This window comes from Streptomyces sp. NPDC051020, from assembly GCF_040683105.1.
Classification (GTDB): Bacteria; Actinomycetota; Actinomycetes; order Streptomycetales; family Streptomycetaceae; genus Streptomyces.
In genome coordinates this window covers 1-44,586 of sequence record NZ_JBFBCG010000061.1, presented here as the reverse complement: position 1 = coordinate 44,586, position 44,586 = coordinate 1, and the positions used below count along the sequence as shown (strand labels likewise).

At 70.1% G+C, this 44,586-nt stretch carries 36 protein-coding genes and 2 pseudogenes; 18 read left to right on the top strand and 20 right to left on the bottom strand.

Annotated features, from left to right (window positions below; translation table 11 throughout):
* The first annotated feature begins 1,139 nt into the window (after positions 1-1,139).
* Positions 1,140-2,213 (top strand): TauD/TfdA family dioxygenase, encoded by a 1,074-nt coding sequence (locus AB0N06_RS27865; protein ID WP_366137433.1) that lies wholly within the window; start codon positions 1,140-1,142, stop codon positions 2,211-2,213.
* Positions 2,214-2,536: 323 nt separating this feature from the next.
* Here AB0N06_RS27865 and AB0N06_RS27860 read toward each other — a convergent pair whose 3' ends face one another.
* Genes AB0N06_RS27860 through AB0N06_RS27845 form a run of 4 tightly spaced genes read right to left on the bottom strand, consistent with a single transcriptional unit; the run spans position 2,537 to position 6,803 of the window.
* Positions 2,537-3,700: a hypothetical protein gene (locus AB0N06_RS27860; RefSeq protein WP_366137432.1), complete on the bottom strand. Its 1,164-nt coding sequence runs from the start codon at positions 3,698-3,700 to the stop codon at positions 2,537-2,539.
* Positions 3,697-4,908 (bottom strand): Dabb family protein, encoded by a 1,212-nt coding sequence (locus AB0N06_RS27855; protein ID WP_366137431.1) that lies wholly within the window; start codon positions 4,906-4,908, stop codon positions 3,697-3,699. The genes AB0N06_RS27860 and AB0N06_RS27855 overlap by 4 nt, the downstream gene beginning before the upstream one ends.
* A 21-nt stretch (positions 4,909-4,929) precedes the next feature.
* Complete coding sequence (locus AB0N06_RS27850) at positions 4,930-5,454, bottom strand: aromatic-ring-hydroxylating dioxygenase subunit beta (protein ID WP_366137430.1); 525 nt, start codon at positions 5,452-5,454, stop codon at positions 4,930-4,932.
* Entirely contained in the window at positions 5,451-6,803 is a 1,353-nt protein-coding gene (locus AB0N06_RS27845) for an aromatic ring-hydroxylating dioxygenase subunit alpha (RefSeq protein WP_366137429.1), read from the bottom strand. The genes AB0N06_RS27850 and AB0N06_RS27845 overlap by 4 nt, the downstream gene beginning before the upstream one ends.
* Positions 6,804-7,009: 206 nt before the next feature.
* On the opposite strand from AB0N06_RS27845, the gene AB0N06_RS27840 reads away from it, so the two are divergent.
* From AB0N06_RS27840 to AB0N06_RS27830, 3 genes are all read left to right on the top strand, one after another.
* On the top strand, positions 7,010-7,321 hold the full coding sequence (locus AB0N06_RS27840; RefSeq protein ID WP_366137435.1) for a ferredoxin: 312 nt from the start codon (positions 7,010-7,012) through the stop codon (positions 7,319-7,321).
* Positions 7,318-8,316, top strand: coding sequence for an NAD(P)/FAD-dependent oxidoreductase (locus AB0N06_RS27835; protein WP_366137427.1), 999 nt, complete (start codon positions 7,318-7,320; stop codon positions 8,314-8,316). The genes AB0N06_RS27840 and AB0N06_RS27835 overlap by 4 nt, the downstream gene beginning before the upstream one ends.
* 158 nt (positions 8,317-8,474) lie before the next feature.
* Positions 8,475-9,260 carry an IclR family transcriptional regulator gene (locus AB0N06_RS27830; RefSeq protein WP_358861634.1) on the top strand — a complete coding sequence of 262 codons (786 nt, stop codon included), beginning with the start codon at positions 8,475-8,477 and terminating at the stop codon, positions 9,258-9,260.
* A gap of 77 nt (positions 9,261-9,337) precedes the next feature.
* Here AB0N06_RS27830 and AB0N06_RS27825 read toward each other — a convergent pair whose 3' ends face one another.
* From AB0N06_RS27825 to AB0N06_RS27810, 4 genes are read right to left on the bottom strand one after another with little or no spacing between them, the layout of a single operon-like run.
* A complete protein-coding gene (locus AB0N06_RS27825) occupies positions 9,338-9,694 on the bottom strand; it encodes a cupin domain-containing protein (protein ID WP_366137426.1) in 357 nt (118 codons plus the stop codon).
* Positions 9,691-10,464 carry an aldolase/citrate lyase family protein gene (locus tag AB0N06_RS27820; protein ID WP_366137425.1) on the bottom strand — a complete coding sequence of 258 codons (774 nt, stop codon included), beginning with the start codon at positions 10,462-10,464 and terminating at the stop codon, positions 9,691-9,693. Before AB0N06_RS27820 ends, AB0N06_RS27825 begins: the two co-directional genes overlap by 4 nt.
* A 28-nt stretch (positions 10,465-10,492) precedes the next feature.
* Positions 10,493-11,656 (bottom strand): amidohydrolase family protein, encoded by a 1,164-nt coding sequence (locus AB0N06_RS27815; protein ID WP_266991813.1) that lies wholly within the window; start codon positions 11,654-11,656, stop codon positions 10,493-10,495.
* Positions 11,657-11,683: 27 nt separating this feature from the next.
* Positions 11,684-12,544, bottom strand: coding sequence for a fumarylacetoacetate hydrolase family protein (locus AB0N06_RS27810; protein WP_366137424.1), 861 nt, complete (start codon positions 12,542-12,544; stop codon positions 11,684-11,686).
* A 340-nt stretch (positions 12,545-12,884) separates the two neighbouring features.
* On the opposite strand from AB0N06_RS27810, the gene AB0N06_RS27805 reads away from it, so the two are divergent.
* From AB0N06_RS27805 to fdxA, 5 genes are all read left to right on the top strand, one after another.
* The gene (locus AB0N06_RS27805; RefSeq protein WP_366137423.1) at positions 12,885-13,952 is read left to right on the top strand and encodes a zinc-binding dehydrogenase; all 1,068 of its coding nucleotides are present in this window, start codon (positions 12,885-12,887) and stop codon (positions 13,950-13,952) included.
* Positions 13,949-15,043 (top strand): class I SAM-dependent methyltransferase, encoded by a 1,095-nt coding sequence (locus tag AB0N06_RS27800; protein ID WP_366137422.1) that lies wholly within the window; start codon positions 13,949-13,951, stop codon positions 15,041-15,043. The genes AB0N06_RS27805 and AB0N06_RS27800 overlap by 4 nt, the downstream gene beginning before the upstream one ends.
* On the top strand, positions 15,040-16,443 hold the full coding sequence (locus AB0N06_RS27795; RefSeq protein WP_366137421.1) for an amidohydrolase family protein: 1,404 nt from the start codon (positions 15,040-15,042) through the stop codon (positions 16,441-16,443). Before AB0N06_RS27800 ends, AB0N06_RS27795 begins: the two co-directional genes overlap by 4 nt.
* A gap of 69 nt (positions 16,444-16,512) precedes the next feature.
* Positions 16,513-16,980: a VOC family protein gene (locus AB0N06_RS27790; RefSeq protein ID WP_366137420.1), complete on the top strand. Its 468-nt coding sequence runs from the start codon at positions 16,513-16,515 to the stop codon at positions 16,978-16,980.
* A gap of 161 nt (positions 16,981-17,141) precedes the next feature.
* A complete protein-coding gene (gene fdxA / locus AB0N06_RS27785) occupies positions 17,142-17,456 on the top strand; it encodes a ferredoxin (RefSeq protein WP_366137434.1) in 315 nt (104 codons plus the stop codon).
* A gap of 100 nt (positions 17,457-17,556) precedes the next feature.
* Here the strand turns inward: fdxA and AB0N06_RS27780 are convergent, their stop codons facing one another.
* From AB0N06_RS27780 to AB0N06_RS27745, 8 genes are all read right to left on the bottom strand, one after another.
* Positions 17,557-17,940, bottom strand: a complete 384-nt coding sequence (locus AB0N06_RS27780) for a nuclear transport factor 2 family protein (RefSeq protein WP_366137419.1) — start codon at positions 17,938-17,940, stop codon at positions 17,557-17,559.
* A 41-nt stretch (positions 17,941-17,981) separates the two neighbouring features.
* Positions 17,982-18,896, bottom strand: coding sequence for an ABC transporter permease (locus tag AB0N06_RS27775; RefSeq protein ID WP_366137418.1), 915 nt, complete (start codon positions 18,894-18,896; stop codon positions 17,982-17,984).
* Positions 18,893-20,071, bottom strand: coding sequence for an ABC transporter permease (locus AB0N06_RS27770; RefSeq protein ID WP_366137417.1), 1,179 nt, complete (start codon positions 20,069-20,071; stop codon positions 18,893-18,895). Before AB0N06_RS27770 ends, AB0N06_RS27775 begins: the two co-directional genes overlap by 4 nt.
* Positions 20,068-21,624, bottom strand: coding sequence for an ABC transporter ATP-binding protein (locus tag AB0N06_RS27765; protein ID WP_366137416.1), 1,557 nt, complete (start codon positions 21,622-21,624; stop codon positions 20,068-20,070). Before AB0N06_RS27765 ends, AB0N06_RS27770 begins: the two co-directional genes overlap by 4 nt.
* A 29-nt stretch (positions 21,625-21,653) precedes the next feature.
* Complete coding sequence (locus AB0N06_RS27760; protein ID WP_366137415.1) at positions 21,654-22,742, bottom strand: BMP family ABC transporter substrate-binding protein; 1,089 nt, start codon at positions 22,740-22,742, stop codon at positions 21,654-21,656.
* Positions 22,743-22,994: 252 nt separating this feature from the next.
* A complete protein-coding gene (locus tag AB0N06_RS27755; RefSeq protein WP_366137414.1) occupies positions 22,995-24,374 on the bottom strand; it encodes an amidohydrolase family protein in 1,380 nt (459 codons plus the stop codon).
* Entirely contained in the window at positions 24,371-24,682 is a 312-nt protein-coding gene (locus AB0N06_RS27750) for a hypothetical protein (RefSeq protein ID WP_366137413.1), read from the bottom strand. Before AB0N06_RS27750 ends, AB0N06_RS27755 begins: the two co-directional genes overlap by 4 nt.
* A 489-nt stretch (positions 24,683-25,171) precedes the next feature.
* Positions 25,172-26,620 carry an aldehyde dehydrogenase family protein gene (locus AB0N06_RS27745; RefSeq protein WP_366137412.1) on the bottom strand — a complete coding sequence of 483 codons (1,449 nt, stop codon included), beginning with the start codon at positions 26,618-26,620 and terminating at the stop codon, positions 25,172-25,174.
* 73 nt (positions 26,621-26,693) lie between these two features.
* Between AB0N06_RS27745 and AB0N06_RS27740 the strand changes: the two genes are divergently transcribed.
* Together AB0N06_RS27740 and AB0N06_RS27735 are read left to right on the top strand one after the other, a co-directional pair.
* Positions 26,694-27,776, top strand: coding sequence for an NAD(P)-dependent alcohol dehydrogenase (locus AB0N06_RS27740; protein ID WP_366137411.1), 1,083 nt, complete (start codon positions 26,694-26,696; stop codon positions 27,774-27,776).
* Between the two features lie 144 nt (positions 27,777-27,920).
* Complete coding sequence (locus tag AB0N06_RS27735; protein ID WP_366137410.1) at positions 27,921-30,140, top strand: cytochrome P450; 2,220 nt, start codon at positions 27,921-27,923, stop codon at positions 30,138-30,140.
* Between the two features lie 186 nt (positions 30,141-30,326).
* Here the strand turns inward: AB0N06_RS27735 and AB0N06_RS27730 are convergent, their stop codons facing one another.
* Positions 30,327-31,460: an LUD domain-containing protein gene (locus tag AB0N06_RS27730; RefSeq protein WP_366137409.1), complete on the bottom strand. Its 1,134-nt coding sequence runs from the start codon at positions 31,458-31,460 to the stop codon at positions 30,327-30,329.
* 151 nt (positions 31,461-31,611) lie between these two features.
* Between AB0N06_RS27730 and sigJ the strand changes: the two genes are divergently transcribed.
* From sigJ to AB0N06_RS27715, 3 genes and pseudogenes are all read left to right on the top strand, one after another.
* On the top strand, positions 31,612-32,565 hold the full coding sequence (gene sigJ / locus AB0N06_RS27725) for an RNA polymerase sigma factor SigJ (protein ID WP_366137408.1): 954 nt from the start codon (positions 31,612-31,614) through the stop codon (positions 32,563-32,565).
* A 111-nt stretch (positions 32,566-32,676) separates the two neighbouring features.
* Positions 32,677-33,221 (top strand): annotated as a pseudogene (locus AB0N06_RS27720) (IS701 family transposase); the annotation flags it as partial.
* Positions 33,222-33,279: 58 nt separating this feature from the next.
* On the top strand, positions 33,280-33,798 hold the full coding sequence (locus AB0N06_RS27715; RefSeq protein ID WP_366137407.1) for a multicopper oxidase domain-containing protein: 519 nt from the start codon (positions 33,280-33,282) through the stop codon (positions 33,796-33,798).
* Here the strand turns inward: AB0N06_RS27715 and AB0N06_RS27710 are convergent.
* Positions 33,795-35,436, bottom strand: a pseudogene (locus AB0N06_RS27710) (IS200/IS605 family accessory protein TnpB-related protein). The gene AB0N06_RS27715 and the pseudogene AB0N06_RS27710 overlap by 4 nt on opposite strands.
* Positions 35,429-36,004 (bottom strand): IS607 family transposase, encoded by a 576-nt coding sequence (locus tag AB0N06_RS27705; protein ID WP_366137406.1) that lies wholly within the window; start codon positions 36,002-36,004, stop codon positions 35,429-35,431. Before AB0N06_RS27705 ends, AB0N06_RS27710 begins: the two are co-directional and overlap by 8 nt.
* Positions 36,005-36,103: 99 nt before the next feature.
* Between AB0N06_RS27705 and AB0N06_RS27700 the strand changes: the two genes are divergently transcribed.
* On the top strand, positions 36,104-36,724 hold the full coding sequence (locus AB0N06_RS27700) for a multicopper oxidase domain-containing protein (RefSeq protein ID WP_366137405.1): 621 nt from the start codon (positions 36,104-36,106) through the stop codon (positions 36,722-36,724).
* A 364-nt stretch (positions 36,725-37,088) separates the two neighbouring features.
* Positions 37,089-38,147: a vWA domain-containing protein gene (locus AB0N06_RS27695; RefSeq protein WP_366137403.1), complete on the top strand. Its 1,059-nt coding sequence runs from the start codon at positions 37,089-37,091 to the stop codon at positions 38,145-38,147.
* Between the two features lie 206 nt (positions 38,148-38,353).
* Here AB0N06_RS27695 and AB0N06_RS27690 read toward each other — a convergent pair whose 3' ends face one another.
* A complete protein-coding gene (locus tag AB0N06_RS27690) occupies positions 38,354-39,316 on the bottom strand; it encodes a helix-turn-helix domain-containing protein (RefSeq protein ID WP_366137402.1) in 963 nt (320 codons plus the stop codon).
* 91 nt (positions 39,317-39,407) lie between these two features.
* Here AB0N06_RS27690 and AB0N06_RS27685 point away from each other — a divergent pair, with 91 nt between their 5' ends.
* Both AB0N06_RS27685 and AB0N06_RS27680 read left to right on the top strand, forming a co-directional pair.
* Positions 39,408-43,637 (top strand): S8 family serine peptidase, encoded by a 4,230-nt coding sequence (locus tag AB0N06_RS27685; RefSeq protein WP_366137401.1) that lies wholly within the window; start codon positions 39,408-39,410, stop codon positions 43,635-43,637.
* Positions 43,638-44,105: 468 nt separating this feature from the next.
* On the top strand, positions 44,106-44,586 hold a 481-nt coding region (locus tag AB0N06_RS27680), incomplete at its 3' end, for a gamma-glutamyltransferase (protein WP_366137400.1).

Below are 44,586 nucleotides of genomic sequence, written 5' to 3'. Positions count from 1 at the left end.
GGCCGTACCGACACGACCACACACTGTTCGTTCTCGTCGATCCGGACGCCCTCGACCACCGTGTGTTCGGCCGTCAGCGTCCGCTTCCATATCCTAAAGACAGACACGCCGTTTCTCTGCTTGATCAAACTTGAGCCTAGACACCTCAAGGATCACAGGAAGCGGCGTGTTTCACGTATCAGACCAGGTCACAGCACCCACACATGCGGCAGGAGAGCCCCTTTTGAGGAGGTCATCGTCCACACACGACATCAGCGAGCAGCCGTCGACGCGCCACCCGCACGTCGACGCCGCCAGTACGCCACTGTCAGCACCGCCAACAGCGGCCCCCACAGCACCAGCGGCGCATAGCAGGAGTAGAACCACACGCTCGCGAACCCGGTACCCTGCCCGGGCGCGTCGGGCGGGAGTTCGTCGCCGCGGATGGTCGCCCCCCATGACCGTCGTGATGGGGCTCAACAGCGACTGTGGTCCAGCGCCCCCCTTGCGGTTCGCTCACCCCGCTGGTCAGAAGCCCGCCCTTTTCTGAAGGCTTCAAGCTGATGGGCCGTCACATGATGTAAGTCCGTGACCGGCGGTCCGTTCACTGGGAATGGCGGCGGCTTGGTGCCGTCGACGCCGCCCGGGCTCTTTCGCCTTGGCCCGGATCGCCCCTCCACCCGGCCACGGCCGTCTCGTCACACTCGGCCACCTGCCGCGCGGGCACCTGCGGTCGGCCAGGCCTCATGTGCGCGCCGACGTTCTGCCGCAGCGCTCGGCCGCCGAACCATGCACGGTGGGATGCACCCGCTCACCCAGCATGCCGCTTCGCAAGATGGCGTCTCGCATATTGACGAGCGCCTGGGCCTCCCCTACCGTGGGGACACTTCTCGAAAGGACGGGACCAGCATGAGGCCAGTCGCTCTAATGGGCGCCTTCGCTGGCCGCCGGACCTTCGGCCAACAGCTCAGCTACTCCCCGCCCCGGGAGGGACTGCGCCCCGGAACAGGTGCCGGCGAGCCACAGACTCCGTTCTGAGTTCTCTGAGTCTTCTGAGTGCCGTTCGTCGCCGCGCGATGAGCAGCCACCGCACACCGAAACGTCGTCCGTCGTGTCTTCGCCGACGGGCCTGTCATCACTTCTTCGAGGAGTGCATCAGCGTGACCTCCACTGTCCGCCGTGAGCCGATCTCCGGGCCGTCCGCCTGGCGCGGCGACGAGCTGTCCAAGTCCACGGAGTGGATCTACGTCCTCAGCGATGCCGAGCGTGCCGAGCTGGAAGACCTGGGCCGGCGCTTCGTCGCCGACGACCCAGACCTGCGCACCGTCGCCGCCGCCGACTACCCGTTCGACGCCTGTCGTGCCCTGAACGACGAGTGCGCCCGCCAGATGGACACCGGCCGGGGCTTCGTCCTGGTGCGTGGCCTGCGCACCAAGGAATACGGCGACGTCATGGCCGCGGCCATCTTCTTCGTCATGGGCCTGCACCTCGGTCGGCCGATCGGGCAGAACCAGCGCGGCGACCTGCTCGACCACGTGATCGCCACGTCGGACAAGACGTTGTCCGACGAGGGCGCCCTGCCCTCCCGTGTGCGGGACCGGCTGCCGTTCCACTCGGACAGCTCCGACGTCGTCGCCCTCATGTGTCTGCGAGGTGCCAAGGAGGGCGGAGCCTCCAGCCTGGTCAGCGGCACCACGATCTACAACGAGTTGCTGCTGCGCCGACCGGACCTCGCCCCGCGGCTCTTCGACTCCTATCACTGGGATTGGCGGCGCCAGGACCCCGACTCCCCGGAGTTGACATACACCTCGCCGATCATCAGCTACGTCGACGGCGTTTTCAGCACCTACGCGGGCAGCTCGATGATCTTCAGCGCCCAGCAGTACTCCGACGTCCCGAAGCTGACGCCCGACCAGGTCGAGGCCATCAACCTCTTCGACGAGATCTCCCAGTACCACGGCCTGCCGATCGACATGGACTTCCAGCCCGGGGATGTGCAGTGGCTGCTCAACTACGCCGCATTGCACTCGCGTTCCGGCTACGTCGACCACCCGCAGCCGGAACGCCGCCGGCACCTGCTGCGTCTGTGGCTGGGGCGTGATGTCGGCCGCCCGCTGACGCCCAGGTTCGGCAAGCACGTCGTGGAAATGGGTGAACCCACCGGACCGCCGCTGGCCGGTGGCCGATTCCGCATCGCCGACGCCGTCACCGTGAACGACGACTGGGGAGTGTGACGCCGTGGCCTCTCGATGACGGTCGGTCATTCCCGTCGCGGAGCCGCCGTGCCCTCCGATCGGGGTACGGACGGCGTCGCTACGCTTCACGGCGGCATGTCCGTGGGGACGAGCACCTTCGCGGCCGGCCTCGCCGGTCTCCCGGGGCGGTGACGCCGGAGGCGGTCTCGACGAGGACCAAACCGCCACCCGTGCCGTCGAGGACACCAAGTCGGTGACGATCCGGTCCACGCAGCCCTTCCCGGTGTGGCGGGTGGCCCGCGCTGTCGACGAGCTGCCCGCACGGTTCGTCGGCAACCGCCGCCCGCGCCGGAATCCCCGGGCTACGCCGGCAGCTCTGTCAACAGCCGCCGATAGATGCGCGCATAGGCGGTCAGCTGTGCCAGAGACAGTTCATCGCAACGCGGATCACCGGCGGCCGGCTTCGCCTGCGGGCCGAGGCGTACGGTCTCGACGCCGCAGGCGCGCAGCACGACGCCGTCGGTCGATCCCGTCCAGCCGGTGACGGTCGGCGGCGGTGAGCCGAACTCCTCGAGCCAGGCCGCCCAGGCTGCCGTCACCACCGGGGCGTCGGTCGCCGTGGCCGCAGCCGACGCCACCGGCTCGGCCTCCACATCGACCGCGCAGTTCCGCAGCACCGACTCCGCGCACCGCATCCGCAACCGGTCGGCCAGCTCGGCCGCCAGCGCCTTCGGCTCCACCTGGTCACCGGCTACGACGTACAGACCGATCCGCATCTGGGCCGGCAGGAGGTCCGGCTTGTCGGGCCAGCCGCTATCGATCGCACCGATGCCACAGGCCCGGCCGGTCTGCCCGAGCCGCGGGTCGGCGGTCAGGTACGCCGTGCGCCAGCGGGCCAGCTCGTCCAGGATGACGCCGGCCGAGGCGACAACTCCCCCGGCCGGCGTGGCCGACTCCGCCGCCATCGCGGCCCCGGAGCGGCCGGTGACCCGGACGGTCAGATAGAGCGCCCCGGGCTCGTGCCACAACAGCGTGGGAGGGCCGCACTTGGCCACGATCGCGGACCGCGGCAGCGGGTATGCGTCGATATATGACTCCAGGCCGGTGATCCCGCTGGCGCGGCGGTGTGTCCCGGAGCCGGCAAGCAGCAGCCGTCCGGCACCCGCTCCGGCGAAGGCGACCAGTGCGGCGGCCACCGGCCCGCGGGCGACCCCGAGCCCGAAGCCGGTCACCGCGTCGCCGGCCACGCCGAGCGGACCGACCGGCGCGGCGTCGCCGGTGATGAGCCGGATGCCCGCGCCGTCGTGGTTCAGCGACGTGTCGAGGTGGGAGTACAGCAGTGGGCCGGCCCCCTGTGTGGCAACCAGACTGCCACCCTCGCAACCGTACTCCTGCACCTGCCACTCGATGTGCGGCCACCGGGCCGCGCACCAACTGCGCAGCCGATGGGCCGCCGTCCGTTCCTGACCTCGTGGCGCGGGGGTCGTGTCGAGCAGCCGCAGGACGTCCAGCACCTGCTGTCTCAAAAGCGTCCCCAGTCGTCGGAGGCCGGACGCCACACGTCGATGTTGCGCGGGTCGGCCGGCATTCTGCGGGGCCGGTGCGTCTCATGCTCCTCCGGTGTGAACACCCGGTGCCGGTCGCACAGTTCGTATCGCGGGCCGAATCGGGTGTCGTGCATGTAGAACGCGATCGACGTCGATGCCGAGTGGTTGACGATGTCGGAGGCGATCGGGGCACCCTTGTACAGCGCGCGGGCACGCATCCGCATGACATGGTCGAGGCTCTTCATCGCGAAGCACAGGTGCGCGACATAGTGCTCCGTGTTCTTCTGCACCGCGAGGCTGTGGTGGTAGCGGTCCTCGCAGCGGTAGAACGTGGTCGAGCCGACGACGTGGTCCGAGGGCAGGAACTTCAGGACGTTCTGGTAGAAGTCCAGCGTCTCCTCGAACTTCGGGGTGGCGATGAAGGGGTGCACCAGGTCGAGCGGCCGGATCTCGATGTGGGGCGGCTCGGCGTACTCCTGGAACTCGGTGAACAGCTCGACGACCAGACCGTTGGGGTCCTTCACCGCGAAGCCGTTGTCGCACAGCGCCTTCTGCCGCTCCTGCAGTTCCAGGACCTCGAGGCCGGCGTCGAGAACGGCCTTGTGCAGTTGCTCCAGGACCTCCTCGCTCTCCACGCTGTAGCCGACGGCGGTCGTCCATCCGTCGGCGCGTTCGGGCGCGTGGATCAACTCGATCGAGTGGTGTTCGATGTCGGCGCGCAGGTAGGCGTGTTCGTCCGTGCGCTGCTCCAGTTGCAGACCGACGTGGTATTCGAGGAAGTCGATTGTGGCCTGCATGTCCGGAACCTCGATCCGGGCGTACTCCATGCCGTACGGGCCGTGCGGGCGGGTGCTCACCGGCGGTCTCCTTCCTGCCGTGAGCGGCGCCCGCTCGGCGAACTCGAACGAGGTGATGGCCTGCTGGGCGATGACCGGCCGCCAGCGAGTGCGCACGAAGTGTTCGTGCGACTCGCTGCCGAGATAGGCGAGCAGGTCGTCCTGGCTGTCGAAGTCGACGGCCATAGTGTGGGTGAAGGTCTGGTCGCGGGTGCTGATGTTCTCGCCGAGGACGAAGCCGCGCATGGCCGGGTACCGGTCCGGGAAGGTGCGCAGTTCGCCCAGCACGGACTCGCGCGTCGTCCGGTCGGTCCCCTCGGCGAAACGGAAGGACAAGGTGTGTCTGATCATCGGGTCGCCGTCCGTCGCCGGTCAGAGGATGAAGCTGAGTCGGGCGCCCGCCGCGAGCGACTCGTGGCCGAGGACGGAGCGCCGCAACCGGAAGCGGAGCCCGTCCTCGGTGGGCACCAGGAGGTGGTCGTACCACCCGACGTAGGCGTCGAAGTGCCCGTCGCGGGCACGGTGCACCACGAAGGAGGCAGCCACCTTGAAGGAGTCCTCGGTGCCCTCGCAGAGCCGCACGTTGGACACCAGCCGGTGGGTGCGTGAGTGCGGGTTCTCGGCATGCGCCTTGCGGGACTTCAGGCGCTTGACCCGGGCGAGGAGCAGGCCCCAGTCATCGTCGACGAACGATCCGTTCTCGTGCGGCGACCAGCCGGGCCGGTAGTCGGTGGTCGGGATCTCGAAGCGGGCGCCGGGCTCGAAGAGGGCGAGCCAGCCGTCGTAGTCCCAGCGGTCGAGGATGTCGGCCTCGGTGTAGAGGAAGTCCTCCACGTCCTGCCGGGTGACGGTGCGTCCCGCGCACCACACGGAGCTGCGGTTGCCGATCGTCGTCATCGCACGTACCTCCCCACCGGGAAGGAAGCGGGACGCTCGCCGTGGATCTCGATGCCGTCGTCGAACCCCATGGAGTCGATCCAGTGCCGCCAGAAGCCGCGCATCGCGCCTTCGTCGACCGACCGGCCCTGCGCTCCCTTGACCTCGTCGGCCATGCCGCGCGACATGTCGCTGAAGTCCAGCTCGGGGATCCCGGTGCCCGCCGTGGCCTGGATGCCGCGCTGGACCGCCTCGTACGCCTCGATGTCGTCCGGTGTGGCGAGGCCGCCCGGGCCGACGAAGCTGACGACCGTCTTCATGCGCAGGGCGCGCGTATCCGGGTCCTCGGCGCGAGGGACCAGTTGCCAGGCGCGCACATCGGTCTGGTCGGGGGCCACCGGCTCCAGTTGACGGATCGACAGGCCCTCGATGTCGAACAGCAGCAGGTTCGGGAACACGAACAGGATGTGGCTCTCGTCGGCCACGTGGTGCGCCCGCTTCTCCCCCAGCCGCTGGGTCATCTCGGCCCGGTGGGCGTCGGTGCGGACCCGCTCGGCCTCGCCGAAGCGCGGTTCCCAGATCATGCTGATCCGCCCGCCGTGCCCGGTCAGGACCAGCAGACCGTGGCCGTTGCCGAGGTTGTACGCGTACTGGTTGTCGTCGGTGACGGCGTAGCCGCTCTCCCGCAGGTAGCCCACGAACGTGTTGTGGGTCGGTGCGAAGTGGTACCCGTCCATCGCGTTCTCGACGGCGAGCTTCCAGTTGCCGCGCACGCTGTAGAGCTGCGTGCCGGGCAGTGTGGTCATGCCGCCGACGTGCTGCTGCTCGATCATCGTCAGATAGTCGGCGGCGTCGCCGAGGTGTTCGAGCAGCGGCGGGACGTCGGGGTCGAAGGAGATGAAGACGAACCCCTCGTGGATCTCCAGGCGCGGCACGCCGCGCAGTCCCATGGAGGCCCGGAACTCGTCGCTCGACTCGTACGCGCCGGCGTCCGGGATGGCGGCGACCTCACCGTTGTTGCGGAACGTCCAGGCGTGGTAGAAGCACTGGAAGAGCCTGGTCGAGCCCTCGTTCTCGCGGCACAGCACGGTGCCGCGGTGCGGGCAGGAGTTGAGGAACGCGTGCACCTCGCCGGCGGTGTCCCGGCAGAAGATCAGCGGTCGGCCACCCAGGGTGCGGACCTTGAAGTCGTTGGGGTTGGGGATCTCGGTCTCGTGCCCGAGGTAGAGCCAGGTGTGCATCCATACCCAGCCGCGTTCCCTGGCGAACAGTTCCGGGCTCCGGTACGCCTCGCGGTTGACCCGGAAGGTGAGCTGGTCCCAGTCTTCGACGATCATCGTTGCTGGTGCGGTCCGGGGATTGCTTCCCATGCGGAGTTTGCCTCTCACAAGTCCCGACCCGAGCGGCATTCCGTGAGACGCCGTCTCGTATGTCGCATTAGCCTCCCTCGGTGAACTCGGCGGTGTCAAGCATCCGTCACACGGTTGACACCCCGACCTGACGCCGCCATCATCCAATTTCACATTGAGATACACCGTCTCGCATTCTGCACGACCGTGTGAAGGGTGACAAGCGCGTGCCGTACGTCATCACCGACGCCTGCGTCGACGTCATGGACAAGTCCTGCATGGAAGAGTGCTCAGCCGACTGCATCTACGAGGGCGACCGGATGCTCTGCATCCAGCCCGACGAACGCGTCGAGTGCCGGCGCGAACCCGTCTGCCCGCAGATCTCCATCTGCCACCACGAGGACCTGCCCGCGCACAGCAAGCACTTCGAGCAGGTCAACGCCGAGTTCTTCACTCTCGGCACCCCGCCCCTCGGCTCCCCCGGCAGAGCCCGCGGAACAGGCCGCGTCGGCCACGACCACCCCGAGGTGGCGGCGTGAGCGGCCACGCGGCCACGGACGCCGCTGCCGAGGTGTCCGTCGACCTGCTCATCGTGGGCGCCGGTCCGACCGGGCTGTACGGCGCGTACTACGCCGGTTTCCGCGGCATGAGCGTGGCGGTCGCCGACGCGCTGCCCGAGGTGGGCGGACAGATCGCCGCGCTCTACCCCGAGAAGCTCATCTATGACGTGGCCGGCTTCCCCGCCGTCCGCGGCCAGGAGTTGGTGGACCGGCTGGCCGAACAGGCCGACCGGTGGAACCCCACCTATCTGCTCGGACACGGGGTCACCGAACTGGACGACACCGCCGAGGGCATCGTCGCCGCCACCGACACCGGCACGCGGATCACCGCGGGTGCGGTGCTCGTGTGCGGCGGGATCGGCAACTTCATCCCCCGCGAACTCCCGGTGGGCTCCGAGTACCTGGACCGGGGGCTGCGGTACTTCGTACCGCGTCTGGACGAACTCGGGGGACAGGACGTCGTGGTGGTCGGCGGCGGTGACTCCGCCCTCGACTGGGCGCTGTCCCTGGAACCCATCGCCTCGTCGGTGACGCTGGTGCACCGGCGTGCCCGGTTCCGGGCCCATGAACGTACTGTCGAGCAGGTTCACGCCTCCTCGGTGCGGGTCCTCACTCCCTACGAGGTCGAGAAGATCCACGGCGACGGCGCGGTGTCGGAGGTCGTGGTCGCCACCTCCGACGGCGACCGGATCACTCTGCCCGCCCAGACCGTGGTGGCCGCGCTCGGCTTCATCGCCGACCTCGGCCCGATCGAGCGGTGGGGACTGGAACTGCGCCGTCGGCGCATCCTCGTCGACCGCACCATGCGGTCGAGCCGGGAGCGGGTGTACGCGGCCGGTGACATCGCCGACCACGACGGCAAGGTCACCCTCATCTCGATCGGTTTCGGCGAGGCGGCTCTCGCCGTCAACCACATCGCCGCCCTGCTGGACCCGGCTCGTTCGATCACGCCCGGGCACTCCTCCGACGCGTGAGTCCGCGCACTGGACCACCCCCCGGGCAGGGCACACCGCGCAGGGGCTCTCGTGCCTCCGCCCCCGCCGTTACACTTCCAACTACCACTACTCTATTCAATACGGCGTTTCATTCAGTGTCTTATGGCAGGCCAAGTGCGATTGGGAGCGATACGTTCATGCCCACAAAGGCACAGCGCGGCACCGGCGAACAGGGCGGCCCGGACAGGACCGCCCCGACGATCCAGACGGTGCAGCGTGCGGCCCTGATCCTCGGATCGTTCACGGTCGGCAAGCCGCACATGAGCCTCAACGAGATCACCGCGCGTCTCGGGGCGAGCAAGGCGACCGCGCACCGCTACACGAAGGCGCTGCGGGCGGCGAATCTGCTCCGGTACGACGAGCGCACCTCGCTGTACTCCCTCGGTCCCCAGGTGCTCACGCTCGCCTCGGCGGCGCGGGCCGGTCTGCCGATCGTGGCCGCCGCCGAGCCGTACATGGAGGATCTGGTCCGGCGTATCGACGAGACGATCGTGCTGTCGGTCTGGGACGGCGAGTCGGCGACCGTGGTGCGCTCGGTGGACAACACCGACCACATGGTGCGCATCAGTGTCCGGGTAGGTTCGCGCCTGAACCTCACGTCCTCGGCACAGGGGCGCGTCTTCCTCGCGCTGCTGCCCCCGGAGCAGGTGCCGACCCTGCCGCGTTCCGTCCGCAACTCGGCCGAACTCACCGAGGAGCTGGAGGCCATCCGGCAACACGGGCTGTCGGTCAACTCCCCCACGGTCAACGGAGTCCGCACCGTCGCGGCGCCGATCTTCGAGGGGGACAAGATCAGCGGGACGCTCGCGATCGTCGGCACCACAGCAACCGTGCCCGACGATGTCACGTCGCCGATGGCCCAGGCACTGCTGGAGACCGCCCGCGCGTTGTCGCAGCGGCTGGGCACCCCTGACAGCAGCTGACCGTCCTACGACGGCGGAAGGCCCACCGCGGTCCGCGGTGGGCCTTCCGCCATGGTCCGTGACGGGTCGTCCGGCGCTCAGGGCAGCAGGTCGGCCCGCGGTGGGACGAAGAAGTCGATGTTCACGCAAGGGGCCTCGGTCGGCTCCACGTAGTGCTCGCTGCCTCGGGGAACGAGCAGGAACGAGCCGGCCCGCATGTCGTGCGCGACACCGTCCACGTAGTAGTTCGCGCGCCCCTCGGCGATATGGACCAGTTGGTCGAAGTCCTCGTGCCGGTGCGGGTTGAGTTCCATACCGACCTGCAGCTCGTGGTGACAGATCATCACTTCGTCCGTCGCGTAGACGCGGCGACGTACCCCGGGCCGCACCTGGGTCACCGGCAGTTCGTCCCAGTTGACGACGGTGTTGACCAGCGCTGCGTTGCGTGTGCTCATCGAGCTTCCTCTCCGGCGGTCGCCCGTAGGCCGGCCGCCAGCATCTGCAGGTCCGAACCGACCACGAGGTAGCCGGCGTCATCGAGGCCCAGGTCTGCCGCGGCGGCCCGGGTCGGCGCCCAGCCTCCGAACGCCACCCCCGCGGAACGGGCGGCGCCGTTCACCCGGTTCACCGCGGCGCGCAGCACCGCCGGGTCCGTCGGCAGACCCAGGTCGACCGCGAGGTCGGTGCTGCCGACGAAACACACGTCGAGAGCGGCGACCAGCTCCGGCAGAGGGTCGGTCCGCGCGGTCTCGATCTGCCCCACGAGCACCGGCGGGTCGTCCTGCTCGGCGCGGAGAAACCCGCCCAGCGGGGCCGCGCCGAACCGGGCGGCCCGGTTGGCAAGGCTCACGGAGCGGCGGCCGGCCGGAGCGAACCGAGTGGCCGCCACGAGTGCCTGCGCCTGGGTGACGCGGGTGAGCATGGACAACTGGATCCCGGCCGCCCCGGCCTCCAGGAGCCGGTTGACGGCGGCGGCGTCCACCTCGGGCACCCGGACCAGGGCCGCCAGTGCGCAGGCGTCCGCGTGGCGCACCAGGTCGACGGCGTTCCGCTCGCTGAGGGTGGAGTGTTCGAGGTCGACGACGATGAACGCGAACCCGGCCGTCGCGGCCAGTTCCACCACGTCGAGCGACGCCAGCTTGACGAAGGTGCCGACGGCGGGTTTCCCCGCCGTGAGGGCCGCTCGCAGTCGGCGCCGCAACGGATGGGCGGAACCGGTGGTCATGAGAACCTCCCCTGGGCGTGCCGGTCGGTCAGGCCGACCGCAGACCTCGCCACGGCACGATGTCGACCTCGGCGCCACCGTGCAGCACCACGGTCGGCTCCAGGCGCGGCGCGAGAATCGTGTTGCCTGCGGCGTCGGGCAGGGTGACCTCGTCGGTCTCGGTGACGACGGTGACATCGGCCCGCCCGCCGACCTCCAGGCGCCCGTAGCCCTCGGTGTCGAGCCCGAGCAGTCGCGCGGGCTCGACGGTGGCCCGCCGGACGCACTCCTCCAGCGGCGCGCCGAGCGCGACCAGCTTGGAGATGCTGGTGAGCAGGTCGAACACCGGGCCGCGCCAGTTGCGCGCACTGGTGTCGGAGCTGAGCACATCGGGCAGGAATCCGTCGGCGATCGCCCGGCGCGCCACCTCGAAGCTGAGGTTGCTCCTGCCGTGGGCGGAGTCGAACAGCACGCCGCGCTCACGGGCGGCGGTGACGGCGGGCTGCACATGGTCACCGTCGAGGATTCCGTGCGGCTTGCCGGTGTAGCAGTGCGCCACGATGTCGCCGGGGCGCAGGTGGTCCAGTACGACGGGCAGCGGCTCCGCGGTCTCGCCGATGTGCAGCATCAGCGGCAGACCGGCCTGTTCGGCCAGCGCCACGGACTTCTTCAGCAGAGACTCCCAGTTCTCGCCGACGACGTCCTCGGAGAGACGGATCTTGAACCCGCGCACGATGTCGGGGTGGGCCTCGGCGGTCGCGAGCGCGTCCTCGGGGACCAGGGTGTCGGGGTTCAGCAGCTCACCGAATCTGAAGTCGATCAGGCCGAGCACGGAGACGTTGAGGAAGTTGACGATGCGCAGCGGGTTGGGTTCGACCACCAGCTTGCGAAAGGCCGCGAAGGTCGAGGCGCCGGCTGTGCCGGCATCCGCCGCCGCGACCACGCCGCGGCGCAGATGGGCTTCCTCGGCGGGGGCGCCGACGGCGGAGACGTGCTGGAAGATGTGGGTGTGGCCCTCGACGAGGCCCGGTAGCACGGTGGAGCCGGTGACGTCGATGGCGCGGGCCGCGTCGGCCGCCAGACCCTCGCCGATCGCGGCGATACGGTCACCGGTGACCGCCACGTCGAGCCGGGCGTTCGTGGCCGATGCCGGGTCTATGACGGTGCCGCCGGTCAGGACGAGGTCGTAGGACGGCGCAGAGGAGTGGGACATCGGTGTCTGCTCCAGGGTGAGGGGCGGTCAGCCGACCTGTTCGGTCGGCCGGTGGTCGCGCGGTGACGCGTCCGAGGGACGCACGATGCGGGTGAGGAGGGGCAGCACGCCGTCCACCTCGACTCGTACCTCGTCGCCGTCGGCGAGGAAGCACGCGCGGTCCTGGCCGGTGCCGGCCGGGGTTCCGGTGAGGACGACATCGCCGGGTTCGAGCGCAGCGAACCACGACAGTCTGCTGAGCAGATCGGGGATCGGGAAGATCATCCCGGCGCTCGTGTCGTCCTGCAGAAGCTCGCCGTTGATCCGGGTCCGTACACCGATGGCGTCGCGGTCCGCGAGATCGTCGGTAGTGCGCAGCGAGGGGCCGAGCGGTGTGAACCCCGGGTAGCTCTTGGCGAGGACAGGGATGCCTGTAGTGCGCATGACATCACGGGCCGTCATGTCGTTGGCAGCGGTGATTCCGGCGACCGCCGGCCATACCTCCGACTCGCTCGCCTGGTACAGCCGGCGTCCCACGACGACCGCGATCTCCCCCTCGTAGTCGGGTTCGGTCGCGGCCCGCGGGATCACCACCTGAGCGCCGGGTGCCGACACGCCTGACGAGGCGGCCAGGTACAGGATCGGTTGTTCGGGCAGCCCCCGGCCGGTCCGGGCGGCCTTGGACACGTAGTTGAGTCCGACGCCCCACACCGCGCGGGGGCGGCCCAACAGTGCCGTGGGGGTGACCTCTTCGAGCGGGATGCGCCGACGCACCGGGCAGGAGGCCAGACAGCGCAGCGAGCCCTCCTGCTGAAGGACCGCTCTGACGTGCGGAAATGCAGTGTCCAGCAGGGCGGCAGCCCCGTCCTCGATCCGGCCCAGGCCGGCCTGCATCGTCACTACCTGCATGACAGGCATCTTTCAATGCGAGATGGCATCATGTCAAGCAATACGCAGGTGTGGACTGAAGGCATGCGAGGGCTCCTGTCCGGACAGCGTTGGACGAGGTGTCGGAGGTGCGCTGGCCTGAACGGACGCCGGTACCGGGCTCGCCGGGATTCACGGCGACTTGGTGAGGAGCATTGACAACCCCCGACCGGCGCCATAGCGTTCCGGCCCACTTGGTCGATGGGCAACAAATCGGTCAGGGGGAGCGTTTTCGGCGCTCCGCGGAGACCGTTGCATGCCGGCCAGGCGTGCAACGAGCTGGCCGGCAACAGAAGTCACACAGCCAGCGGAGGTCTCTCCCATGAAGGTTGTACTCCATCAGACACACGGCGGACCTGAGGTGCTCCAGGTCGCCGACGTCCCGGTGCCCGAACCGGGGCCGGACGAGGTGCTCGTACGCGTCGCGGCCTGCGGCCTCAACCACCTCGATGTCCTGCAACGACGCGGGCCCGGGCTGATCCCCGGCTTCAAGCTGCCGCACGTGAGCGGCATGGACATCGCGGGCACCGTCGCCGCGGTCGGCCCGGCGGGCAACGGGCGGGCGGGCAACGGGCAGGCGGGCAAGGCGGCCACGCTCGCCGAGGGCACGCGCGTCGTGGTGAACCCGGCCGTGCCGTGCAGTCGTTGCGAGAGCTGCGCCGCCGGAAAGGACGGCGGATGCCCGAGCGCGGGTGTCATCGGCGCCACCCTGGCCGGCGGCTACGCCGAGTACGTTCTCGTCCCGGCGGCCAATGTGCACCACGTGCCGGACGAGGTCGATCTGGTCGACGCGGCCGTCGTGCCGACGATCTGGATGACGGCCTGGCACGCGCTCATCGAGATCGGCAAGGTCCGCCTCGGCGAGACGGTGCTGATCCACGCGGCGGGCAGCGGTGTCAGCACCGCGTTGATCCAGTTGGCCAAGGCCGCCGGTGCCCGCGTGGTCACCACGGTCAGCTCGGACGCGAAGATTGACTACGCACGCGGCCTGGGTGCCGACGTCGTGGTCAACTCGACGACCGGCGACGTCGTGGCGGCCGTGCGCGAGTTCACCGGCGGGCGGGGCGCCGACCTCGTACTCGATCATGTCGGCCCGGCCACGTGGAACACCGGCATCTACAGCCTCGCGCCGCGCGGGCGACTGGTGTTCCTCGGCAACACCACGGGAAACCGGGCCGAGTTCGACCTCGTCTACGCCTACCACTTCGGGCTGCGACTGCTCGGCTCGGACCCCTACGACCGCCGCGAGTTCGCCGCGATGCTCGACGCCTACTGGGCCTCGACGTTCCGTACCCCGCTCGACAGCGAGTTCCCGCTGACCGAGGCCGCGGCGGCACAGCAGCGGATGGAGTCGCGGCAGGCCACCGGCAAGATCGTGCTGCGCCCATGAACACGACGAACGCCACCCCGGCCGGACCGGCTCCGGTATGGGACGTGATCAATGGTTTCACGTCCTACTGGGCGCTCTCGGCCGCGCTCGACCTCGGCCTGTTCGACGCCCTGGCGGAGCACGCCGATTCCGGGAAGGGCCTGGACGCCAAGCAGTTGGCGGCCTCGATCGGTGCGGCCGAGGACACCCCGGTGACCGTGCTGGCCGAGACGCTTGTCGCACTCGGCCTGCTCGCCGCCGTCGGGAGTCGCTTCAGGCTCACGCCCGTGGCCGAGCACTACCTGGTGTCGTCCGCGCCTGCCTCCATGGCAGCACTCGTACGGTACTCCCCCGGGCCGCCGGGAGCCTGGCCGGGCCTGGCCGAAACCATCCGCACCGGCGCACCCGAGCCCGCCGTGACAGCCGACCTGACCGCGCTGTACCCGGCGCTCGTGCGCGCCACCGGCCCGACCCAGGCCCGCGTGGCGAGCGCTGTCGCCGCCGAACTGGAGCGCCGCGGGTGGTGGCCGAGGCAGCCGACGGTCGTGGACCTCGGCTGCGGCTCGGGGGCGTGGCTGACTGCACTGCTGCGCACCCGGCCCAGCGGCACGGTGATCGCCGTCGACCGGCCGAACGTGCTGCCGATCGCCGAGCAGGCGGCCAGAGAGGCCGGCCTGCGTGAACATGTGATCACCGTCGCCGGCGACTATCTGGAGGCCGATCTCCCGGTCGCCGCCGCCGATGTCGTCGTCCTGGCACATGTGCTGCGCGCCGAACCGGACGAGCGTGCCCGGCGGTTGCTCGCCCGCGCGGTCGAACTGGCCGGTGCGGACGGGGTGGTCGTGGTCGTCGACTACACGCGTCCCGATCCGGCCCGCACCCGACACGACGACAGCGGTGGCGAGGACCGCGGCGCCGTCTGTGCCGCCGCGCGCCACGAACTGCTGCTGTCCCTGACGATGCTGGCCTCGACAGCGGGGCTCGGTGTCACGGTCGCGGACCTGCGCGCGTGGGCCGAAGCGGCCGGCGCCGAGCTGGTCGGCTCGTTCGAGCCGGTGCCGCGCCAGCACGTCCGCCTCATCCGCTCCCGCACCCCGGAGGCCATCTCGTGAATTCCCCGAACACCACGGCACCCGCCGACACCCTGATCGTCAACACCCACGTCGTAACCATGGACGACTCCCGCCGCGTGATCAGCGACGGAGCGGTCGCCATCCGGGGCGACCTGATCGTGGCCGTCGGCAAGACCGCCGACGTGACCGCCCAGTGGCACAGCGACACCGTCATCGCCGGTGAACGGTTCGTCGTCACCCCGGGGCTGATCAATACGCATGTGCACATCACCGGCGAACCGCTCACGCGCGGTTTCGTCCCGGACGACACCCCGTTCCTGGAGAACGTCTTCGAGTGGCTCACACCGATCCACACGTACTACACCGAGGAGGATGAGCACATCTCCGCCCAGCTCGCGGCGCTGGAGATGCTCAAGAGCGGCACCACCGCGTTCCTGGAGGCCGGCACGATCCGGTTCATCGACCCGGTCGTCGAGGCCCTCAGCGAGATCGGCATTCGCGCCCGCGTCGGACCGTGGGCGTGGGATCTGGTCCCCACGCCAGAGGTGCTGCGCATGTCGACCGCACAGGCGATCACGCGCCTCGAAGACTCGATGGACCGGTACGCCTCAGTGGCCGACGGCCGTATCCAGGCATGGCCCATCATCATCGGCCACACCTGCTGCAGCGACGAGCTGTGGCGGGCGGCGAAAGCCCTGTCGATCGAGTACGGCACCGGGTTCAGCTTCCACATGTCGCCGGCGGCGATGGACCCCGAGGGGTTCCTCGCGTCGTACGGACAACGGCCGATGGTGCACCTCGACAAGCTCGGCGTGCTGGGCAACAACGTGATCCTGACCCATGCCGTCCACGTCGACGACGACGAGGTCGCGCTGCTCGCCCGCACCGGGACGAGCGTGTCGCACTGTCCGACCACGGCGCTGAAGGTGTCGTACGGCGTGACCCAGATCGGCAAGTTCCCCGAGATGGTGGAAGCCGGTGTCAATGTAGCGATCGGCACCGACGGCAACAACGCCTCGAACTACCACGACCTGATGCGCGCGACCTACCTCGTCGCCGGTCTGTTCAAGGACGCCCGGCGTGACGCCACGATCTTCCCGGCCGAGGACGCGTTCGCGATGGCCACCCGCAACGGCGCCCGCGGACTCCAGGCCGAGCACGAGATCGGCTCGATCGAGACGGGCAAGAAGGCCGACCTGGTGCTGCACGACACCAACCGGCCGGAGTGGCGGCCACTGCACAACGTCGCCAACCAGCTCGTGTGGTCGGCCGACGGGCGGGGTGTGCACACCGTGTTCGTCGACGGGCGGCGCGTCGTCGACAACTACCGCTGCACGACGATCGACGAGGACGACCTCCTGCGCCGCGCCCAGACCGCCGGTGAGGGCATCGTGGCCCGCTCCGGCCTGCCCGACCGGGCCAAGTGGCCCACCGTCTGACCGCACGGCCGAGCGTCGCGGTCGCGCCGAACGACACGAACGACACGAACGAATGAGGAGAGCAGAACCATGGCAGAACTGACCGAACCCCGCTGGACCCATGTCGCCATCCCGGTCAGCGACCTGGACCAATCGATCGAGTTCTACGAGCGCATCACCCCGTTGGTGCTGGTCACGAAGAACGACGACGACAACGGGCGCAGCGCCTGGCTGTCGAACAAGGGCCAGGTCGACTCGGCTTTCGTCCTTGTCCTCGCCGAGTTCTTTCCCGAGGTCGGGGCGCGCTTCGGCATCGAGCCGGGCAAGAAGGTGCCGACGCTGGCGCCGTTCGCGCACATCGGTATCGAGTTGCCCCACCGCGAGGACGTGGACGAGGTCGCAGCGAAGGCACGCGAGACGGGCAACCTGCGGTGGGAACCGATGGACATGGCCGCCCACATCGGGTACATCTGCGCCGTGAACGACCCCGACGGCAACACCATCGAGTTCTCGCACAACCAGAAGGTGTTCTCGACCATCCAGGAGCTGTGGGGCTGAGCATCTGCAGTTCTGGGGCCGAGCCGGGAGCCGACCGCACGCTCCTCGGCCGACCCGCTGGTCATCGGCGGTGGCGTCAGCGATCGGGCCGAGCCGAGAGCCTGCGGTGCCGGCGCCGCCATCATCCTGTTCCGCACGATCGTGTGAAGGGCGACAAGCGCGTGCCGTACGTCATCACCGACGCCTGCGTCGACGTCATGGACAAGTCCTGCATGGAAGAGTGCCCAGCCGACTGCATCTACGAGGGCGACCGGATGCTCTACATCCAGCCCGACGAATGCGTCGAGTGCGGGCGCTGCGAACCGGTCTGCCCGCAGATCTCCATCTTCCACCACGAAGACCTGCCCGCGCACAGCAAGCACTTCGAGCAGGTCAACGCCGAGTTCTTCACTCTCGGCACCCCGCCCCTGGGCTCCCCCGGCGGAGCCCGCAAAGCAGGCCGCGTCGGCCACGACCATCCCCACGTGGGAGCGTGACCGCCACACGACCACGGACATCTCGGACCCCGGCCGCAGCAGTTGCGGGCCGGGGTCGCGGTGTGTGCACCTGCCCTCGCCGGTGTCTTCCCGAGAGGTGTCACGCCAGTTGGCGCCGCACCTCGCCGCTGTCCCAGTAGTCCGTGCGGCGCGTGATGAGACCGCCCACGACGGTGAACACGAAGACCCCGCGGACGCGCACGGGGCGGTCGCCGACCGAGCGCATCCGGAACGTCATGACGTACGGCACCGCAGCCGACTCGCCGTCGACGATGAGTCGCTCGGGCACATAGCGCAGGTCCGTGAAGTCCTCCAGGAACCCGGTCAGGGCCGCGCGGTACTCTGCGCGGCCCTTGCGGCTCCGGCCCATCGACGAGGTGTGTTCGTTGACGAAGTCCTCGGCCACACAGGCCGCCACGGCGTCGGCGTCGTGCGCGTTCAGCGCGGCCAGGTACGCCTCGACCGTGGCGCGGGTGTCGTTCACAGCCGGCCTCCCCGTTTCGCCCGCACGGCGTCCACGCGCCGTCAGGCCGAGCCGCGCTGGAAGGGCCGGCCGAGTGCGGCGGGTTCTCGGTGCTGGGTGGCGAACAGCAGCATGGCGAGAAGCGCGAGCAGATACGGGGCCGCGACGAGGAGCTGGGCGTTGAGGGTGACACCGAGCGCGGGGAGCGCCAGGCGCATCGCGTCGGAGAGGCCGAACACCAGGCAGCCGAGCAGGGTACGGCCGAGCCGCCACGCCCCGAAGATCACCGCGGCGATGACGATGTACCCGCGTCCGGCGGTCATGTTCTGGTTGAACGATCCGACCTCGCCGACCGCGAGGTAGGCGCCCCCGAGACCGGCGAGTGCGCCGCACCACAGCAGGGCCTGCCGGCGCCGCACACCGACCTTGATGCCCGTGACATCGGCGGCCTGCGGGTTCTCCCCCACCGCCCGCAGCTCCAGGCCCCAGCGGCTGCGGTCCACCAGCCACCAGGTGAGCGGCACCAGCAGGATCAGCAGGTAGGCGGGCCAGCGTCCGGAGAACAGCACCTGACCGATGAGCGGGATGTCCTTCAGCAGCGGGATCGACAGCACCCCCACCTGGTGCGAGGCGAACTGCTGAGTGGTGATCAGGTAGCTGGTGAGCCCGAGTACCAGCGCGTTCAGCACGAGGCCGACGACGAAGGTGTTGATCTGGGCACGGTGGGAGAGGTTGCCGTGCACGAAGCCGATGACGAGGCCGGTCACCACGCCGACCGCGAGACCGGCGGTGGCGCTGCCGGTCGCACTCGCGGTGGCGATGGAGGTGAACGCGGCGCCGAGCATCATCGCCTCGACGGAGATGTTCATCGCTCCGGCGCGCTGGGCCAGGTACTCACCGCAGGCGGCGAACGCCAGCGGCACGGTCAGCCGGACACCGCTCGCCAGAACGGTCGTGGTGTTGTCCAGAACGCTCACACGGCCGCCTTCATCTTGGTCGGGACAGCGGGCAGGGGGAACGGCGTCGGCGGTGTGGCACCGCGCCGTCCGCGGAGGAGGCCGACGAGGAGGGGCGGTGCGACGAACGCGAGGACGAGCAACGCCTTGACGATGTCGACGAGGTAGTACGGCACCCCGGTGGCCGAGAGGAAGTCCCCGCCCGCCCGCAGCACAGCGAACCCGAACGACACCGGTATCGCGATCAGAGGCCGGTTGCGTGCGACGAGCGCGACGAGCAGGCCGTCCCAGCCGACGTTGTCCGAGAGCCCGGCCTGCAGCCGGTTGGGGCTGACAGGGCTGGCCAGCAGCAGCCCTCCCGCCAGCCCCGCGAAGGCGCCCGACAGTGCCAGGGTGAAGCCGCCGAGCGCGGCCACCCGGACTCCGGTGTGCTGGGCCGTCAGCGGATTCAGTCCCGCCATGCGTACCCGGAAACCCCACCGGCTGCGGCTCAGCACCAGCGCGACACCGACCGCGGCGACGAGCGCGAGGAACAGTCCCGCGTTCAACTGCACCGAGGGGTAGTGCCCGAGGCCGCCGAGCAAGGCGTCGGCCGGCAGGGGGTTGGACTGCGCGTCGGCGATGCCCGAGGAGCCCTGGGCGCTCTCCTGGAGCCACGGGGTGCTGACCGCGAAGGTGACGAGCTGGATGGCGAGGAATGTCATCAGCAAGGTGCTCACCACGACGTTGACACCGCGGAAGCGGTACATCAGCGCACTGAGCGCGGCCCAGAGGCCACCGCCGACCGCCGCGGCGGCCATCACCACGACCACCAGCATCGGGCCGGGCAGGGCCAGCCGCAGCCCGACCCAGGCGCCGAACAGACCACCGATGAGCACCTGTCCTTCCTGTCCGATGTTGAAGGTGCCGGCGGAGGCGCAGATGGCCGCGCCGACCGCCACCAGCAGCAGCGGCGCGGCGTTGAGCAGCGTCGTCGTCCAGCCGGTGGTGTTGGCCAGACTTCCGGTCCAGATGGCGGACAGCGAGGCACTCGGCGAGGCACCGGTCAGGGTGAGCAGGAGCGTGGACACGCCCAGGGCGACGGCGACGAGCACGATGGTGAGACTCGCGGTCAGCCAGCCGTCGCGGCCCGGTCGCAGATGGGCGAGGACGCGTCGGCCGAGATCGTCCGGCGCCATCGTCGGGGCGGCTCTCATGCTGCCTCACCGCCCACCAGCATGCCGAGGCGTTCGGGGGTCGCCTCGGAGACGGGGAGCGCTCCGCTGATCCGCCCCGAGGAGATCACCGCGATCCAGGATGCAAGAGCCATGACTTCCTCGAGTTCGGTGGAGATGAGCAGCACTCCGACGCCTTCGTCGGCCGCTCTGCGCAGCCGGGCGTACATGTCCTCGATGGCACCGACGTCAAGCCCGTGGGTGGGCTGCGCGGCCACCAGGACCCTGGTGTCGCCGGACAGTTCCCGGGCGAGGACGACCCGCTGCTGGTTGCCGCCGGAGAGGCTGCGCACCGGCGCGTCCAGCGACGGCGTGACGATGTTGAACTCGTCCGCGAGACGGCGGGCCTGAGCGAGCGTCGCGCGCCGCCGCAGCAGGAACCGGCCGCTGACCTCGTCCAACGACTTCATCGTCAGGTTCTCGGCGACGCTCATGTCAAGGATGACGCCGCTGTGGTGGCGGTCCTCCGGCACGATGCCGAGACCGGCCTTGGACAGCGCGCCGGGCCGGGTGACGTCGACGCGGTTCCCGGCGACGTCGATGGTGCCTTCGGTCGGCGCGACCAGCCCGGCAAGGACATCGCCGAGGATCGACTGGCCGTTGCCCTCCACGCCGTAGAGGCCCACGATCTCGCCCGCGCCCACGGTCAGGTCGACGGAGCCGAGAACCTCGACCCCGCCCTGTACGACGGTGAGTCCGGCGAGGCGCAGCACGGCCTGCTGCCGGTCGTGCGCCCCGCCGTGGCCGGCGCGCGTCTGCTGCACCGGCAGCAGGCCGAGGGCCGCGCCCTCCTCGCCCAGCGACACCTCACGGCCCACCATCTGCCGGGCGAGCAGTTGTGGAGTGGTGTCGGACGTGACCGCCCGGAAGGCGACACGGCCCTTGCGCAGGACCGTCACCCGGTCCGTGGCCTGGGCGATCTCGGCGAGTTTGTGGCTGATGAGGATCACGGCGCGGCCCTCGTTCGCCACCACGCGGTCGAGCACGGCGAACAGTTCCTGCGATTCGGCCTGGGTCAGCACCGAGGTCGGCTCGTCCAGAATCAGGATCTGCGGGTCGCGCCGCAGGCACTTGACCACCTCGACCCGCTGCCGCTCGCCGGCCGAGAGCGCGTCGACGCGCGCCTCGGGGTCGACGGGCAGCTTGTATCGCGCGGAGACCTCGGCGATGCCGTCGCAGACGGCCTGCTTGTTCACCTTGCCGGTGTCGCCCAGTGCCACGTTCTCCCACACGGTCAGGCCGTTGATGAGGCTGAAGTGCTGGTGCACCATGCCGATGCCCAGTTCGGCCGCTTCCTGCGGGCTGTCCAGCGCGACCTCCTCGCCGCGCACCAGGACGGTGCCGGTGTCGCGCCGGACCAGCCCGAGCAGGACCTTCATGAGGCTGGACTTGCCTGCCCCGTTCTCACCCAGGAGTCCGTGGATCTCGCCGGCGTCGACTCTGAGGTCCACGGCGTCGCAGGCCGTGACGGATCCATAGGATTTGGTGATGCCGCGCAGTTCGAGGATCGGAACCGCTGAGGTCGTCGGTGTCATCGCTGATCTTCCTCGTGGGTGTCGGCATGTCAGCCGAGGCGCTTGACCTCGGCCGCCGGGTCGATCTCCTTGTTGCCGATCTTCTTGATGAACGACGCGAGTTGCTGGTCCTCGTCGCCCTGTCCGTGGCAGATCTTGACGGTCGGGTAGGGGTCGACGCCCAGTTGCCACACGCGTGTCGTGCCCATCTTCAGGTTGTCCTTGGCGAACTCCTGCAGTGCGGCGCGGAAGTAGTCGCCCGGGCTGAACAACACCGAGATGTCGAACTTGGGGCTGTTCGAGTCGCACCGGTCGGTGCCCGGGGTGAGGGTCAGTGCGCCGCCCGCGTTCGCGAGGTTCGCGGAGGCGTCGGTGGCGCCGCCGAGGTAGGGGTAGATGACCTTGACACCCTGGCTGAGCTGCGCCTGGGTGGCCTCCTTGGCCTTCGCCGAGTCGTTGAAGTCGCCGGTGTAGGTGGTGGTCAGGGTGGCCTTCGGCACGACCTCCCGGATCCCGGCCAGGAAGGCCGTGGAGGCGGCGACGCTGAAGTCGGCCTTCAGGCCGGTGATGAACCCCGCCTTGGTGTGGCCGGCCGCCTTCATCTTCAGGCCCGCGGCGTAGCCGGCGACGAGCATGGACTGGTTGGGGTCGTCGGTGGACAGCACGATGCGCGGGGTCTGGTCGATGTTTCCCTGCATCGGCACATACCAGGCGGACCTGGCGCAGACCGGCTCCTCCGAGGCGGGGATGGCGGTCTTCAGTTCACTCGCGCCGAGCGCAACCAGGTCGACCTGCTGCTGGCACAGCGCGCGTGCCGCGGTGAGCGCGTCGCTCGGGGGCACACTGCCGCGCTTGACGACCGTCCAGCCCTTCTCCTTGGCGAAGGCGTCCGCCGAGTCGACGAAGCTCTGGTAGTAGCCGCGGTCGTTGATGTCGCCAGGGCTGAGGACACCGATGACGACTTTGCCGTCGCCGTTGACATCGGGCCCCTTGAGCCCGGAGCCGCTGCCGCCGCTCGCCCCAGGGGTGGCCTTGGGCGCCGTCGCCGCGTTGTCGGCGCACGCGGACAGCGCGAGGGCACCCGCGAGGGCGAGGCCGACCGCAGCCACCCGGCGCCGGAGCATGCTGTGTGAAGTCATGTGCGTGAGTCCATTCACTGGGTGGCACCGCCCCGTCGGGGCGGTTGTGGCGGCGGGGGTGGCGGTGCGTCAGCGGGTTCGATGCCTCGGTGTGGCTCGGCACGGGAGACCCGCTTGTGCGGGAAGGGGAGGTTCCTCGCTCGCGGCGACGCACCACGCAGGAGTCATCGGTGGTGACGCGGGCGCGCTCGGCGCGCAGGTGGTGTGCTGCAGGGAGGCGGAATGTCTACGACGTTCAACGGTGGGCACCTTTCACCGGCCCGCGGCCGACTCCGTGAGCCAGGTCGGGCGGGGTGTGCGACCCGCGCGCCGCAGGAGGGCGGCGGAGCGGTCGGCGGCAGCGGCTGCGAGGGCGTCCGGATCAACGCCTGTCGGCCGCCGGTCACGGACGACCACGCGGCCGTCGACCAGCACATCACGAACGGTGCGCGACACATGGCCCCATACGAGCTGGCGGGCCAGATCGCCCCGGGGTGTCCAGGCGGGGTCTGTGGTGTCGAGTACGACGATGTCGGCCGCCTTGCCCACTTCCAGGGAGCCGATCCGGTCGCCCAGACCGATCGCCTCGGCGCCGTCGACCGTCGCGAGCGCGAACGCCTGCTCGGCGCGGATCGGGTCGGGCAGGTCACGGTCGCGTTCCAGCGCGGCGAACAGGTAGGCGGCCAGAAGAATGTCCGGGGCATCGCCCGCGTTGTGCGCGTCGCAGCCCAGCGCCACCCGGCCGCCCCTGCGCACCAGTTCGGCGTGGCGCGAGGCGCGGGTGTACCCCTGGGCGAGCCGCAGACAGGCCCCCGGGCAGGAGGCGACCGAGGTGCCGGTCTCCAGGATCGCGTCGACCTCCGCGTCGTCGAGCCACACAGCGTGCCCCAGAAGCAGACGCGGGCCGAGTACGCCCAGCTCACGGAAGTGGACCACCGGACGACGCCCGCACCGCAGCGCGTATGCCTCGACGTCCGCGGGTCCCGGCGAGATGTGCCAGGTCAGCCCCGTGTCGAGCCGTTCGGCCAGGCTCGCGGCCCCGGTGAACAGTTCATCGCTGGCCAGGTCGTGGCCGACGAGTGTCACCCACCCGGTGACCGGTCCGGTGACCGGCAGGGACCGGACGATGTCCTCCTGCCGGGCGAGCACCTCGTGCGCGGGCGCGCCGAGCGGCACGTCCTTGGCGTCCCAGCCCCAGCCGCCGACCCGTGCGCGGACACCCACCGCGCCCAGACCGGCGGCGACGCGTTCGGGGTAGGCCACCGTGCCAGGCTCCAGCACCGTGGTGATGCCCCGGGACAGACACTCAACGGCGGTGATGGTCGCGGCCAGTTCGTCGTCGTCACCGTCGGCGTGGGCGTGCAGCGGGACGATCCAGTCGAAGATCGACTCCTGCGAGCCGATGCTGTCCGGGACCATGCTGCGCACGAGGGGGTCGACGGTCGTGTGCTGGTGTGCGTCGATCAGGCCCGGGATGACGACACAGCCCGACGCGTCGATCTCCCGCGCTCCAGGGAAGCGGGCGCGCAGTTCCTCGGCCGTGCCGAGCGCGGCGATGCTGTTCTCCGACACGGCGACCGTGGCACCGGTGAGGACGCGCCGCGCGGAGTCCATCGTGACGACGTCGCCGCCCACGATCAGCAGGTCGCTCATGGGTTGATCACGCCCTCGCCGATGGGTGAATGCGGGCGGTCGGCGCGGGCGGTGAGCGACCGGGACCCGGGGTCTCGGACGACCGAGCCGTCCGCAGCACCGGCCGACGCCTCCGATGCGCCGAAGTCCGTTCCCGGCACGTGCGTGGGACAGCGGCCAGGGTTCGGGCCCGCACCCTTGACCTGTGGCAGGGCCGGGCGGTTCGGCCCACGGTACGCGACGTCGACGAGGTCGCTCGGTCTGCGTTTGCGTTCCGGGACGTCCTGCGGGAACGCCCCCGCGTACCCGCCGAATTCGGTCTGCACCATGGCTTGCACCGCGCAGCCTCCTCACCTTCACCTGTCTCGCATTGCGAGTCGGTGGAACGTATTGTGAGGTACTCTGCCGCCGCTGCCCGATGGGTGTCAACGCTCCTGCACCACTTCTTCGCCTCGTCGGCGTTCCGCTTCCTCACGAGGCCGACAGCCCAGGTGGCAACGGGTGGAGGCCGGTGAAAAGACAGCTGTCGCCGGGCCGCGAGGCGGCTCGGCGACAAGTGAGATGCCGGTTCCGCGTCCGGCCGACAAGCAATGAGCGAGTGCCGTTTCAGCGCGAGGTCGTGAGTCGCTGTCCGTGCAGTACGGTGCCGCCCGGCGCCCACGCGCACGGCTCACCCGGACCAAGACCGCTGTCGTCCTCAGGCACGCGCGGGCGGCGCCACGGTCCGCCGCCCGCGCGGCAGGTCAGTCATCGGTCCGGGTGCCGGACCGCTTGGAGGAGCTCCGGCGGTGCCCCCGTCGCACCCGTCGTGTCCGGTCTCAGCGGGTCAGCAGCCGGATGGCCACGCCCTTCTCCTGGGTGTACTCGCGCAGCGCCGCGTACCCGCCGCCCCTGCTGAAGCCGCTGTCCTTCTGCATGTTGAACGGAAAGCCGATCACTCCGGCGTCGTGGAACTGGTTGACCGCCACCTGCCCGGAGCGGACGTCCTTCGCCAGCCGCAGCGCCCGCGAGAGGTCGTTGGTCCACACGCATGCCAGGAGACCGAAGTCGGTGGCGTTCATCAGCTCTGTCGCCTCGACGGCGTCGCGGAACGACTGGACGGCGAGAACCGGGCCGAAGACCTCCTCGCGGGCGACGCGCATGCGCGTTTCCACGCGGTCGAACACGGCCGGCCGGACGAACCACCCCTCGTCGGCGGTTCCGCCACCGGTGACCAGCCGAGCCCCCTCGCGAGGCGCTTGCGCCAGAAAGCCGCTGACGCGGGCGAACTGCGCGGCACTGACCAACGGCCCCATGTCCAAGTCGGCCTCCCACGGCCCGGTCTTGACCGCGGCCATGGCGGCGGCGACCCGCTCCACCACCTCATCGTGCACCGACGCCTCCACGAGCAGCCGGGAACCGGCGTAGCAGTTCTGCCCCGCGTTCTCGGTGATGGAGGTGACGATCGCGGGGATCGCCGTGTCGAGGTCGGCATCGGCGAAGAGCACGTTCGGCGACTTGCCGCCGAGTTCCAGCTTCACCGGGACGAGGTTCTGTGCTGCAGCCGCCATGATCGCCCGCCCGGTGGCGGTGGAGCCGACGAAGCTGATGTGGTCGACCCCCGGGTGCGAGGTGAGGGCGACGCCCGCCTCCGGGCCGAGGCCCGCCACGACGTTGATCACACCCGGCGGGAATCCGGCGCGGCAGGCGAGTTCGGCGAGTGCGAACGGGGCCAGCGGTGCGATCTCGGACGGCTTGAGGACGACGGTGTTGCCCGCGGCGAGCGCCGGCGCCACGTTCGCGGCGGTGAGCACGGCGGGGACGTTCCACGGGATGACGATGGCGCACACGCCGTACGGCTCGGGAACCGTGTAGCCCAGGTAGTCGGGACTGCGGGTCGGCAGCGTGACCCCGGTGAGCTTGTCGGCCGCGCCGGCGAAGTAGTCGATGATGCCGTGGGCGATGTAGATGTTCGTCCGCCCCCCGGACAGGGGCTTGCCGACGTCCTGTGCCTCGACGGCCGCGAGCGCCTCGATCTCGGTGATGATGAGGTCGGCCCAGCGCCGGATCAGCGCCCCGCGCTCGCTCGGGCTGGTCGCCGCCCAGGCGGGGAAGGCGCGGCGCGCGGCGGTGACCGCGTCGTCCACATCGGCGCGGCCCGCCCGGGCGACCTCGGTGATCACCTGTCGGGTGGCCGGATCGAGGACGTCCAGCGTGCCGCCGTCGCGGGCCGCCACCCACGTGCCGTCGATGAAGTGCTGGGAGGAAGGAAAGCCTAGAGCCGCCATGAAGGGAACATTGACCGGCCCTGTCACGCATGTCAATATGCAGTCTCGCTTTGTGAGGCTCTGAGGAGGCCCCGTGCGTGCCACCGCCGCTCTGCTGGAGCAGCCCGGACAGCCGTTCGTCCTGACCGAAGTGGACCTGGAAGATCCCCGCCCGGACGAGGTGCTCGTCCGCGTCGCCGCCGTCGGTGTCTGCGGTACGGACCTTGAGTTCGCCGGCTTCTTCCCCACGCCCGCGCTGCTCGGGCACGAAGGGGCGGGCATTGTCGAGAGGGTCGGCGCGCAGGTCACCTCCGTACGTCCGGGCGACCACGTCGCCATGTCCTTCACCTCGTGCGGTACCTGCGCCCTGTGCCTGACGGGCTCGCCCGCCTACTGCCGCAGCTTCGACGCGGTGAACTTCTCCGGCCGCCGGCCCGACGGCTCCACCGCGGTGACCCACGGGGGGCTGGAGGTCAACGCACACTTCCTCGGTCAGTCCTCGTTCGCCAGCCATGTCGTCGCACCGGAGCGGGCGGTCGTCCGGATCGACCCGTCGTGGGACCTGCTGCGGGCCGGACCTTTCGGCTGCGGCTTCCAGACCGGAGCGGGCGGTGTGCTCAATGTGCTGCGGCCACGCCCCGGCTCGTCGATCGCGGTCTTCGGGGTCGGGGCCGTCGGCGTGGCCGCCGTCATCGCCGCCTCGCTGAGCGGCTGCGAGGTCATCGCGGCCGTCGACGTGAACACGGCCAAGCTCGAAGCGGCCCGCGGCTTCGGAGCCACGCACTGCGTCGACTCCTCGGCCGAGGGGACCGCCGGGCAACTGGCCGACCTGGTGCCGGAGGGGTTCGACTTCGTGATCGACACGACTGGACGCGAGGACGTGCTGCGCACCGCCGTGGAGGCCCTCGGGCCGCTCGGTCACGCCGGTGTCATCGGCGTCGGCCCCAGCGAGACGATGAGCTTCGACTGGCGCAGCATCCTCAACGGACGCACGGTCACCGGCATCGTCGCCGGGTCCAGCCTGCCGAGACTGTTCCTGCCGCAGTTGCTCGAACTCAACGCCGGGGGCCGGTTCCCGGTCGAGAAGATGATCACCTGCTTCCCGTTCGAGCAGATCAACGAGGCCGTCGCGGCAGTCCGGTCCGGCTCGGTCGGCAAAGCCGTGCTGACCTTCTGAGCCGACCTTCTCGGAGTTCCCACGAGGCGTTGTCAGGCTCAGCGGCACACCTTAGGGTGACCGACACCGATGAGGCTGCTGACATCCGGTGGCGCGGCCGGACAACACCGCGCACAGTTTTCGAGCACGTGGAGCGTGCCCACCATGTCCGCCGACTTCGACATCGCTTCCGACATCGACTTCGACCACCACTCCGACAAAGCCAACGCCGATCCGGTCGCCTACTACGCGGGCTTCCGTGAGAGCTGCCCGGTAGGCCGCTCGGCTGCCCATGGCGGCTTCCACTACACGACGCGGTACGCCGACGTGGCCCGTATCGCCCGCGACGACGCGACGTTCTCCTCAGCTCGCGGCGACCACGGCGGGCAGGGGGTCGGCATCGTCATCCCCAAAGGACCTGGGCTCGAACAGTATCCGATCGAGCTGGACCCGCCGCGTGCGACCGAGTACCGGGAACTGATCAACCCGCTGCTGACCCCGGAGGCGGTCGGCCAACTGGTTCCCATGATCGAGCGTCATGCCGCCCGCGTCGTGGACGACTTCATCGAGCTGGGCTCCTGCGACTTCGTCCGCGACCTCACCAACCCGCTGCCCGCTGCCGTCACCCTGGACTGGCTGGGTTTCCCCGAGGAGGACTGGGCAAAGCTGGCCGGGCCGATCCACGACATCTTCGCCGCACCGGCCGACAGCGAGCGCGCCGTGCGCGGGGCCGCGGGGCTGGCCTATATGGACCAGCGCATCCGCGAGTTGATCGCCGAGCGCCGCTCCGCACCACGGGCCGACGCGGTCAGCGCGCTGGTTGCCGGCCGACGCGCCGATGGCAGCGCGTTCGGCGAGGACGAACTGGTGTCGGTGATCGGCCTGCTCATCGCGGGCGGCGTCGACACCACCACCTCCCTGACCGGATCGACGCTCGTCCACCTCGCCCGCCACCCCGAGCAGCGCCGGCGGCTGATCGACTCCCCCGATCTGCTGGACAGCGCGACCGAGGAATTCCTCCGCGCGTTCGCCCCGTCGCAGTCGATGGCGCGCACGGTCACCAGGGAGGTCGAGGTCGGTGGCTGCCCGATGCACGCGGGCGACCGGGTGCTGATCCCATGGGTCGCCGCGAACCATGACCCCGCTGTGTTCCCCGACCCCACGCAGATACGCCTCGACCGGGACGCCAGCCGCCACCTCAGCTTCGGCATCGGATCGCACCGGTGCGCCGGTGCCCACCTCGCCCGGGCCATGTTCCGCGCGATGATGACGCAGGTCCTGACCCGGCTGCCCGACTACCGGGTGATCGAGGAGGGGCTCGTTCCCTACCCCACGCGCGGCAACCAGTCGGGCTGGGACGCGGTCCCGGCGGTCTTCGCGCCCGGTCCCCGGGCGGCAGCGGCGGCAGGCACGGCCCGCGCGCTGAGCACGCCCACCCCGCTGCGGGTGGCCGCGGTGCGTGCCGCGGCCGAGGGCGTCGTCGCCGTCGACCTCGGCCTGCCGGACGGAGGTGAACTCCCCGCGTGGCGGCCCGGGGCGCACGTCGAGCTGCGTCTGCCCTCGGGCCGACTGCGTCAGTACTCGCTGTGCGGTGACCCCGCCGACGCCACGACCTGGCGTATCGGGGTCCTGCGCGAACCCCAGGGGCGGGGCGGTTCGGCCGAACTCCACGAACTCGCCCGCCCCGGAGTCACGTTCGCGGTACGCGGGCCGCGCAACCACTTCCCGCTCGCCGAGGCGCCTTCCTACCTGTTCCTCGCCGGCGGCATCGGCATCACACCGATCCTCGCCATGGTCCGCGAGGCCGCGGCACGTGGCACGCCCTTCACCGTCGTGTACGGCGGACGCACCCGCTCGACCATGGCGTTCGCCGACGAACTCGCCGCCGTCGCCGGCGACGCGCTCACCCTGCTCCCGCAGGACGAGGCCGGGCTGCCGGACCTCCCCCGGCTGCTGGGCGGGCTGAACGCGGACACCGCCGTGTACGCATGCGGGCCGACACCGATGCTGGCGGCAGTCGAGCGCGAGTGCACCATCCTGAATCTCACCGACCGGCTGCACCTGGAGCGCTTCACCGCAGGCGACGACCTCGAAACGACATTCGACGCCACGGAGAACCGGACCTTCGAAGTCCAGCTCGCGCGCACCGGCGGCACGCTCGTCGTACCGCCCGACCGCCGCCTCATCGAGGTCCTGCGCGATGCCGTGAGCGGCCTGTCCTACGACTGCGAGAAGGGATACTGCGGCGCCTGCGAGACCCGCGTCCTCGCCGGGACACCGGAGCACCGGGATTCCGTGCTCAGCGACGAAGAACGCCTCGCCGGGAGGACCATGATGATCTGTGTGGGGCGCTGCCGGAGCGACCGACTCGTCCTGGACCTCTGACCCTGGCCGGCCGACTCCCGCGGGGGCCGGCAGCTGCGCGCCAGACGCCGCCTGGCAGACGGGACTTTCGAAACACGCCCCAGGCATGGCAGCACTCGTATAGGCAGGGCGCGGGGGCGGACGGCGAGCCCGATACGGCTCGCCGTCCGCCCCCGCGGCGTTCTCACGTCCTCACCACGCGGGATGTCAGAATCCGATGGCCTCGCGCAGCAGCAGGACGGTGCCGCGCCCGGGCTGCGGCTCGGCGTTGAGGACGAGCAGACGGTTGACCGCGCTCGGCTGCCCGTAGATCGCCTGGGCGCGCGCGGTCTCCAGCGGGAGGGAGTGCTCCTCGACCCGGCGCAGTGCGGTGCTCAGGTCGGGCACCACCTTCTGCGCCCCGACGACCCAGATGGCCCTCGCGGCGCCGCCGGCGGCGGCGGGCAGCTGGCTGCCGCTGGCCGAGGCGATGACGAGCGAGCCGTTCTCGGTGACGGCCGCGACACTGGCGACGAAGACGTCGGGGGCGGCCGCCAGCCGGCGGATCTGGTCGGACTCGGTGGCGCGGTCCATCTTCAGCACGCGCGGTCGGATGGCCTGGTAGCGGTCGCCCGCCTCGATGTCCTCCGCCACTCCGGAGAGCCGAAGCGTCTCGCTGGCCCCGGTGAACACGCCCGCGCCCTCCGGGATCAGATCCTTGATGCGGGCGCGGGCCGCCGCGGCGTCGTCGAGCAGTTCGGCGGTGAAGCCGTTCGCCCGCAGCGCCGCGATCGCCCGGTCCAGCCGTTCCGCGGACGCCGGTGCGGCGAAGTCGTCGGCCGCCCCCGTGGCCGACGCGTCCGCCTCACCGGCACCCGGTGCCCGGACGGTGTCCCCGGCCTTACCGGAGTCCTGCGCCGCGTCGGGGCCGGGCGCCGAACCCCGCAGCGGGGTGGTGTCGACGTACCTGACCTCGTAGACCCGCTCGGCGAACTTCCATCCCTCCGGCGTACGCCGGTAGGTGTCGTGGTAGATGGCGAAGTTCAGGCCCGAGCGGCCGTCGAGCAGACGCGCGATCTCCTGTATGTAGGTGCGGCCGGTGGCGGTGTCGCCGTCGATCCGGATGGTGCCTGGGTGGCTGTTCTGCACGAAGAAGTCCCACTGGCTCTGCAGGCGTTCGCCTCCGGTCCGGATCTCCTCCCGGCCGATGAGCTCGACCGGGACGTTGGGCATGCGCAGAACGCCGTCGGGGGTGAACAGCGCGGCGAGGCGGGCACGGTCGCGCATCATCGCCGCGTCGGTGAAATCGCCGCGCAGCGCCTCGATCTCGACGCGGTCGGCGATCTCCTGGAAGTCGTTCATGCTCAGCGTCCTGTCCTGTGGATGGTGTACTCGTCTTCACCAGTCCGACAACGCAGCCCCGCCGAATGTGAGGCGAGCCGCCGACCTCACATTCCACCGCTCTGATTTGTCGTACCGGAGAGGGCACGTGAACGAGGGAGCCGGAGAGCGTGTGACCACTCCATCGGAACAGGCACAGCGGCAGGCAGAGGAGCAGCGGGATCCTGGCCTGAGCACGATCATGAGCGAGCGGCGACAGCTGCTCAATCTCGCCTACCGGCTGCTCGGGTCCCTGGCCGATGCGGAGGATGTCGTCCAGGAGACCTACACCCGCTGGTACGCGATGTCCCGGGCGGAGCAGGAGGTCATCGAGTCCCCGGGCGCCTGGCTGACGAAGGTGGCCAGCCGCATCTGCCTGAACCTGCTCGGCTCGGCGCGCGCCCGGCGGGAGGCCTACGTCGGCGAATGGATCCCGGAGCCGCTGCCCGACTCGGCCGAGTGGATCGCCGGGGCGGCGGGCGGCGCCGGCGTGGACCCGGCCGACCGGATCACCCTCGACGAGTCGGTGACCATGGCTTTCCTGGTCGTGTTCGAGTCGATGACCCCGGCCGAGCGCGTCGCGTTCGTGCTGCACGACGTCTTCCGCTACCCGTTCGCCGAGGTGGCCGAGATCGTCGGCCGCAGCCCGGCGGCGTGCCGTCAGCTGGCGTCCTCGGCCCGCCGCCGCATCGCCGCCGCGCGGACCGAGGCGAGCCCGAACGCGGCCCGGCAGGCGAGCGTCGTCCGGCGGTTCAAGGTGGCCTGGGAGGCGCAGGACATCGAGGCCCTGCTCAGCCTGCTCGACCCGGGCGCCACCGAGATCTCCGACGGCGGCGGCCGCGCCATCGCCCACCTGCTGCCGATCGAGGGCGCCGAGCAGATTGCCCACTTCTACCTGACGATCGCCCGGTTCGCGCCGCCCCGGACGATCCTCGAGCGCACGGTCAACGGGCTGCCGGGCCTGGCGGTCGAGTCCGGGGGCGGGATCGAGACGGTGTTCGCGTTCAAGGTCGCCGACGACGACCGGATCACGCACATCTGGGCGGTGCGCAACCCGGACAAGCTCCGCCCATGGCGGCTGTCCTGACCGTCCTAGTACTGCAACCGCATCTGGGGTGACGGCTGGTGCTGTTCGTCGTCGTTGTGACTGTGTGCTGATGATCTGACGGTTCAGCGGGTCGAGTCGTGGTCGGAGGGGATAGCCGGGCTGCATGCCCGCTTCGCCCACCGTTTCGGCAGGTCCGAGCCACGTGAGCGAGCGCTTGACTACCTTCAGGGGCTGATCGCTCCTTTGGAGAAGAAGAACGGTTGGACGCTGTCAGAACAGGTCGGACAGCTCCGCCCGGACGGTGTCCAGCGCCTGCTCAACCTCTCGGACTGGGACGAGAACGCGGTCCGAGACGACATCCGTGACTTCGTCGTGGAGTCCATCGGCAGCCCGGATGGTGTCCTGATATGCGACGACACCGGCTTCCTGAAGAAGGGCACGAAGTCGGCCGGCGTGCAGCGGCAGTACTCCGGCACAGCGGGAAGGACCGAGAACTCCCAGATCGGCACCTTCCTGGCCTACGCCTCGGCAGCCGGCCGGGCACTGATCGACCGCGAGCTCTACCTCCCGGCGTCCTGGACGGATGACCGGACCGCTGACGGGCCGCCGGCATCGCCGACGAGGTGCCCTTCGCCACCAAGAACGAGCACTTCCGACAGATGGTGCAACGCGCCATCGACGCCGAGGTGCCGTTCGGAGGGTGCCGCCGCCCGGCACGTCCTCGGAGGCGTCGCGGCCCGCGGAGGAGGTCTCGTGAGGCCGGCGATACCGCGCCGCCGCCTCCTCGGCGCCCTGGGAGGGGCGGCCGCCCTGGCGGCGGTGGGCACACAGATCCCGCGGCTGGCCGCCGCCGTCCAGACCGGGGAACTGCTGCGCAGCCTGCTGCCGCTGCCCGCCCCGTACCGGGTGCCGCTGCCGGTACCGCCGGTGCTGACCGCGCATCAGGACGCCACCACCGACTACTACGAGGTGACGCAGAAGGCCGCCACCCAGGAGATCCTGCCCGGCCACACCACCGCGATCTGGGGGTACGAGGGGATCTTCCCCGGGCCCACCCTCGTCTCCCGCAGCGGCCGGCGGACCGTCGTCCGTCACCGCAATGCGCTTCCTGTGCCCGCCGTCGTTCACCTGCACGGCGGCCACACCCCGTCGGCCAGCGACGGCTACCCCACCGACCTGATCGTGCCGGACGGGTTCACCGGCCCGCTCCCGCACCACGACCACGGGGCCAGCCTGGCCCACGACTCACGCGTCTACGAGTACCGTTCCTAGCCAGTGTGCATAAGTGAGTCCTGGACCCACTGTTGCGTACTGGGCGCATCCCGAACGGTGTTGGATGCGCTGGGTTCCCGCTTTCGCGTCCCGCTCGGCGACGGCCGTCCAGGGGGCCGGTCCGTTGTGGGTGGGCGGGTTCCCTCACGCCCCCGGGCGTCCGGTCTGGCCTGGATGGTCCGATGCCCCGCACGATCGCTCCGGTCGTGCGGGGGCGGTGCCGTCCGTCGCCGGACCGGGTACCCGAGGGCGCGTCGTCCGATCGCGATACCGGCGGCATCGTGACGAGACATCTTTCGACGTGGAGTGGCCAGCGGTTTCTGCCAGTGCTGGGCACCCCCACAGGGAGGTGTAGGCGGGGTCGACCGCGACAATGCTCAGGCCCTGTTCGGCGGCCATCGACACCAGCCGGGCCTTGAGTTTCCCGGTCGGCATGCCGGAAATGAGCTGCCGGAACCGCTTCCTGCGGCCGTGCTTCTCCCGGGTCTTCTCGGCGGTGAAGTCGAGGTCTTCGATCCCGATCGCGGCGACACCGACCTGCCTGGCCCAGTGGATCAGCCGAGTCAGGGCGTGGCGGATCTGTGCGTCGCGGTGACCGGCGGCCCCGGACAGGTCGTAGAAGAACCGCCGGGGCCAGCCGACGGGGTTGCCGTGCCGGTCGAGCCGGTAGGCGGCGAAGTGATCGGCATTGGTGTCGACACCGATCATGCCCCGGGCGCGGGCGGTTTCCAGCGGGATGGTCTTCACGACGGGGCGTTGCCAGGACGCGGTGAGGTACCAGCGGCCGCGCTGGGTGTCGAGGTGGATGCGGTAGGCGACGGCCCGGTTCGCGGTGATGCGGTCGGCCCACTCCGCACCCCGGTGCGCGAACGCGATCCGGGAGGTGAGGACGTACCGGCCGCGCCCGGCGTTGGCCAGGTGCGCGAGCGGGGCAGGCAGCTTGATGCTGACCTCGCCGTCCGGGGTGACACGGATCGTCTCGTTCCCGAACCGCTTCCCCGACTCACCGTCCGCAGCGATGAACCAGCGCTCCGCCTCCCAGCGTTCCCGCCACTGGCCTTCGGTGAGCCGGGCCTCGGTGAGGTGGTGGCGGGTGTTGAGCAGACGTCTGCCGCCCCGCACCACACGAACCCGTCCGGCCTGCCACTCGGCGACAGCAGCAGCATGCCGATCTTCCAGCATCGCGAGACGGCGGGACTTGTGGAACCACTCACTCCGGGAGCGGTAGCCGCCCGCGGCCCGCTTCGTTCCCCGCTCCCCGACCGGGAGGGACAGGCGGTGCCGCAGCATCTTGATCCCGGCTGCCAGCGTCTGGATATGCGCTGCCTGGCAACGCCGGGCCAGCGCCCACTGATCATGCGTGGCCTTGGTGATCGCACCCGCGATCCGCGACGACGACTCCTTCGTCAGGTCCCGCTTACGCGATGCCCAGGCGTCCGCGCTGTGCCCCAGACCGTCCGCACAGCGGGCCTTGAGATCACGCGAAGCCAGACGGCCCTGGTGCTCGCCGACCAAGCGGAGGACTCTCTCGTCCTGGGGTGCGAGGTGCCCCAGCCGGTCACGTATTGCCACACCTGTGGGTCCGACGGCGACGAACGGCGGGGCGATGGTGCGCAATTGGTTCTTCGACTCAGCCATGCTCGGCAGCTTCCAAAGCTTTCCTCGCCCGCCTCTTCGCCGAACGGCGCCCGTACAGACGAGCACAGAACGAGGTCAGCACCTCCACCGTGTCCCGCACCAAGTCGTCTTCGAGCTCCCCGTCATCCAGCACAACCAGACGCCGGTCCGCGGCTTCGAGTGCCGCTTCGACAAGTTCGGTGTTCATTCGGCCGAGCCGGTCACGGTGTTCGACCACCACGGTGGTCACGTCCGGGTCGGCCAGCAAACGCCGGGCCCTGACGCGGGAGCCGTTCATACCCGACCCGATCTCGGACTCCACCCGCACCACCCGGTGACCCGACTGCGCGGCCCACCGCGACAGCCGAGCCACCTGACGCTGGAGATCACCCGTCTGGTCGCGCGAGGAGACACGGGCGTACAACCCGACACCGTCGACCGTTCCAGGCGCCGCAACGGCCTCCACATTCACCAGAATCGTCCGCGGCCCGACCCGCTGAGCCGGCACCGGCAACGTGCCCTCACGAAACCAGCGATACGCCGTCTGCGGATGCACACCCTGCACCCTCGCCCACTCCGCCAGATTCACACCCTGAACAACGCACTCACCCAAACTTAGTTACGCCCACTCGAACGGCCTCGAAAGCCAACAGTTGCTCACCCCCAGCCCGCTGGCGGCGGCGCCCTGGTGCAGATCGGCTCCGACGGCGGCCTGCTGGCGGCCCCGAGAGCGCACGACGCGATCGTACTGGCGCCCGCGGAACGCTTCGACGTCGTCGTCGACTTCTCCCGCTACCGGGTCGGCGATGAGGTCACCCTCGGCAACCGGCTCGGCAGCGGCACCACCGCCGCGGTCATGCGCTTCCGGATCGCCCGGCGCGCCACCGACGACAGCGCCGTGCCCGCGCGGCTGTCGGGCATCGAGCGTCTGGACCCGGCGCGCGCGACGGCAACCCGTACCTTCGCCTTCCGCGACCAGGGCGACGAGGGCTGGACGATCAACGGCCGGCCCTACGACCCGATGCGGGCCGACGCCACCCCGCGGCTGGGCGCGCTGGAGGTCTGGCAGTTCACCAGCGACTTCCACCACCCGGTCCACCTTCACCTGTCGCACTTCCAGGTACTCTCCCGCAACGGCGAGGCCCCCGGCCCCTACGACGCGGGCTGGAAGGACACCGTCGACCTGAGCGCGGGCGAGGCGGTCGCCATCATCACCAGATTCACCGGCTACCGGGGGCGTTTCGTCTTCCACTGCCACAACCTGGAGCACGAAGACATGGCGATGATGGCCAACTTCGAGGTCCTCTAGCGTTTTGACCGATGAGAAGCTGTTTCTGATCCCCTCAGTTACCGGCCTCCGACGGGCCGGGTCGGAGCGCGAGGCGAGAGTGAGCCAGAAGTCTCAGCCGTCTGCGGATCCGTCATCGGGGGTGAGCGCCGCTGGGGTGCTGCTGCTCGCGTCCCGTCTGCCAGGCGGCGTCTGGCACGCACGCACGCCCGTATTCGAGCGTTCCGACAACGCAGCGAGGTGCCGCAGCTGCCGTCGTGCGCCCGCCAGGGATGACGGGACAGCCCTTGGACGCCGGCAGGTGATTGAGCGTCAAGCGTCGTTGTCAGTGCCTCCCCATAAAGTGAAGACATCACTCGGGGAGCCTCGGAGGGGGAGCACAAACGTGTCCGCAAACAAGATCCAGCACAAGGTGAATCACGTCGCGCTGGTGGTGGACTGTTCGGGTTCAATGCGTCCGCACCAGAGTCAACTCATTAGAGTTGTGGACGAGTTCGTGGCGGGGCTGAAAGCCGAGTCGGACAGCCTGGGCCACGAGACACGGATCAGCCTCTACTCCTTCGACCACAAGGTGGAGAACCTGGTCTGGGACATGGACGTGAAGCATCTGCCGTCCATGCGTGGGCTGTACCAGGTCAACAATGGAGCTACGGCCCTCATCGAGGCTTCTGTGAAGTCCCTGGACGACCTGGGCCATATTTGGGAGGAATACGGCGAGCACAGTTTCCTCCAAATCGTCGTGACGGACGGTGAGGAGAACGCCTCCGGTGGCGACAGGCGGCACGACGGCGACATGGCCATCCTTGGCCCCTGGCTCGACAAGATCACGGCGAAGATGAGCGGGCTTCCGGGCCACTGGACTTCCGCGATCCTCGTTCCGAACTCCCTGGCCAAGCGCACCGCCCAGAACTACGGTTTCCCGGCCGGGAACATCGCCATCTGGGATGCGGATTCCCAGAAGGGCGTCGAGGAGGCGATCGGCACCGTGCGCGCTGCCGCCACCAGCTTCCTCCGCGGGCGGGAGCAGGGGGTGCGTGGCACGAAGAACCTGTTCACTGTCGGTCAGGACATATCGGTTGACGAGGTGCGGGCGCACCTCGAACCGATTCCGGCTGACAAGTACCGGCTCCTGAAAGTCGACAAGGAGGTCGAGATTCGCCCCTTCGTCAACTCGCACCCGGGCGTGACGTACGAACGTGGTTCGTGTTACTACCAGCTGGGCGCCCGGGCTCAGGTTCAGCAGAACAAAGAAGTCATCGTGGTCGAGAAGGACACCGACCGCGCCTATACGGGCGACGCGGCACGCAGCCTTTTGTTCGGTACGGATGTTCAGGGGACCGTCTCCGTGAAGGCGGGGCACAACCCCAAGTTGGAGGTGTACGTACAAAGTCGTTCGGTGAATAGGAAGCTCAAGCCGAAGACCCGTCTGCTCATCATGCTCTGAAATCAATGAGTGAAGAGCGGGATGGTCCGGGAGCAACCTGCTCTCATTGTTCGACACCGCCGTGAGCAACAGATGTCGCCCCGTGCGGTCACTGGCGGCACGCGGCGGCGCGTGAGGGCTGTCCCGTCATCCCTGGCAGGCGCACGACGAGGAGATACGCGCGCCGAGACCATTCCGCTCATTGCCGCCCCTGCCGGCGTGCTGTCTCACAACCAGCCGCGGCGGGCCGCGATCACTCCGGCCTGGAAGCGGTTGGCGGCGCCGAGGAGATCGTGCAGGCGGCTGATGCGGCGGCGCATGGTGCGGACGGACCAGCCGAGCTGGCGGGCTATCGCCTCGTCCTTGAGGCCGCTGACCAGGAGGGTGAGGACCAGTCGGTCCTCCTCGCCGAGGGGGTCCTCGGCGGGGGCGTCGAGGGGCAGGGCCTGCTTCCAGCACATTTCCCAGTAGCCGGTGAGGGCATCGAGCAGGGTGGACGGGCGGATCACCGCGGCACGGACGTCGTTGAGGTCGAGGGAGAGCGGCATCAGGGCCAGCTTGCGGTCGGCGATGGCGAGTTTGATGCCCAGGCCGGGCAGGACGCGGGCCTGTTCGCCGTGCCGGACCAGCTCGCGGACGTCGTCGAGGACGCCCGGCCATTCCAGGGCCTCGGGGGCGTAGATCGCGCGGTACCGTACGCCGCGGCCGAGCGCCGTCGCCTCCACCGGGTTGGAGGTGGTCAGGGCGTACGGCGGCCGGTCCAGGGTCATCACGTCCTCGTGGGCCTCCTGCTGAAGGCGGACGAACCAGCGGCCCAGCGCCTCGCTGCCGGTGGTGATCTCCACCTCGTCCTCATAGGTCGCGCCGGTGCGCGCGGCAGCGAACAGCCGGGACAGCTCGTCGGCCGCCGAACGGACCCGCTCCAGCTCATTGCTTCTGGCCCGCACCAGCGCCTCGACGGCGGCGCCCGGTTCGATCGCGGCGTACCGGCGGCGGGAGCCGGCGAGCCGGCCGACCAGCCCGTGGTCGCGGAGCCGGTCCAGCGCCCTGGCGACGCGCTCGGCCGAACAGTCGAGATCCGCGGTGAGTTCGGCAGGCGCCGCCGTCCGCCGGGTCAGGACGGCGCGGTAGACGCTCTCGTCGAACGGATCGATGCCTGCCGCCGTGAGTTGCGGTGTCTGCGGAGTCATGGACGGATGGTGGCCCAATTGTGCCAGCGGCAGCAATGGGCCACGGAGATCGGTTGTGCGTCAAGTGCCCTCGCCACTAGGACCTTTACGCATGGCAATGAAGTCACGAAGATCGCGTCATGCCGCCCTCGCCGCCGTTGTTCTCGCCGGCATGTTGGCGGTGACACCGGGTGCTTCCAACGCGTCCACGCCCGACCCGTCGCAACGAGTGCTCGTCGAACTGTCCGGGAACCCAGCGGTCACCGCCGCGCCCGGTGGATCGCTGCTGTCCGCCGAGGCCGCCCGCGGCGTCGGCGCCGCCCGCCACGCGCTCGACGCGCGGCAGGAGACGTTCATCGGCTCGGCGAAGAGCGCCGGGCTGCACCCTTCGGCGACCCGCAAACTGGGTCTGCTCGTCGATGCCGTGGCAATGACGGTGCCCGCGTCCGAGGTGGGGCGGCTGTCCTCGCTGCCGGGCGTCACCGCCGTCCGCCCCGACACCCGGGTGCTGACGAAGACGGACGTGAGCGTGCCGCTGATCGGTGCACCCGGCGTCTGGCAGCGCAAGGACCCGGCCGGAAGCCGCGTCACCGGCAAGGGGACCACCGTCGCGATCCTGGACAGCGGCGTGGACTACAGCCACCCCGACCTGGGCGGCGGACTCGGCAAGGGGTACAAGGTCGTCGGCGGGCACGACTTCGTCAACGATGACGAGGATCCGATGGACGACAACGGCCACGGCACCCACGTCGCCGGCATCATCGCGGGCAAGGCGGCCGAGAAGGGCGGCATCACCGGCGTGGCGCCCGGTGCGAATCTGCTGGCCTACAAGGTGATGGACGCCGACGGCTCCGGCTACACGTCGGACATCATCGCCGGAATCGAGGCGGCCTCCGATCCGGCCAACCCGCACCGCGCCGATGTCATCAACATGAGCCTCGGCGGCCCCGGCGACGGCACCGACCCGCTGGGCCGCGCCGCGACCGCGGCCGTACAAGCGGGTGTGGTCGTGGTGGCCGCGGCCGGCAACGACGGCCCGGGTACGGGTACGGTCAGCAGCCCCGCAACGGCCGACGGCGTGGTCGCGGTCGGCGCGTCGACAAGCAATCTGCGGCTGCCCAGCGCTTATCTGGCCGGCAGGAAACCCGAGTTGATCCAGACCTACCGCGGCATCCTGTCCGCGAACCCGCCGGAGCACCCCGTCACGGCGCCGCTGGTCGATGTCGGCGAGGGCACCGCCGAGGACTGGAAGCGGGCCGGCGACGTACGCGGAAAGATCGTACGGGCCAAGATACTCATCGCTTCCGACACCCAGTACCTGACGGCAGGCGCCGTGGAGTGGGCGAAGGAGGCGGAGAAGCGCGGCGCGATCGCCGTGCTGGCCGGCCTGCCCTCCAACGACGGCCCGGTGTTCGTCGCCGGAGCACCGGGAGAGGTCCGGCCGCCGGAGGTGAACCCTGAGCCGGGAGTGGCCCAGGTGCCGTCCCCGTCCGCGCGGATCGACGCCTCCGGCGACTCGCTGCGCATGGACCACCTGGTGGTCATGGGCATCGACTCGACCCAGTACGCGGAGTTGAGCGCCCGGCTCGCCGCCGGGAAGGTCTCGGTGACGCTGCGCGGCACCGACACCACCGACCGGATCGCCTCGTTCTCCTCACGCGGTCCCACACAGGGCTTCGGTTTGAAGCCCGATCTGGTCGCGCCGGGCGTGGAGATCCGCTCCACCGTGCCCAAGGCACTGTACGGGCCCGGCGAGTACCGCATGTCGGGCACCTCGATGGCGACCCCGCACGTCGCCGGCGCTGCGGCCCTGCTGCGCCAGCTGCATCCCGGCCGGGCTCCTGCCGAGATCAAGGCCGCGTTGGTCGGCACCGCGAAGCCGCTGAGCGGCAGCGGGCCCACGACGCAGGGCTCGGGCCGGCTCGATGTGGCCGCGGCAGCCTCGGCCACGGTCAGTGCCTCGCCGGCGTCGGTGTCGTTCGGACTCGCCGATCTGTCCGGGCGTCACGTCGGCGGAATCGCGAAGGTGACGCTGCGGAACTCCGGCAAGCGGCCGGTCGCGACCTTGCTGCGGACCGACGGTCCGGCCACGGTCTCGGCGAAGCGGGTCACTGTACCGGCCGGGGGGACCGCGACCGTCACGGTCTCGCTGCGCGTCGCCCGACCGGCGGCCGACACCGAGATCAGCGGCCGTCTCACGGCGACTCCCGACCGGGGACCGGCGATCGGGGTGCCCTACCTGCTCGCCGTCCGGCACCTGGCCGTCCAGGCCGCACCCGACCCGAGCGACGGTCACTCGACCGTGCACATCGCCCCGCCGACCCGGCTGGCCGCACCGCCGGTCGTCACCGTCACCCCGCCTCATGGCAAGGCCGTCGACGTCACTTCCACGCTGGATCCCGCCAGCGGCTACTACCGGGCCGCGGTGACCGGCAGCGCGGCCGGCGCCTACCGGGTCTCGGTACGCGGCACCGCCGGCACCGGGCAGCGGCTCACCGGCACCAGCGCCTTCGAGGTCACCCCGGTCGACAGCCGCAGGAACCGCTGGAAGCCGGTAGGTCCCAACAGCCAGGCCGGCTCCATCGCCCTCTCGTCGAGCCGGCCGAAGCAGGCCGTCCTCACCCAGTACCAGAAGGCGGCTCCCTGGCTGACCACCGACAACGGCACCTCCTGGCGCCAGTTGGGGCGTCTGCCCGTCGCGGACGGCACGGGTCCGCTCGTGGTGGACGCGAAGAATCCCGACCGCTGGTGGTACGCCGTGAACAGCGTTCGCGACGGCAGTCGCCGGGGCGCCATCCTGCGCACCGATGACAACGGGCGGACCTGGCGCACGCTCGACGTCCCGGACACCCGCATCGCGGCGCTCGCCGCCGATGAACAAACCCGCACCCTGGTCGCGGTCACCTCGGACGCACTGCTGGTCAGCACGGACGCGGGCGACCACTGGACGACGTATCCGACCGGCGTCACCGGCGGCATCACCGCCGCCGTCGTCACCGGTGACACCCTCTATATGACGACGTATCACGGCGTCTGGGTCCGCTCCGGCATCGGCTCGGGCAACCCCGGCGAGGCACGCCTGCTCTTCGCCCCGGCCGGCGAGACCGTCGGCGGGCTGGCCGCCGACTCCTCGGTCGTGGCGGTGTATGTCCCGGGCCGGGGAGTTGTCGGTTCCCGTGACGGCGGGGAGACCTGGACCACCCTGCTGTCCATGACGAGCGGCGGCCTCCGCCTGACCATCTCGGGTGACGACCTGTACCTGAGCACGCTGTCCGGCAGTGGCCGTCTCAGCCGCGACCACGGGCAGACGTGGACCACGGTCGCCGCGCCGTCGCGCGCAGCGGTACCGATGGACTACGACCGTTGGGCCGACGGTTCCGTCACCGTCTCCAGCGAGCAGGACGGTCTCTATCGGGGTGCCGCGGACGGCACCGGATACCGGCGGATCGGCGTCCAGGGACTGACCGTCAACGATCTCGCGGTCAGTGACGGCCATCTGCTCGCCGCCACCGACAGCGCGGTCTACCGCACCGCCCTTCCCGTCGCGAGCCCGGAGTGGGGCCAGTCGGGCGGCGAGGGGATGAGGGGCGTCACCGTCCCGCAACTTGCCGTGTCGGCCAAGGATCCGAAGGTGGTCTGGAAGGTGCGGCGCACCGCGTTCGGCTCATTCACCGTCGAGCGCAGCGGCGACGGCGGTGCCACCTGGGAGGAGAGGGGCAGTTCGTCGGAGGTGCCGACGGCGCTCATGGTCCACACCGCCGACCCGAACCGGGTCATGGTCAGCTTCCAAAGCCTTCTGGGCCGGGGGCTGTTCGCCACCAGCGACGGCGGCGCGACGTGGAAGAACCTCTACCACGAGCGTTCCTTCGACACCATCGCGGGCGATCCCGCAAATCCGCTGCGCCTGTGGCTCGGCAACACCGCCGGTCTCTACCGGTCTGACGACGGCGGGGTGACCGTCACCAAAGTCGCCGACGGTCCGGTGACCGCGATCGACCTCGACGGACGGCGTCTCGTCGTCGGCGGCGAGAGCGTCCGCGTCAGCACCGACGGCGGCCGGACCTTCCGCACCGCGGACACCGGCGCTCTCGCGATCCATCTCTCCGACCTGCTCCGGGTCGAGGACACGCTCTACGCGGCCACCACCAGCTCCGGGGCCAGCGGCCTCCTGCAAGGCGGCCGCGGCGTACTGCGCAGCACCGACCACGGTCTGAGCTGGCACAACATCTCAACCGGCCTGCAGAACACCGACACCACCAAACTGGCCGCGAGCCCGGACGGCCGCACGCTCTACGTCGGCACTGTCGACGGCGGCGTGCACCGTCTCGACCTGCGTCACTGATCACTACGGACCGAGCGCCCGGACGGAACCTGTGTCCGGGCGCCCGGTCCACGCGTTGACGGGGCCGGTGGATCAGCGCTACGACCACGACGGCCGGGCCGCCCAGTGTGGGGCGTTCAGCGGCGGTTTCGGTGCGGCATCCGGACCGGCTGGTGTTCCAGGGCGAGCATGCAACACCAGGCGCGGACGTCATCGGCAGCAGTCCGCAGCATCGCCAGGACGTTCGTGACGGTCGGACAGGCCGGACGGAGCAGCACAAGCGGTCATCATGCCGACCTCACTGACGTAACTGTCACTGGGATGACCTGGGCGGACGCGGATTCCGGCGAGCGCAGGGTCGTTGAACCGCGCTGGTTACTGCCGAGGAACCTCAGATGTTCCGCAAAGATCTCCAAGATCCATTGCCGATGAGACCGGCTGTTGCCAAAGTGCCAGCAATCACCCTCGCCCGAGGCCCTCGGAGGCTCGATGATCGCCCGCCGTGCCCTGGTGTCTGCCGTGTCAGCGGCAGCCCTCGCTCTTCCTCTGCTCCTCCCCACCGCAGCCGCCGGCTCATCCCCGGGTGTCGCAGCACCCTCCGGCTCGCGTCTCCAGCCGCCACCCAAGCAGGCCGTCGCCACCGGCAGCGGGGGCGCAGTCTCCAGCGTGAACCCCTACGCCTCGCAGGCCGGCATCGAGGTACTGCGGCGCGGCGGCAACGCGGTCGATGCGGCGGTGGCGACCGCGGCCGCGCTCGGCGTGGTCGAGCCGTACTCGGCAGGCGTAGGAGGCGGCGGCTATTTCGTGTACTACGACGCCGCCAAGAAGAAGGTGCACACCATCGACGGCCGAGAGACGGCCCCGGCCCGGATGCACTCCGACTCCTTCGTCGACCCGTCCACGGGCAAGGCCATCCCGTTCCAGGAAGCGGTCAACTCCGGCCTGTCCGTGGGAGTTCCGGGCACCCCGG

Coding starts and splice junctions, on each gene's coding strand:
- AB0N06_RS27855 (WP_366137431.1), bottom strand. CDS start 4,908: ATGATCAGACACACCTTGTCCTTCCGTTTCGCCGAGGGGACCGACCGG.
- AB0N06_RS27850 (WP_366137430.1), bottom strand. CDS start 5,454: ATGACGACGATCGGCAACCGCAGCTCCGTGTGGTGCGCGGGACGCACC.
- AB0N06_RS27845 (WP_366137429.1), bottom strand. CDS start 6,803: ATGGGAAGCAATCCCCGGACCGCACCAGCAACGATGATCGTCGAAGAC.
- AB0N06_RS27830 (WP_358861634.1), top strand. CDS start 8,475: ATGCCCACAAAGGCACAGCGCGGCACCGGCGAACAGGGCGGCCCGGAC.
- AB0N06_RS27825 (WP_366137426.1), bottom strand. CDS start 9,694: ATGAGCACACGCAACGCAGCGCTGGTCAACACCGTCGTCAACTGGGAC.
- AB0N06_RS27820 (WP_366137425.1), bottom strand. CDS start 10,464: ATGACCACCGGTTCCGCCCATCCGTTGCGGCGCCGACTGCGAGCGGCC.
- AB0N06_RS27815 (WP_266991813.1), bottom strand. CDS start 11,656: ATGTCCCACTCCTCTGCGCCGTCCTACGACCTCGTCCTGACCGGCGGC.
- AB0N06_RS27810 (WP_366137424.1), bottom strand. CDS start 12,544: ATGCAGGTAGTGACGATGCAGGCCGGCCTGGGCCGGATCGAGGACGGG.
- AB0N06_RS27805 (WP_366137423.1), top strand. CDS start 12,885: ATGAAGGTTGTACTCCATCAGACACACGGCGGACCTGAGGTGCTCCAG.
- AB0N06_RS27800 (WP_366137422.1), top strand. CDS start 13,949: ATGAACACGACGAACGCCACCCCGGCCGGACCGGCTCCGGTATGGGAC.
- AB0N06_RS27790 (WP_366137420.1), top strand. CDS start 16,513: ATGGCAGAACTGACCGAACCCCGCTGGACCCATGTCGCCATCCCGGTC.
- AB0N06_RS27770 (WP_366137417.1), bottom strand. CDS start 20,071: ATGAGAGCCGCCCCGACGATGGCGCCGGACGATCTCGGCCGACGCGTC.
- AB0N06_RS27765 (WP_366137416.1), bottom strand. CDS start 21,624: ATGACACCGACGACCTCAGCGGTTCCGATCCTCGAACTGCGCGGCATC.
- AB0N06_RS27760 (WP_366137415.1), bottom strand. CDS start 22,742: ATGACTTCACACAGCATGCTCCGGCGCCGGGTGGCTGCGGTCGGCCTC.
- AB0N06_RS27755 (WP_366137414.1), bottom strand. CDS start 24,374: ATGAGCGACCTGCTGATCGTGGGCGGCGACGTCGTCACGATGGACTCC.
- AB0N06_RS27750 (WP_366137413.1), bottom strand. CDS start 24,682: ATGGTGCAGACCGAATTCGGCGGGTACGCGGGGGCGTTCCCGCAGGAC.
- AB0N06_RS27745 (WP_366137412.1), bottom strand. CDS start 26,620: ATGGCGGCTCTAGGCTTTCCTTCCTCCCAGCACTTCATCGACGGCACG.
- AB0N06_RS27735 (WP_366137410.1), top strand. CDS start 27,921: ATGTCCGCCGACTTCGACATCGCTTCCGACATCGACTTCGACCACCAC.
- AB0N06_RS27730 (WP_366137409.1), bottom strand. CDS start 31,460: ATGAACGACTTCCAGGAGATCGCCGACCGCGTCGAGATCGAGGCGCTG.
- AB0N06_RS27690 (WP_366137402.1), bottom strand. CDS start 39,316: ATGACTCCGCAGACACCGCAACTCACGGCGGCAGGCATCGATCCGTTC.
- AB0N06_RS27685 (WP_366137401.1), top strand. CDS start 39,408: ATGGCAATGAAGTCACGAAGATCGCGTCATGCCGCCCTCGCCGCCGTT.